At 71.3% G+C, this 57671-nt stretch carries 47 protein-coding genes (1 of these 47 running past the window's edge); 20 read left to right on the forward strand and 27 right to left on the reverse strand.

The features are described from left to right. Positions 1-41 precede the first annotated feature (41 nt). Positions 42-2936: a vitamin B12-dependent ribonucleotide reductase gene (locus ACWGJM_RS39960; protein ID WP_453416664.1), complete on the reverse strand. Its 2895-nt coding sequence runs from the start codon at positions 2934-2936 to the stop codon at positions 42-44. A 164-nt stretch (positions 2937-3100) separates the two neighbouring features. Next, positions 3101-3652: a transcriptional regulator NrdR gene (gene nrdR, locus ACWGJM_RS39965; RefSeq protein ID WP_453416665.1), complete on the reverse strand. Its 552-nt coding sequence runs from the start codon at positions 3650-3652 to the stop codon at positions 3101-3103. A gap of 505 nt (positions 3653-4157) precedes the next feature. On the opposite strand from nrdR, the gene lexA reads away from it, so the two are divergent. Then, positions 4158-4937, forward strand: coding sequence for a transcriptional repressor LexA (gene lexA, locus ACWGJM_RS39970; protein ID WP_453416666.1), 780 nt, complete (start codon positions 4158-4160; stop codon positions 4935-4937). Between the two features lie 165 nt (positions 4938-5102). On the opposite strand, the gene ACWGJM_RS39975 is transcribed toward lexA, so the two are convergent. From ACWGJM_RS39975 to ACWGJM_RS39990, 4 genes are all read right to left on the reverse strand, one after another. After that, positions 5103-7094, reverse strand: a complete 1992-nt coding sequence (locus ACWGJM_RS39975; protein WP_453416667.1) for an ATP-dependent DNA helicase — start codon at positions 7092-7094, stop codon at positions 5103-5105. 171 nt (positions 7095-7265) lie between these two features. Continuing rightward, positions 7266-8066: a GNAT family N-acetyltransferase gene (locus ACWGJM_RS39980; RefSeq protein WP_453416668.1), complete on the reverse strand. Its 801-nt coding sequence runs from the start codon at positions 8064-8066 to the stop codon at positions 7266-7268. 68 nt (positions 8067-8134) lie between these two features. Then, positions 8135-10096: an IucA/IucC family protein gene (locus ACWGJM_RS39985; protein WP_453416669.1), complete on the reverse strand. Its 1962-nt coding sequence runs from the start codon at positions 10094-10096 to the stop codon at positions 8135-8137. A gap of 62 nt (positions 10097-10158) precedes the next feature. After that, the gene (locus tag ACWGJM_RS39990; protein WP_453416670.1) at positions 10159-11658 is read right to left on the reverse strand and encodes a diaminobutyrate--2-oxoglutarate transaminase family protein; all 1500 of its coding nucleotides are present in this window, start codon (positions 11656-11658) and stop codon (positions 10159-10161) included. Positions 11659-12705: 1047 nt separating this feature from the next. Between ACWGJM_RS39990 and ACWGJM_RS39995 the strand changes: the two genes are divergently transcribed. Further along, a complete protein-coding gene (locus ACWGJM_RS39995; protein WP_453416671.1) occupies positions 12706-13923 on the forward strand; it encodes a trypsin-like serine peptidase in 1218 nt (405 codons plus the stop codon). Between the two features lie 96 nt (positions 13924-14019). Here the strand turns inward: ACWGJM_RS39995 and hflX are convergent, their stop codons facing one another. The 6 genes from hflX to miaA all read right to left on the reverse strand — a co-directional run bounded on the left by hflX (position 14020) and on the right by miaA (position 22528). Then, the gene (hflX, locus tag ACWGJM_RS40000; RefSeq protein ID WP_453416672.1) at positions 14020-15510 is read right to left on the reverse strand and encodes a GTPase HflX; all 1491 of its coding nucleotides are present in this window, start codon (positions 15508-15510) and stop codon (positions 14020-14022) included. 327 nt (positions 15511-15837) lie between these two features. Beyond that, entirely contained in the window at positions 15838-17355 is a 1518-nt protein-coding gene (locus ACWGJM_RS40005) for a M1 family metallopeptidase (protein ID WP_453416673.1), read from the reverse strand. Between the two features lie 92 nt (positions 17356-17447). Next, positions 17448-19688: a RelA/SpoT family protein gene (locus ACWGJM_RS40010; RefSeq protein ID WP_453416674.1), complete on the reverse strand. Its 2241-nt coding sequence runs from the start codon at positions 19686-19688 to the stop codon at positions 17448-17450. 283 nt (positions 19689-19971) lie between these two features. Further along, positions 19972-20841 carry a diaminopimelate epimerase gene (gene dapF / locus ACWGJM_RS40015; protein ID WP_453416675.1) on the reverse strand — a complete coding sequence of 290 codons (870 nt, stop codon included), beginning with the start codon at positions 20839-20841 and terminating at the stop codon, positions 19972-19974. 136 nt (positions 20842-20977) lie between these two features. Further along, the gene (locus tag ACWGJM_RS40020; protein WP_453416712.1) at positions 20978-21481 is read right to left on the reverse strand and encodes a hypothetical protein; all 504 of its coding nucleotides are present in this window, start codon (positions 21479-21481) and stop codon (positions 20978-20980) included. 108 nt (positions 21482-21589) lie between these two features. After that, on the reverse strand, positions 21590-22528 hold the full coding sequence (gene miaA, locus ACWGJM_RS40025; protein WP_453416676.1) for a tRNA (adenosine(37)-N6)-dimethylallyltransferase MiaA: 939 nt from the start codon (positions 22526-22528) through the stop codon (positions 21590-21592). Positions 22529-22709: 181 nt separating this feature from the next. On the opposite strand from miaA, the gene ACWGJM_RS40030 reads away from it, so the two are divergent. Both ACWGJM_RS40030 and ACWGJM_RS40035 read left to right on the forward strand, forming a co-directional pair. Further along, entirely contained in the window at positions 22710-23006 is a 297-nt protein-coding gene (locus ACWGJM_RS40030; RefSeq protein ID WP_453416677.1) for a hypothetical protein, read from the forward strand. Positions 23007-23031: 25 nt separating this feature from the next. Then, positions 23032-23313, forward strand: a complete 282-nt coding sequence (locus ACWGJM_RS40035; RefSeq protein ID WP_453416678.1) for an antitoxin — start codon at positions 23032-23034, stop codon at positions 23311-23313. 93 nt (positions 23314-23406) lie between these two features. On the opposite strand, the gene ACWGJM_RS40040 is transcribed toward ACWGJM_RS40035, so the two are convergent. Both ACWGJM_RS40040 and miaB read right to left on the reverse strand, forming a co-directional pair. Then, positions 23407-24120: a class III extradiol dioxygenase subunit B-like domain-containing protein gene (locus tag ACWGJM_RS40040; RefSeq protein WP_453416679.1), complete on the reverse strand. Its 714-nt coding sequence runs from the start codon at positions 24118-24120 to the stop codon at positions 23407-23409. Positions 24121-24177: 57 nt separating this feature from the next. Further along, complete coding sequence (gene miaB / locus ACWGJM_RS40045; protein WP_453416680.1) at positions 24178-25704, reverse strand: tRNA (N6-isopentenyl adenosine(37)-C2)-methylthiotransferase MiaB; 1527 nt, start codon at positions 25702-25704, stop codon at positions 24178-24180. Positions 25705-25830: 126 nt separating this feature from the next. Between miaB and ACWGJM_RS40050 the strand changes: the two genes are divergently transcribed. Then, the gene (locus ACWGJM_RS40050; protein WP_453416681.1) at positions 25831-26022 is read left to right on the forward strand and encodes a hypothetical protein; all 192 of its coding nucleotides are present in this window, start codon (positions 25831-25833) and stop codon (positions 26020-26022) included. Positions 26023-26063: 41 nt separating this feature from the next. After that, entirely contained in the window at positions 26064-28088 is a 2025-nt protein-coding gene (locus ACWGJM_RS40055) for a protein kinase domain-containing protein (RefSeq protein WP_453416682.1), read from the forward strand. Positions 28089-28119: 31 nt separating this feature from the next. On the opposite strand, the gene ACWGJM_RS40060 is transcribed toward ACWGJM_RS40055, so the two are convergent. After that, entirely contained in the window at positions 28120-28524 is a 405-nt protein-coding gene (locus tag ACWGJM_RS40060) for a pyrophosphohydrolase domain-containing protein (RefSeq protein WP_453416683.1), read from the reverse strand. An 86-nt stretch (positions 28525-28610) separates the two neighbouring features. Between ACWGJM_RS40060 and ACWGJM_RS40065 the strand changes: the two genes are divergently transcribed. Next, entirely contained in the window at positions 28611-29609 is a 999-nt protein-coding gene (locus tag ACWGJM_RS40065) for a TAXI family TRAP transporter solute-binding subunit (protein ID WP_453416684.1), read from the forward strand. A gap of 13 nt (positions 29610-29622) precedes the next feature. Here ACWGJM_RS40065 and ACWGJM_RS40070 read toward each other — a convergent pair whose 3' ends face one another. Both ACWGJM_RS40070 and ACWGJM_RS40075 read right to left on the reverse strand, forming a co-directional pair. Continuing rightward, the gene (locus tag ACWGJM_RS40070; RefSeq protein WP_453416685.1) at positions 29623-31035 is read right to left on the reverse strand and encodes an ATP-binding protein; all 1413 of its coding nucleotides are present in this window, start codon (positions 31033-31035) and stop codon (positions 29623-29625) included. Positions 31036-31044: 9 nt separating this feature from the next. Next, on the reverse strand, positions 31045-31731 hold the full coding sequence (locus ACWGJM_RS40075) for a response regulator transcription factor (RefSeq protein WP_453416686.1): 687 nt from the start codon (positions 31729-31731) through the stop codon (positions 31045-31047). 296 nt (positions 31732-32027) lie between these two features. Here ACWGJM_RS40075 and ACWGJM_RS40080 point away from each other — a divergent pair, with 296 nt between their 5' ends. The 8 genes from ACWGJM_RS40080 to ACWGJM_RS40115 all read left to right on the forward strand — a co-directional run bounded on the left by ACWGJM_RS40080 (position 32028) and on the right by ACWGJM_RS40115 (position 38664). Further along, on the forward strand, positions 32028-32804 hold the full coding sequence (locus ACWGJM_RS40080; RefSeq protein ID WP_390735310.1) for an amino acid ABC transporter ATP-binding protein: 777 nt from the start codon (positions 32028-32030) through the stop codon (positions 32802-32804). A 78-nt stretch (positions 32805-32882) separates the two neighbouring features. Beyond that, entirely contained in the window at positions 32883-33728 is an 846-nt protein-coding gene (locus tag ACWGJM_RS40085; RefSeq protein WP_453416687.1) for a glutamate ABC transporter substrate-binding protein, read from the forward strand. A 72-nt stretch (positions 33729-33800) separates the two neighbouring features. Continuing rightward, positions 33801-34469 (forward strand): amino acid ABC transporter permease, encoded by a 669-nt coding sequence (locus tag ACWGJM_RS40090; protein WP_453416688.1) that lies wholly within the window; start codon positions 33801-33803, stop codon positions 34467-34469. Beyond that, positions 34466-35383: an amino acid ABC transporter permease gene (locus ACWGJM_RS40095; protein ID WP_453416689.1), complete on the forward strand. Its 918-nt coding sequence runs from the start codon at positions 34466-34468 to the stop codon at positions 35381-35383. Before ACWGJM_RS40090 ends, ACWGJM_RS40095 begins: the two co-directional genes overlap by 4 nt. Before the next feature lie 416 nt (positions 35384-35799). Continuing rightward, a complete protein-coding gene (locus ACWGJM_RS40100) occupies positions 35800-37491 on the forward strand; it encodes an FAD-dependent monooxygenase (RefSeq protein WP_453416690.1) in 1692 nt (563 codons plus the stop codon). Positions 37492-37609: 118 nt separating this feature from the next. Then, positions 37610-37657, forward strand: a complete 48-nt coding sequence (locus ACWGJM_RS40105) for a hypothetical protein (RefSeq protein WP_309506048.1) — start codon at positions 37610-37612, stop codon at positions 37655-37657. 72 nt (positions 37658-37729) lie between these two features. Next, a complete protein-coding gene (locus tag ACWGJM_RS40110; protein WP_453416691.1) occupies positions 37730-38257 on the forward strand; it encodes a cysteine dioxygenase in 528 nt (175 codons plus the stop codon). Further along, positions 38254-38664, forward strand: coding sequence for a rhodanese-like domain-containing protein (locus tag ACWGJM_RS40115; protein ID WP_453416692.1), 411 nt, complete (start codon positions 38254-38256; stop codon positions 38662-38664). Before ACWGJM_RS40110 ends, ACWGJM_RS40115 begins: the two co-directional genes overlap by 4 nt. A 12-nt stretch (positions 38665-38676) precedes the next feature. On the opposite strand, the gene ACWGJM_RS40120 is transcribed toward ACWGJM_RS40115, so the two are convergent. The 3 genes from ACWGJM_RS40120 to recA form a co-directional block, all read right to left on the reverse strand. Next, the gene (locus tag ACWGJM_RS40120; protein WP_453416693.1) at positions 38677-41205 is read right to left on the reverse strand and encodes an FtsX-like permease family protein; all 2529 of its coding nucleotides are present in this window, start codon (positions 41203-41205) and stop codon (positions 38677-38679) included. Positions 41206-41383: 178 nt separating this feature from the next. Then, positions 41384-42157 carry a recombination regulator RecX gene (recX, locus tag ACWGJM_RS40125; protein ID WP_453416694.1) on the reverse strand — a complete coding sequence of 258 codons (774 nt, stop codon included), beginning with the start codon at positions 42155-42157 and terminating at the stop codon, positions 41384-41386. Between the two features lie 3 nt (positions 42158-42160). After that, complete coding sequence (gene recA / locus ACWGJM_RS40130) at positions 42161-43288, reverse strand: recombinase RecA (protein ID WP_453416695.1); 1128 nt, start codon at positions 43286-43288, stop codon at positions 42161-42163. Positions 43289-43599: 311 nt separating this feature from the next. Between recA and ACWGJM_RS40135 the strand changes: the two genes are divergently transcribed. Beyond that, the gene (locus tag ACWGJM_RS40135) at positions 43600-44343 is read left to right on the forward strand and encodes a hypothetical protein (RefSeq protein ID WP_453416696.1); all 744 of its coding nucleotides are present in this window, start codon (positions 43600-43602) and stop codon (positions 44341-44343) included. A 104-nt stretch (positions 44344-44447) separates the two neighbouring features. Here the strand turns inward: ACWGJM_RS40135 and ACWGJM_RS40140 are convergent, their stop codons facing one another. Together ACWGJM_RS40140 and ACWGJM_RS40145 are read right to left on the reverse strand one after the other, a co-directional pair. Beyond that, the gene (locus ACWGJM_RS40140; RefSeq protein WP_453416697.1) at positions 44448-45707 is read right to left on the reverse strand and encodes an AI-2E family transporter; all 1260 of its coding nucleotides are present in this window, start codon (positions 45705-45707) and stop codon (positions 44448-44450) included. A 60-nt stretch (positions 45708-45767) separates the two neighbouring features. After that, entirely contained in the window at positions 45768-45962 is a 195-nt protein-coding gene (locus ACWGJM_RS40145) for a DUF3046 domain-containing protein (protein WP_453416698.1), read from the reverse strand. 80 nt (positions 45963-46042) lie between these two features. Here ACWGJM_RS40145 and ACWGJM_RS40150 point away from each other — a divergent pair, with 80 nt between their 5' ends. The 4 genes from ACWGJM_RS40150 (at position 46043) to ACWGJM_RS40165 (ending at position 53718) form a co-directional block, all read left to right on the forward strand. Beyond that, positions 46043-46987, forward strand: coding sequence for a hypothetical protein (locus ACWGJM_RS40150; RefSeq protein WP_453416699.1), 945 nt, complete (start codon positions 46043-46045; stop codon positions 46985-46987). A gap of 90 nt (positions 46988-47077) precedes the next feature. Then, positions 47078-52018: an Lhr family ATP-dependent helicase gene (locus ACWGJM_RS40155; RefSeq protein WP_453416700.1), complete on the forward strand. Its 4941-nt coding sequence runs from the start codon at positions 47078-47080 to the stop codon at positions 52016-52018. A gap of 57 nt (positions 52019-52075) precedes the next feature. Continuing rightward, positions 52076-52921 carry a DNA-formamidopyrimidine glycosylase family protein gene (locus tag ACWGJM_RS40160; RefSeq protein ID WP_453416701.1) on the forward strand — a complete coding sequence of 282 codons (846 nt, stop codon included), beginning with the start codon at positions 52076-52078 and terminating at the stop codon, positions 52919-52921. 32 nt (positions 52922-52953) lie between these two features. Next, a complete protein-coding gene (locus ACWGJM_RS40165) occupies positions 52954-53718 on the forward strand; it encodes an SDR family NAD(P)-dependent oxidoreductase (RefSeq protein ID WP_453416702.1) in 765 nt (254 codons plus the stop codon). Between the two features lie 314 nt (positions 53719-54032). Here the strand turns inward: ACWGJM_RS40165 and ACWGJM_RS40170 are convergent, their stop codons facing one another. The 5 genes from ACWGJM_RS40170 to rimO all read right to left on the reverse strand — a co-directional run. After that, positions 54033-54503 (reverse strand): Dps family protein, encoded by a 471-nt coding sequence (locus ACWGJM_RS40170; RefSeq protein ID WP_453416703.1) that lies wholly within the window; start codon positions 54501-54503, stop codon positions 54033-54035. Positions 54504-54655: 152 nt separating this feature from the next. After that, entirely contained in the window at positions 54656-55030 is a 375-nt protein-coding gene (locus ACWGJM_RS40175) for a helix-turn-helix domain-containing protein (RefSeq protein ID WP_361454779.1), read from the reverse strand. A 109-nt stretch (positions 55031-55139) separates the two neighbouring features. Beyond that, the gene (locus ACWGJM_RS40180) at positions 55140-55685 is read right to left on the reverse strand and encodes a CinA family protein (protein ID WP_453416704.1); all 546 of its coding nucleotides are present in this window, start codon (positions 55683-55685) and stop codon (positions 55140-55142) included. Further along, positions 55682-56458, reverse strand: coding sequence for a CDP-diacylglycerol--glycerol-3-phosphate 3-phosphatidyltransferase (pgsA, locus tag ACWGJM_RS40185; RefSeq protein ID WP_453416705.1), 777 nt, complete (start codon positions 56456-56458; stop codon positions 55682-55684). The genes ACWGJM_RS40180 and pgsA overlap by 4 nt, the downstream gene beginning before the upstream one ends. Beyond that, positions 56455-57671, reverse strand: the 3' portion of a protein-coding gene (gene rimO, locus ACWGJM_RS40190; protein ID WP_453416706.1) for a 30S ribosomal protein S12 methylthiotransferase RimO. 256 nt of this gene lie beyond the right edge of the window; only the last 1217 of its 1473 coding nucleotides appear in the window; its start codon lies beyond the right edge, outside the window; its stop codon occupies positions 56455-56457. The genes pgsA and rimO overlap by 4 nt, the downstream gene beginning before the upstream one ends.

The raw sequence follows: 57671 nt of genomic DNA on the forward strand, positions 1-57671 counted from the left end.
GCCCTTGGGCCGGCGCCCCTTACCTCAGGCCATGCCTGTCATCAGCTGCAGCCGCTGGTCGAGCCGCAGCCCTCGCAGATGTAGCAGGAACCGGCCCGCTGCATCTTGGTGCCGCAGGAGAAGCACAGCGGGGCGTCGGCCTGGATGCCCAGCTGCATCTCCACCAACTCGGCGCTGGTGTGGGCCTGCTTCGGGGCGGGCTTGGCCGCCTCGGACTCGGTCTTCGGGGTGGCGACGGCCTTCAGCTCCTGGGCGCGCGGCGCCGACTGGGCCAGTCCCTCGACGTCGACCTCGTCCTCGGTGGGCTCGTAGGATCCCGTCTCGAGGTGACGCTGGCGCTCCTCGGCGGAGTGGATGCCGAGCGCGGAGCGCGTCTCGAAGGGCAGGAAGTCCAGCGCCAGGCGGCGGAAGATGTAGTCGACGATCGACTGGGCCATCCGCACGTCCGGGTCGTCCGTCATACCGGCCGGCTCGAAGCGCATGTTGGTGAACTTCGAGACGTACGTCTCCAGCGGCACGCCGTACTGGAGGCCGACCGAGACGGCGATGGAGAAGGCGTCCATCATGCCCGCGAGGGTCGAGCCCTGCTTGGACATCTTCAGGAAGACCTCACCGAGACCGTCGTCCGGGTAGGAGTTGGCGGTCATGTAGCCCTCGGCGCCGCCGACGGTGAAGGAGGTGGTGATACCGGGACGTCCCTTGGGGAGGCGCTTGCGGACCGGGCGGTACTCGACGACCTTCTCGACCGCCTCGCGGATGGTCGCCTCGGCCTTCTCCGTGACCTCGGCCTTCTCCTTCTCCTTGGTCTTGGCGGAGAGCGGCTGGCCTACCTTGCAGTTGTCGCGGTAGATGGCGAGGGCCTTGATGCCCATCTTCCAGGCCTCGAAGTAGATCTCCTCGACCTCCTCGACGGTCGCCGACTCCGGCATGTTGACCGTCTTGGACAGGGCGCCGGAGATCCACGGCTGGATCGCGGCCATCATGCGGACGTGGCCCATGGGGGAGATGGCGCGCTCGCCCATGGCGCAGTCGAACACCTCGTAGTGCTCCTGCTTGAGGCCGGGCGCGTCGATCACATTGCCGTGCTCGGCGATGTGGGCGACGATCGCCTCGATCTGCTCCTCCTGGTAGCCCAGGCGGCGCAGGGCCTGCGGGACGGTGCCGTTGACGATCTGCATCGAGCCGCCGCCGACCAGCTTCTTGAACTTGACCAGGGCGAGGTCGGGCTCGAGGCCGGTGGTGTCGCAGGACATCGCGAGACCGATGGTGCCGGTCGGGGCGATGACGGACGCCTGGGAGTTACGGAAACCGTTCTGCTCGCCGATGCGCAGGACGTCCTGCCAGGCCTCCGTGGCCGCGGCCCAGACCGGGCTGTCCAGGTCGTCCATGCGGACGGCCACGGCGTTGGCGTCGGCGTGCTGCTTCATGACGCGCTTGTGGGCGTCGGCGTTGCGGGCGTAGCCGTCGTACGGACCGACGACCGCAGCGAGTTCGGCGGAGCGCTTGTAGGCGGTGGCGTTCATGAGGGAGGTGACCGCACCGGCCAGCGCGCGGCCGCCGTCGGAGTCGTAGGCGTGGCCCGTGGCCATCAGCAGGGCGCCGAGGTTGGCGTAGCCGATGCCGAGCTGGCGGAACGCGCGCGTGTTCTCGCCGATCTTCTGGGTCGGGAAGTCGGCGAAGCAGATGGAGATGTCCATCGCCGTGATGACGAGCTCGACGACCTTGGCGAAGCGCTCGACCTCGAAGGACTGGTTGCCCTTGCCGTCGTCCTTGAGGAACTTCATCAGGTTCAGCGAGGCGAGGTTGCAGGACGTGTTGTCCAGGTGCATGTACTCGCTGCAGGGGTTCGAGCCGTTGATACGGCCGGACTCCGGGCAGGTGTGCCAGTGGTTGATGGTGTCGTCGTACTGGATGCCCGGGTCGGCGCAGGCCCAGGCGGCCTCGGCCATCTTGCGGAAGAGGGACTTGGCGTCGACCTCCTCGATGACCTCGCCGGTCATCCGCGCGCGCAGGCCGAAGGTGCTGCCCTGCTCGACCGCCTTCATGAACTCGTCGTTGACCCGGACGGAGTTGTTGGCGTTCTGGTACTGGACGGAGGTGATGTCCTCGCCACCGAGGTCCATGTCGAAGCCCGCGTCGCGGAGGGCGCGGATCTTCTCCTCCTCCTTGACCTTGGTCTCGATGAAGTCCTCGATGTCGGGGTGGTCGACGTCCAGGATGACCATCTTGGCGGCGCGGCGGGTGGCGCCACCGGACTTGATCGTTCCTGCGGAGGCGTCGGCGCCGCGCATGAAGGAGACGGGACCGGAGGCGTTGCCGCCGGAGGACAGCAGTTCCTTGGAGGAGCGGATACGGGAGAGGTTCAGGCCGGCACCGGAGCCGCCCTTGAAGATCATGCCCTCTTCCTTGTACCAGTCGAGGATCGACTCCATGGAGTCGTCGACGGCCAGGATGAAGCAGGCGGACACCTGCTGGGGCTGCGGGGTGCCGACGTTGAACCAGACGGGGCTGTTGAAGCTGAAGATCTGGTGCAGGAGGGCGTACGCCAGCTCGTGCTCGAAGATCTCGGCGTCGGCGGGCGAGGCGAAGTACTTGTGGTCCTCGCCGGCCTTCCGGTACGTCTTCACGATGCGGTCGATCAGCTGCTTGAGGCTGACCTCGCGCTGCGGGGTGCCCACGGCACCGCGGAAGTACTTGCTGGTGACGATGTTGACCGCGTTCACGGACCAGAAGTCCGGGAACTCGACGCCACGCTGCTCGAAATTGACCGAGCCGTCGCGCCAGTTGGTCATGACGACGTCACGGCGCTCCCAGCTCACCTCGTCGTACGGGTGTACGCCGGGGGTGGTGTGGATGCGCTCGATACGCAGCCCCTTGGTGGCCTTGGCGCCCTTGGATCGGGAACCTCGTGCCGGACCGCTCGCCGTCTCTGTCATGCCGCCTCCCTGTACGGGCAAAAACGCCCTGAAATGCCACGATGTTCCCGTGGCACGGTGTTCTGTCTTGTGTTGCGGACACCCTCACGCTGTCGCCCGCAACAGGTCTGTGGTCGCCGCCGTCCTACCGGAACCGGTGTCTCCGCCCTGTTCCGACCCGCCGGTCAGTCGGCGGCATGGGCGGGCACGGGGACCTGGGAAGTCCCTGCGCGCCCGCGATCGTCTTCCTTGCTCCCCGCTCCCGCGTCTTCGTCGTCCGCGGCGGGGCCTCGCGTCGCCTCCCTGAGTTCCGCGATGGCGGCCTCGAAGTCCTCGAGCGAGTCGAATGCCCGGTAGACGGAGGCGAATCGCAGATAAGCGACGAGGTCGAGCTCCTGCAACGGGCCGAGTATGGCCAGCCCCACGTCGTGGGTGGTCAGCTCGGCGCTTCCGGTGGCCCGCACCGCCTCCTCGACCCGCTGGCCGAGCTGGGCGAGAGCGTCCTCGGTGACAGGCCGTCCCTGGCATGCCTTGCGCACGCCGTTGATGACCTTGGTACGGCTGAAAGGCTCGGTGACTCCGGACCGCTTGACCACCATGAGCGAGCACGTCTCCACGGTCGTGAAACGACGGGAGCAGTCAGGGCACTGGCGGCGCCTGCGGATCGACGTGCCGTCGTCGGTCGTACGACTGTCGACCACGCGGCTGTCGGGGTGCCTGCAGAAGGGGCAGTGCATGATCTCCAACCCTCCTCACAGCAGACTGAACAGCCCCAAGAGACCTCATGGGCCCCTCGAAGTAGCCACAAGCATAGGGGATCACAGAAGCACCACCGACCCCGGGGACCACAACTTGTGGGTAGCTGTAGCAATCCAACCACTACATGTAGGGCTTGGCTCATACACCAACACGCGCGCGTGTCGCAGGCGTGTCGCGGGGGCGGATACGGAGATACCGTGGGCGCGGCACGGAGGACACGTAGGACTCCGGCACAGAAGGGGTCCGGTACCCGGTTGACGGGCTTCCGGATGGCAGACTGGGGACGCAACCCACGAGGCCATCACCCCGGCGGTGAAGAGTACAACGATGAGCCCTTTTGTCCGCCAGGTGCCGCGTTGGCCATACACCTGCACACGTGATCGCGTCAGGTGAATCGCGTTTTTTCACTCGAACGTGTGTTTGGCGCAACCTTTCGAAAGCAACTACCGTTGTCCAGCAGGGAGACCATCGAGAGGGGCCGACGTGACCACCACCGCAGACAGTGCCACCATCACCGCCCAGGACCGCTCCCAGGGCCGACTCGAGCCGGTGCACGCGATGAACGAAGCCACGAATCCCGAGGGACCCAAGCGCTCCCTACCGGGCCGACCTCCAGGCATCCGGGCGGACAGCTCCGGACTCACCGACCGGCAACGGCGGGTGATCGAGGTCATCAGGGACTCCGTACAGCGGCGGGGCTACCCGCCGTCGATGCGGGAGATCGGCCAGGCCGTCGGCCTCTCCAGCACATCCTCGGTCGCGCACCAATTGATGGCGCTGGAGCGCAAGGGCTTCCTGCGCCGTGACCCGCACCGCCCGCGCGCGTACGAGGTACGCGGTTCCGACCAGGCGGTGACGGTGCAGCCCACCGACACCGCGGGCAAGCCGGCCGCGTCGTACGTCCCGCTGGTCGGCCGTATCGCCGCCGGTGGCCCGATCCTCGCCGAGGAATCGGTCGAGGACGTCTTCCCGCTCCCCCGGCAGCTGGTCGGCGACGGCGAGCTCTTCGTCCTCAAGGTCGTCGGCGACTCCATGATCGAGGCCGCGATCTGCGACGGCGACTGGGTCACCGTCCGCCGCCAGCCGGTCGCCGAGAACGGCGACATCGTGGCGGCCATGCTCGACGGCGAGGCCACCGTCAAGCGCTTCAAGCGCGAGGACGGCCATGTCTGGCTCCTGCCCCACAACTCGGCCTACGAGCCGATCCCCGGTGACGACGCCACCATCCTGGGCAAGGTCGTCGCGGTGCTGCGGCGCGTGTGACGGCCGCGGCGGACGGCCGGAAGCGGCTCGTCCACTGACCGGGCCCCGGGACCCCTGCGCCGGTTCCGGGGCCCTGCGCTGTGCGGGCCGGGGCCCCGTGCCGGGCCGGAGCGCGGTGCTTGCGTCAGCGTGGGCCGTCCCGGCAGGGGGACGGGCCACCCTTGATCAGCTCGCCTCCGCCTGCTTCGCCTCCGCCTGCTTCGCCGCCGCGTCGATGGCGGCCAGTGACTTCCGGACCTGATTGCGGTCCGTGGTGTACCAGAAGTCGGGCAGGGACGCCTTGAGATAGCCGCCGTACCGCGCGGTGGCCAGCCGCTGGTCCAGTACGGCCACCACGCCCCGGTCCCCCGACGCCCGTACGAGACGGCCGGCGCCCTGGGCCATGAGGAGCGCGGCGTGGGTGGCGGCGACCGCCATGAAGCCGTTGCCGCCGGCGTCCTCCACCGCCTTCTGGCGGGCGCTCATCAACGGGTCGTCGGGGCGCGGGAACGGGATCTTGTCCATGACGACCAGCTGACAGCTGGGGCCGGGGACATCGACGCCCTGCCACAGCGACAGCGTGCCGAAGAGACACGTCTTCGGGTCCGCCGCGAAGTTCTTGATCAGTTCGCCCAGGGTCTCCTCTCCCTGGAGCAGGATCGGGAACTCCGGGATGCGGGAACGGAGCTCCTCGGCGGCGAGCTGGGCGGCACGCATCGAGGAGAACAGGCCGAGCGTGCGGCCACCGGCGGCCTCGATGAGCTCAGTCAGCTCGCCGAGCATGTCGGCTCGGTCGCCGTCCCGCGCGGGACGGGCCAGGTGCTTGGCGACGTACAGGATGCCCTGCCTGCGGTAGTCGAAGGGCGAGCCGACGTCGACACCTTTCCACTGGGGGATGTCTTCGCCCTCCGTGCCCTCGGGGGCAAGCCCCACGGAGGCTCCGACGCCGTTGAAGTCACCGCCGAGCTTGAGCGTCGCGGAGGTGAGGACGACGGAGCGGTCCGCGAAGAGCTTCTCCCTCAGGAGGCCGGAGACGGACATGGGGGCGACACGCAGGGAGGCACCGAAACGGTCGTGGCGCTCGTACCAGACGACGTCCCACTCGGAGCCGTTGACGACGCGCTCGGCCACGTCGTGCACCGTCTCCACAGAGGCGAGGGCCTGCTTGCGGACCGCGTCCTCGTCCTGGACCGACTTGTCTCGGGTCGCGCCGATCGCCGAGATGACCGTGCGCGCAGCGTCCCGCAGGGCCATCAGGGCGTAGCCGAGGTCCTCCGGGATCTCCTCCAGGCGAGCCGGCAGAGCGAGCTCCATCAGCCGCTCGAAACCCTCGGCCGCGGTCTGCAGTTGGTCGGCGGCCTTCTCGTTGACCAGCTTGGCGGCACGACGCACGGCGCGGTTGACCTGGCCGGGCGTGAGCTCGCCCGTGGCGACACCGGTGACGCGCGAGACCAGCTCGTGCGCCTCGTCCACGATCAGCACCTCGTGCTGCGGAAGCACCGGCGCGCCCTCGATCGCGTCAATGGCGAGCAGAGCGTGGTTGGTGACGACGACCTCGGCGAGCTTGGCCCGTTCGCGGGCCATCTCGGCGAAGCACTCGGCGCCGTACGCGCACTTCGAGGCACCCAGGCACTCTCGGGAGGACACCGACACCTGAGACCACGCTCGGTCGGAGACGCCGGGTGTGAGGCCGTCCCGGTCGCCCGTCTCGGTCTCGTCCGACCAGTCACGCAGCCGCAGCAGGTCCTGACCCAGTTTGCTGGTAGGAGCGGCGGCCTCGAACTGGTCGAACAGGCCCTCCTCCTCGTCCTGTGGCATGCCCTCGCGCAGACGGTGCAGGCACAGGTAGTTCGACCGGCCCTTGAGCATGGCGAAGTCCGGGCGGCGGCGCAGCAGCGGGTGCAGCGCCTCCACCGTGCGCGGCAGGTCACGCTCCACGAGCTGGCGTTGCAGGGCCAGGGTGGCGGTCGCCACGACGACGCGCTCCCCGTGCGCGAGCGCCGGCACGAGGTAGCCCAGCGACTTTCCGGTGCCTGTGCCGGCCTGGACCAGCAGGTGGGATCCGTCGTCGATCGCCTCGGCGACCGCTTCGGCCATGGTGACCTGGCCGGGACGCTCCGTGCCGCCGACGGCTGCGACAGCCGCGTGCAGGAGTTCGGGGAGAGAGGGCTTCGTCATAGCGCGTCAACCCTACGGCTCAGCACTGACAATCGGGCGATCAAGTCCGCAACCAGGGGTGGGAAGGCGAAGGAGCGGGACGGGATCAAGAAATTTCCAATTCGTCCGGCCGGCTGGGAACCGGGTCGGCTCGGGCTTCGTTTCCATCTGTGACGACGTCATCACGCAGTGCTACAGCAGATGGCGCAGGGTCCGGTCCCGGAGCATGAGGGCGGCCCGCTTGGCGGGCAGGTCGACCTCGGCGCCGAACCGGAAACCGGCGCTCAGGAAAGCGGCCACGGAGGGGGTGTTGCGAAGGTCGGGTTCCGCGACGACGCGAGCGCAGGCCGGGCGGTGGTCCAGGACCAGGTCGGCGACCGATCTGAGCAGGGCCGAGCCGAGGCCCCGGCCACGGTCGGCGACCGCGCCGATGAGGAGGTGGATCCCGGTGTCGTGCGGACGGGCCGGGTAGTGGCGGGCCAGCGGGTCCAGATCGGCCCGGTACACCTCCCAGTAGCTCATCGGGGTGCCGTCCAGCATGCCGACGCACGGGACGCTGCGTCCGTCGCCGTCCAGTTGGGCGCGTACGTGTTCCTCGGTCCGTGTGGGGGGACCGGCCAGCCCCCAGAACGCGGAAACCGCGGGGTCGTTCATCCAGCGGCTGATGAGCGGCAGGTCACGCTCGACACGGACCCGGGCCAGCTCGAACGTGCCCACGGGTGTGGCGGCCGGGCCCCAGCCTCCGACTCCGTCGAGCAGGTCGTCGGTGGACGGGGACTGCGCGCCGGTCTCCTTCGTGCCGCCGAGTGCTTGTCCGCCGCCAGGTGCGCACTCGCCGCGGGGTGCGGTGTCGGCCGTCTCCGCGGTGAAGAGAGCGACGAGTTCGTCGGGCAGCCGCAGCTCCAGTGTGTCCTCGCCGTCGCCGCTCGGATCCGCGCAGTCCGGGTGGACGGGGACGGGGCCGGCGTCGGTGCTCGCGTCGATGGGAGGCACGGCGCTCTCCTCTCAGGAGACGGGGTGGGTCATGTTCCTCGGACGTGGATGAAGTCGGTGCTGTCGGTTCAGGAGTGGAGGGGGTTGGCGATGGTGACGTAGACGGACTGGGTGTCGACCGGGCCGATCAGCTCGTCGAGACCGTGCAGCCGGGTCAGCAGGTTGGCCTTGCAGCGCAGGACGGGCGAGTCGAGCAGGAGGGCCGGCAGAGCGGTTCGCAGCGGGGCGGGGCCGGAGGCGACGTCGCCGAGGAACCGGCGGAAGGCGGCGAGCAGCAGGTGTTCGTCCGACAGGTGCTGGGATCCGAACGCGCCGATGAGACCGAGCACGTTGTTGATGGCGAGGTAGTACGCGAAGCGTTCGTTCGTGACCTCGTCGGAGACGAAGGTGTCGCTGTGCGCGCCGATCCCGGGCAGGCGCGCGTCGAGTTCGGCGCGCCGGGACTCGCGGAAGTAGTAGCCCTGGTTGTCGCGGTAGCGGCCGCCCGCGGGCCAGCCGTCGCCGTCCAGGAGGAGCAACGTGTTCTGCTGGTGGGCCTCGAGGGCGATGCCCGCCTCGCTGTCCAGCCACAGGACGGGCCGCACGACCCGCTCCAGGTAGCGCAGGAACCACTCGGCGGCGACGGCGCCACGGGGTCGGCCCGTGCGCTCGGCGAGCCGTGTGACGACAACGGCCAGCCGGGAGCAAAGGGGCCGCGTCCTGGCAGTTGGGCGATCGTTGCCGGTGGCAGGGTGGACGTCGGGCCGGGGTGAGACGAGTCCGGCGACGCAGGAGACGTCGTCGGACGGGGTGAACGGGTTGTGCCGGATCACCACGTCGAGCCCGGGCACGGGCCGGCGGTGCGGGTCGTCGACGGCGAGCCATGCCGGGTCGCGGACGATGTCGAAGCCCGGGTGTGCGGCCTGCCATTGCCGGGACAGGCCGCCGCGCAGCAGGCGGTGCACCTCGACGCCGCGGTGGAGTTCCTTGCGGAGGTTCTCGCGGCGGGAGTTGGTGATCCGCAGGCCGAGGGACAGCTTGAGCATGGCGGCGGCGCCGGACTGGTGGACAGTGCGTACGGAGGAGGTGGGGTGCCATGGGGAGCCGTGGGTGCCGAGTGATCTGAGCAGCCCGGCGTCGAGCAGGGCCGCGGTCGTGTCGCGGTGCCGGATCTCGCGCCACTGCCAGGGGTGCACGGGCAGGGCGGCGTATCCGTCGGGCAGGGGCAGCCCCGGGCCGGCGAGCCGGCCCGTGAGTCGGTGGGCCGGCACGGGTCGACCACTTTCGGTCCAGGCCGAGTCGGTCGCGAGCAGCGAGGGTGCGACGGCGATCCAGTGCAGGGGGAAGGAGCCACGCAGTTCGGGTGAGTAGAGGAGGGCTTCGGAGTCGGTCAGGCCCTCGCGGCTCTTCGGGGTCGGGTGGAAAGGGTGTCCGAGCAGCAGTGCCTGTTCGGCGGCCAGGAAGCGGTCGGGGCCGTCGGCGGGACGTGCGTGCCGGTCGCTGATGAAGGTGACGGTGCGGCGGAAGGAGTCGGCCACGCGTGCGACGAGGTCACCGCCGTCGGCGGCGACGGCGTCCGGGCCTGCGTCGGGGCCGTCAGTTCGCCCGTGTGTCTCCCGGCTGATAAGAGCCGCGAGAGTCACCGCATCGAGCGGCGGAGCGCTCTCGGGGGCGTCGGCGAACCGGGGCAGTCCGAAGCGGTGCCAGCCGGTCGGGGACCAGTGGTGGACCGGGGTGATCACAGCGGTGCCGCTGGCGGGGAACGGGATGCGGAGAGCGCCGGTGTCCGGTGCGGAGAGATCCGTCTCGCGTACCCAGCAGCGGAGCAGGTTCTCCACGGAGGCGGCCTGCGCGGCGGTGTGCGGGTCGGGGTGTTCCAGAAGATCGGCGGTACCGACGCGCGTCGGCTCGGTTTCCGGTGACCGCGATGTCAGACGGGATACCGACTCGGCGGCCGGTCCGGGTGGGGCTGGTACGGGTGGGGAAGAGATGCGGTGGGCGTGGAGGTGGGGGACGTGGGCACGGCCGTTCGTTGCCGGGGTGGCGTTCAAGTCTGGTCCTCGGGGTTCGTGCAGGGGGTCGCTCGGCGGCGCGGTGGGCGGAGGGGTGTGCCTCAGGTTCCGGACCTGGCGGCTCCGTCGGTTCGGGAGAGTCCGCGGGACACGGCCTCGACCGCGTCGGCGAGGCGGTCGAGTACGGCGGCGGCCTGCTCGTCGCTGATCGTCAGGGGCGGCAGCAGTCGTACGACGCTGGAGTGGCGGCCGCCGAGTTCGACGATCAGGCCGCGGTGCAGGCACTCCCGCTGGACGGCCGCGGCGAGTTCGGGGGCGGCGGGACGCGGGCTGCCGGGACTCCGCGGTCCGGCGGCAGGCGGTGTCGGACCGCATGCCGGACCGAGAACCGGCCCCGGTACCAGAGGGGCTTCGCCCTGCCCGTCCGCGTCCGTCTCTCCGCCCGCTTGCCCGCCCGCCTGCCCCTCTCCTTCCGGATCCACCACTTCGACGCCGATCATCAGCCCCCGACCCCGCACATCACCGACGCAGGGGAACTCCTCCTTGAGGGAGCACAGTCGGGACAGCATGCGCGAGCCGAGCAGGGCGGCGCGTTCGGCGAGGCGGTTCTCGCGGACGTGGGCGAGTGTGGCCGTGCCCGCGGCCATGGCGAGCTGATTGCCGCGGAAGGTGCCCGCGTGGGCGCCCGGTTCCCACACGTCGAGGTCATCGCGGTAGACGACCACGGCGAGGGGGAGGCTGCCGCCGATGGCCTTGGAGAGGACCATCACGTCGGGCGTGACGCCGCTGTGCTCCACTGCCCAGAAGGTGCCGGTCCGTCCGACTCCCGTCTGGACCTCGTCGGCGATCAGCGGGACGGACCGAGTGGCCGTGATCTCCCGCATGCGCCGCATCCAGTCGTCCGGGGCGGGAATCACTCCGCCCTCGCCCTGGACGGGTTCGAGGATCATCCCGGCGGGCAGTGGCACGCCCGACTTGGGGTCGTCGAGGATGGATTCGGTCCAGCGTGCGGCGAGTTCGGCGCCGCGCGGGCCGCCGACGCCGAACGGACAGCGGTAGTCCTGCGGAAAGGGCAGGCGGGCGACCCGTACGTCGCAGGCGCCGCCGGACGCGGCCAGGGCGCCGGTGGTCATGCCGTGATAGGCGCCGGTGAACGCCAGCATGCCGGAGCGGCCGGTCGCGGCGCGCACCAGCTTGAACGCGGCCTCCACGGCGTCCGTACCCGCGGGTCCGCAGAACTGCACGCGAGCCCGGTCCGCGAGGCCGGGCGGCAGGGTGCGGAACAGTTCGGTGATGAAGGCGTCCTTGACCGGGGTCGCCAGGTCGAGGACGGACAGGGGGGCGCCCGAGTCGAGGACCTTGCGGATCGCCTCCAGGACGACCGGGTGGTTGTGGCCGAGGGCGAGGGTTCCCGCGCCGGAGAGGCAGTCGAGGTAGCGGCGGCCGTCGGCGCCCTCGATGGTCAGGCCGCGCGCCCGGACCGGCACGATGGGGAGGGCACGTGCGTAGGTGCGCGCCGCGGACTCGCGCGCCGACTGACGCCGCAGGATCCCCTCGTGTGCTCCGCGCGCTCCCCCGGACACCGATTCCGTCACGGCCACGGCCTTGTCCTCCCGCTGTCCAGAGGCGACTTGCTCCCTCAGGAGGACCCGGCACAGGCAGCAGGCCCCCCTCACCGCTACCAACCGCGGCCCGGCTGACCGGTTACGGGTTGCTTCAAGATCCTTGCCCTGACGGACCGGCTCAGCGGCTGTCGCCACGGCGGCGCAACAGAACCTTCAGTGCTTCACCGGCATCACGGCGCCTGTCGGCACTGCGAGCCAGCGCGGCTGTCAAAGCCACCGTCGCGATCGTGCCGGCAGAGATGACACCGGCGATCCCGACGGGCAGGAGCGTGTTACCGACAGCATGAACCGCAGGGGGCATGGCCACTGCCTTCAGGTCGATCGGCCGGGTGGCCGGACGGGCTGGTCACTGCCCACGTCCTCAGACCTCGTCGCCTCCGCAGAGCGGCCCCGAACCAGGTAACAGCCTTTTATCCTGGTCAGTCGATGTGCGGGGATTGTTCGGGGTTCATTCGGACCAGACGAACACCGAATGGCGGACGGGGGCGGTCGCGGTATGACGAAGGCGCAGAGCCATCCGGCACAGAACTTCTGGAACGGGGGCAGGAGCCGCGACCGCGTTCGTGGACCTGGCCCGGCATATCCAGCGTGCGCTGGCGGCGGCGCCTCACAGGCGTACACCGCCGCTGCCGCAGTGGCCTGCTGGCGATGGCGTTCCGGAAGGGGAACCCTGCTGGCGATCCGTTCGGCTCGGCAGACGGCTCGTGCCGAGGCTCTCACGAGCGGCATCGCCGCCGGCCCGCCCGCTTGGTTCAGAGGCATTCAATGGCCCGCCCGATGCGCCTGAAGCCACATCGGTCGCGGACCGCCGCACCCCGCCTCTGCCCGACCAACCCTGGCGATTGCCAGGTCAGACGGCTTGTAGCCGAACCGTTGCCGTTCCGTCGGAAGTCCCCCACAGCGAGCGCATAGTGTGTGATGCCGTTCCCAGACGTCCGTGAGTCCGGCGTGAACTCCCCATGAGTTCCGCCGGATCACACGGGCACAGCGCCGAGTTCCTTTACAGCAGGGGGAGTCAAGACCATGCGATCCATACGGCCGTCGTCCACCGTTCGCCGAGGGAGGGGCGGGCCCCGCAGAACCTCCCCCGTGCTGGCGGCCGTCGCCCTCGCCTCGGCGCTGGCGCTGACCGCCACCGCATGCAACGGTGACGACAACGCCGACAACAGGCCGACCGCCGCCGCGACCACCAGCGACGGAAAGATCAAGATCCCGGACGACATCAAGAACAAGCTCAAAGAGCACGGGATCGACATCGACAAGTGGAAGAACGGCGCCTGGAAGAACTGGGACAAGGACGACTGGCTGCGCGAGGCCAACGACTTCGTCAACCCGATCATCAAGGGCCTGTGGGACCCGGACCGCATGCGGGACGCCAACGACCCGGACAAGGGTGTCGACGACAACGACATCTCCGGTGACCAGGGCGTGACGGACCCGACACCGGCTCCGGTCAAGGCGCAGGCGGTGCGGGCGCCGTACCACGCCAACGCGGCCACGGCCGGCAAGGTCTTCTTCGACTCCCCCGAGGGCACGATGGTGTGCTCGGCCACGGTCGTGGAGGACCCGGCGCACCCGGGCAAGTCCAACCTCATCTGGACGGCGGGCCACTGTGTGCACGCCGGCAAGAACGGCGGCTGGTACCGCAACATCGCCTTTGTGCCGTCGTACAACAACACCGGCATGACGGCCAAGCAGTTGGAGAGCGCCAGCAGGGACCAGGTCGCCCCGTACGGGGTCTGGTGGGCCGATGCGGCGCAGACGTCCCAGCAGTGGATCGCGCAGGGCGGTGAGACCGGCGGGAACGGCGCTTCGTACGACTTCGCCGTCATCCACGTCACTCCGGAGCAGGGCAACGGCGGCAAGTCGTTGGAGGAGGCGGTCGGTTCGGCGCTCCCGGTGAACTTCAACGCGCCGGCGGTGCCGAAGGTGCAGAGCATCACGGCGACCGGCTACCCGGCGGCGGCGCCGTACGACGGCCGGCTCGCCTACCAGTGCCAGGACAAGCCGGGACGCTTGTCGATCCAGAAGTCGGACCCGACGATGTACCGCATCGGGTGCACGATGACGGGTGGTTCGTCCGGCGGCGGCTGGGTGGAGACGGACTCGGACGGCAAGCCGGCGCTGGTCTCCAACACCTCCATCGGCCCGGTGTCCTCGGGCTGGCTGGCGGGTCCGCGACTGGGTGACGTGGCCAAGGGCGTGTACAGCAAGGTCAGCAAGCAGTTCGCCGGTCAGTAGGGCTCGGTGAGCCGGCCTGACGCCGGTGTGCTGAAGGCCCGCCCCCGCGGCTAGCGGGGGCGGGCCTTCGCTGTTGTGCGTCGAAGCGGCTGTGCGTCAGAGCGCGGGAGCGGGCGTGTACGGCGCGAGGTCCGCAGCCAGTTCCTCGTGCACCCGCACCTTGAGCAGCGTGCCCTCCGCGGTGTGCTCCTCGGAGATCACCTCGCCCTCGGTGTGGGCACGGGCGACCAGCTTGCCGTGCGTGTACGGCACCAGCGCCTCGATCTCGACGGACGGCCTGGGCAGCTCGTTGTCGATGAGCGCCAGCAGCTCGGTGATGCCCCGGCCGGTGCGGGCCGAGACGGCGATGGAGCGCTTCTCGATCCGCATGAGCCGCTGGAGCGTGAGCGGATCGGCCGCGTCCGCCTTGTTGATCACGACGATCTCGGGCACGTCGGTGGCGCCGACATCCCGGATCACCTCGCGCACGGCGGCCAGCTGCTCCTCCGGGTTCGGGTGCGTACCGTCCACGACGTGCAGGATCAGGTCGGAGTCGCCGACCTCCTCCATGGTGGAGCGGAACGCCTCGACCAGGTGGTGCGGCAGATGCCGGACAAAACCGACCGTGTCGGCCAGGGTGTACACGCGGCCGCTCGGGGTCTCGGCCCGGCGCACGGTCGGGTCGAGGGTCGCGAACAGGGCGTTCTCGACCAGCACGCCCGCGCCCGTGAGGCGGTTGAGCAGGGAGGACTTGCCGGCGTTGGTGTAGCCCGCGATGGCGACGGACGGCACCTTGTTGCGCCGGCGCTCCTGGCGCTTGACCTCGCGGCCGGTCTTCATCTCCGCGATCTCCCGGCGCATCTTCGCCATCTTCTCGCGGATCCGTCGCCGGTCCGTCTCGATCTTGGTCTCACCGGGGCCACGCGTGGCGAGGCCGCCGCGACCGCCACCCATCTGCCGGGACAGCGACTGACCCCAGCCTCGCAGCCGCGGCAGCATGTACTGCATCTGCGCGAGCGCGACCTGCGCCTTGCCCTCTCGGGACTTGGCGTGCTGGGCGAAGATGTCCAGGATCAGGGCCGTACGGTCGATGACCTTGACCTTGACGACGTCCTCCAGCTGGATCAGCTGGCCCGGGCTCAGCTCACCGTCGCAGATGACGGTGTCCGCGCCCGTTTCGAGGACGACGTCACGCAGCTCGGCGGCCTTGCCGGAGCCGATGTAGGTGGCCGCGTCGGGCTTGTCCCGGCGCTGGATGACGCCGTCCAACACGACCGCACCGGCGGTCTCCGCGAGGGCGGCGAGCTCCGCGAGGGAGTTGTCGGCGTCCCGGGCGGTGCCGGTGGTCCACACCCCGACGAGGACGACGCGCTCCAGGCGGAGCTGGCGGTACTCGACCTCGGTGACGTCCTCGAGCTCGGTGGAGAGGCCCACGACGCGGCGCAGGGCCGCCCGCTCGGAGCGGTCGAACTGGTCGCCGTCCCGCTCTCCGTCGATCTCGTGGCTCCAGGCGACGTCCTCTTCCATCAGGGCATCGGCCCGAAGACCTTCGGGGTAGGCGTGCGCGAAGCGCTTGGTGTCCTGGGAAGGGGAAGAAGAGGAGGTCATTTGATCCTTACGTCGATGAGGAGATCCGATGGGCGGCCACGGTGCGAACCGTCCGCCACTGTGCACAACGCACGAGTGCCCGGAGAGATTCCCTTGTCCGTGCCACCCCGACCCGAAGATGGTCGCACGGCACGACCCGTCTCGTCACCGCCTTATTCCCCGGCGGCTGGACGAGGGCGGGCCCAGGTGGGAACGGTCCTGTCCAGCCGCCCGACGGCAGGAGCCCGGCCCGCGGACGGCGCGCACCGCCGCGCTCAGCCCCGCCCAGCCGTCGCGCCCCGGCCAACGCGCCCCCGTCACCGCCCCTCCCCCGGCCTCACGAGCCCCCTACTTCCTCGCCACCTGCTGCGGCGCCGCCGCCTTCCAGTCCGGGTGACCGGGCATGGGCGGGGTCTTCTCGCCGTACAGCCAGGCCTGGAAGAAGTCGGTCAGGTCGCGGCCGGCGACGCCTGCGGCGAGGCGGGTGAAGTCGGCGGTGGTCGCCGTGCCGTCGCGGTGCTGACGTACCCAGGCCCGCTCCAGGCTTTCGAAGGCGGGGCGGCCGATCTCCTGGCGGAGGGCGTAGAGGACCAGCGCGGCTCCGTCGTACACGTTGGGCCGGAAGATGCCGATCTTCTGGCCGGGCTCGGGCGGCTTGGGCAGCGCGGGCGGGCCACCGGAGGCGCGCCAGCGGTCGGAGGCGCTGTAGGCCGCCTTCATCCGGTCGACCATGGGCTTGTGCGCCTTCTCCTCCGCGTAGAGGGCCTCGTACCAGGTGGCGTGCCCCTCGTTGAGCCATACGTCGGACCAGGTGCGCGGGCTCACGCTGTCGCCGAACCACTGGTGGGACAGCTCGTGAACCATGATCGACTCGATGTACCACTTGGGGTAGGCGGCGTCGGTGAACAGGTCCTTCTCGAAGAGGGAGAGGGTCTGTGTCTCGAGTTCGAAGCCGGTGGCGGCCTCGGCCATGAGCACGCCGTACGTCTCGAAGGGATAGGGCCCGACCTTGCTCTCCAGCCAGGCGATCTGGCCCGGGGTCTTCGCGAGCCAGGGTTCGAGTGTCTTGCGGTCGGCGGCGGGGACCACGTCGCGCACCGGCAGTGCGTGCGGTCCGGTGCGGTGCAGCACCACGGAACGGCCGATGGACACCTGTGCGAGTTCGGTGGCCATGGGGTGGCGGGTCCGGTATGTCCAGGTGGTGGAACCGCCGGTCCTGGTCACGCCGGCCGGGATGCCGTTGGCGACGGCCGTGTAGCGGTTGGGCGCGGTGATCCGGATGGTGAACATCGCCTTGTCGGAGGGGTGGTCGCTGCACGGGAACACCAGGTGCGCGGCGTCGGCCTGGTTGGCCATGACCAGCCCGTCGGCGGTCCGTACCCAGCCGCCGTCCCGGTCCTTGACGGCTTTGGGGTCGCTGGTGTGCCGCACGGTGATCCGCGTCCAGCTGTCCTTGGCCAGCGGCGTCTCGGGGGTCACCACCAGGTCGTCGCCGGCGCCGGTGAAGGCGGCGGGCCTGCCGTCGACCTGGACGGACTCGACGGTGCCGTGCGCGAAGTCGAGGTTGAGCCGTTCCAGCCGGGCGGTCGTCCAGGCGTGGATCGTGGTGACGGCCTGGAGGGGCTTGTCGTTGTCGCCGGGATAGGTGAAGGAGAGGTCGTACAACGCCACGTCGTATCCGGGGTTGCCCAGGTACGGGTAGAGCCGGTCGCCGACGCCCAGTGGGACGGCGGGGGCGCTCGCGGCGAGGAGACAGGCGGAGACGGCGGAGGCGAGGAGGGCGGCGGCCCTCCTGCGGCGGCGGGGGCCGGTTCGGGCACCGGGGACGCGGGGTCGCCGATCCGGCATGCGGGGCGTGAGCAGCATGGACCACGGCTACCAGCACGCGCCCGCCCCGCCGCGACGGCGCGCGACCGGCCCACCCGAACGGGGGCCGCCGGGTTGCCGGGGCGCGTGCCTCAGGAATCGGGTCCCTGGTGCTGGGCTCGGCCGACGTCGTACACGCCCGGCACGTTCCGCATCGCGCGCATGAGGGCCGGGAGGTGGGCCGCGTCGGGGAGCTGGAGGGTGTAGGTGTGGCGGACGCGCTGCTGGCTCGGCGGGGCGACGGTGGCGGAGACGATCTCGGCGCCTTCGAGGGCGATCGCCTCGGTGAGGTCGGCGAGCAGATGGGGGCGGCCGAACGATTCGGCGACCAGCGTGACCCGGCACTCGGTGGTGTCACCCCAGCGCACGCCGACCTCCGCGCGCCCGGCGTTCTTCATGCGCGCCGCTCCGGCGCATTCCACGCGGTGCACGGTCACCACCCCGCCGCGTACGGCGAACCCGGCGACCTCGTCGGGCGGTACGGGCGTACAACACCCGGCGAGCCGGACGGTCGCCCCGGGCCGGTCCACGACGGCGCTGGCCGCCGCGGGGCGGATGGAAGAAACATCGCTGGTGGGACCGGCCCCGGGACGGGAATCCCGGTCGGCCGCCGCTTCGGAGTGCTGGCCCGTGGTGAGGTCCGCCCCGCCGGGGGACTCCGCACCGCTCCAGCGGCCCTTGCCGGCCTCCCGTGCCGCCACGTCGCCGCCCTCCGGCTGTGCCGCCAGCCACCGCTGGATGGCGATGCGGGCGGCCGGGGTGTGGGCGTGGTCCAGCCACTCCCGGGACGGCTCGGAGGCGGGGTCCTGGCCCATGAGGAGCTGAACGGTGTCTCCGTCTCTCAGCACGGTGCTCAGGGTCGCCAGTCGGCCGTTGACGCGCGCGCCGATGCAGGCGTGCGCATCCTCGCCGTACTGCGCGTACGCAGCGTCCACGCAGGTGGCGCCCTCGGGCAGGCCCAGCGTGCCGCCGTCGGGCCGGAAGACGGTGATCTCGCGGTCCTGGGCGAGGTCCTCGCGCAGGGTGGACCAGAAGGTGTCGGGGTCGGGTGCCGCCTGCTGCCAGTCGAGGAGGCGGGAGAGCCATCCGGGGCGGGTGGGGTCGACGCGCTCGTCGCCCGCGGCCTGCTCCTCCGAAAGAGGCGCGTACGGGTTGCCGAGCGCGATGACCCCGGCCTCGGCGACCTTGTGCATCTGGTGGGTGCGGATGAGGACTTCGACGACCTGCCCGGCCATGGGTGTCCCCCCGGGCGTGTCGGTTCGAGCCTGGGGGAGGGCGACGGCGGTGTGCAGCGACTGGTACAGGTTGAACTTCGGTACGGCGATGAAGTCCTTGAACTCCGAGACGACGGGGGTCATGCAGGTGTGCAGCTCGCCCAGCACTGCGTAGCAGTCCGCGTCCTCGTTGACCAGCACCAGCAGGCGGCCGAAGTCGGCGCCGCGCAGCTGCCCGCGCTTGCGTGCGACGCGGTGGACGGAGACGAAGTGCCGGGGGCGGATGAGGACTTCCGCCTGGATCCCGGCTTCGCGCAGGACCGCACGGGCTTCGTCGGCGACCTCCGCGAGGGGATCGTCGGGACGGCTCGCGTTGTCGGCGATCAGTCCGCGCGTGTGTGCGTGCTCCTCGGGGTGGAGGATCGCGAAGACAAGGTCCTCCATCTCGGTCTTGAGGGCCTGGACACCGAGACGCTCGGCGAGCGGGATCAGGACGTCCCTGGTCACCTTGGCGATGCGCGCCTGCTTCTCGGGGCGCATCACGCCCAAGGTGCGCATGTTGTGGAGCCGGTCGGCGAGTTTGATCGACATCACGCGGACGTCGTTGCCGGTCGCGACCAGCATCTTGCGGAAGGTCTCGGATTCGGCGGCGGCCCCGTAGTCGACCTTTTCGAGCTTCGTGACCCCGTCGACGAGATAACGAACCTCCTCGCCGAACTGTTCCCGCACCTGATCCAGGGTCACATCGGTGTCCTCGACGGTGTCGTGGAGCAGAGAGGCCGTCAGGGTCGTGGTCTCGGCGCCGAGTTCGGCGAGGATCAGGGTCACGGCGAGCGGGTGCGTGATGTACGGCTCGCCGCTCTTGCGCATCTGGCCGCGATGCGAGGACTCGGCCAGGACGTAGGCGCGGCGCAGGGGTTCGATGTCGGCGTCGGGGTAGTGGGCTCGGTGCGCCTCTACGACGTGACCGATGGCGTCGGGCAGCTTGTCGCGGGCGCCGGGGCCGAGCAGCGCGGCCCGGCCGAGTCTGCGCAGGTCGATCCGGGGGCGGGCCTTCCTGCGGGGCACTGTAGGGACTACAGGGCCAGGGGTCGCAGGGTTCGTGGCCTCCGCACTCATGGGCACCTCCGGCTCGTGGACCGGCGGACGGGCCCCCAGGGCATACACGGCTCAGGGATGGCGACGTTCCCCCGTCCGTGCCGGTGCTTGATGCTACCGAGCCCACCACGCCCGACTGACCGCCTCTCGCCGAGCGTGAAACGGATCACCCATTCGTGCGACGGCTGAGAGGTTTACGGTTTTGCGCCACGTGGTCGTCGACCTGCCGTCGTTTCGCATCGAACCGGCCGCCGGAAAGCGCGAATCGGGTGTCCGGGGCCGGTCGGGACCACGGTTCACGTGGTCAACGGACCGCGTTTTCCAGCCATTCGGCGTCGATCTCGCCCTCGGCGACGATCACGGCGGGTCCGGTCATCTCGATCTGGCCGTCCGGCCGCTCGGTGATCACCAGTCGCCCGCCGGGTACGTCGACCGTGTAGGTCGCCCGGGTGCCGGTGACGGCCGGGTCGGCGCCGTCCCGGCGCGCGGCCGCCACGGCGACGGCGCACGCGCCGGTGCCGCAGGAGCGGGTCTCGCCGGAACCACGCTCGTGTACGCGCATCGCGACGTGACGGGGGCCGCGGTCGACCACGAACTCGACGTTCACCCCGTCCGGGTAGGCGGCAGCCGGGCTGAAGGGCGGCGGTGCGAGCAGGTCACCGGCGTGCCCGAGGTCGTCGACGAAGGCGACCGCGTGCGGGTTGCCCATGTTCACGTTGCGCGCGGGCCAGCTGCGCTCGCCGACGCTCACCGTGACGTCCCCGTCGGGCAGGCGCGCGCTGCCCATGCCGACGGTGACGTCCCCGTCCTTGGCGATGTGGACGGTCTTCACGCCCCCGCGCGTGGCGATCGCGGTGTCCCCCTCGGCCACGTGCCCGGCGTGCTGGAGGTAGCGCGCGAACACCCGTACTCCGTTGCCGCACATCTCCGCGATCGAGCCGTCCCCGTTGCGGTAGTCCATGAACCACTCCGCCTCGCCCGCCATGTCCCTGGCCTCCGGGTGGGCGGCGGACCGCACGACGTGCAGCACGCCGTCGGCGCCGATGCCGGCGCGGCGGTCGCACAGTGCGGCCACGGTGGCCGGGGTCAGGTCGATGGCGTTCTCGGGGTCCGGGACGATCACGAAGTCGTTCTCCGTGCCGTGACCCTTGAGGAAGGCGATCCGCGTGCTCATTCCTCGATCGTACGGGAGCGCTCCGCTGGTGGGGCGGCGCAGGACCGGGAGGAACGGTGCCGGCCGTCTGTGGCTGATCGCGCCCACGCGGCGGAGCCCCATGTCGATACCGGCCCCGCGCCCCTGACGGGGCGCTTCAGCGCAGCCGCGCCACCCGCCACACGGCGAGAATCACCACCACGGCCACCAGCAGCACGTACCCGAGCACGACCCGCCAGTCGGCGCGGCGGCCCGAGCCTCGTGCCGGCAGGCCCGGCCAGGTGTAGCCGACGCGGCGCGCGGCCATCATGCCCCAGCCCGCGGCGCAGGAGCAGATCAGCAGGCCCAGCATGGCGATGACGGCGCCGCTGTCGCCGAAGTCGAAGGCCAGCGGGAAGGCGAACATCAGGGAGCCGACCGCGGCCAGGCCCACGATGGGCGCGAGCTGCCAGATGCGCAGCCGGCGCTGCGGACGCAGCTCGACCTCGACCTCCGGGCCGCCGGCGAACATCTCCTCGGGCTCGGGGCCGTCGGCGGTCACACCGTCCGGCGTCTCGTCCGGTCCGTCGGGGCTGAGTCGGTCCTCGCCCTGTTCCGGTTCGCCGCCGCCGGTGGTGACGTACTCGGTGCTTCGTGCGGTGTCGCGAGGGCCGGCCTCCATCGCCACGCGCCCTCCCAACTAGGACTCCACTTGGTCGATCGAAGCTCGATGATGGCACGGTGTCGGAGGCCGAGATGACCGGCGGCGCATCCCGATGCCATGACGTGATCAGGCTGTGACCGGTCCTTCGACCAACGCCAGGGCGAGCCGTGGAAGTTCCTTGCGGTCCGCGGCGGCCCCACTCAACCACTGCACCCGGGGGTCGCGCCTGAACCATGAATCCTGGCGGCGCGCGAAGCGTTTGGTGGCGCGTACGGTCTCGGCCCGGGCCTCGTCCTCGGTGCACTCCCCGGCGAGCGCCGCGAGGATCTGCTGGTAGCCGAGCGCGCGCGACGCCGTACGCCCCTCGCGCAGGCCCCGCGCCTCCAGTGCGCGCACTTCGTCCACGAGCCCCTCCTCCCACATGCGGTCGACCCGGCGCGCGATGCGCTCGTCGAGCTCGGGGCGGGCCACGTCGACACCGATCTGGATGGTGTCGTAGACGGAGTCGTGACCGGGGAGGTTGGCGGTGAAGGGCTGGCCGGTGATCTCGATCACCTCCAGGGCCCGGACGATGCGACGGCCGTTGCCGGGCAGGATCGCGCGCGCGGCCTCGGGATCGGCGGCGGCCAGCCGGGCGTGCAGCGCGCCGGAGCCGCGCAGCGCGAGCTCGTCCTCCAGGCGGGCGCGGACCTCGGGGTCGGTGCCGGGGAACTCCAGGTTGTCGACCGCTCCCCGGATGTACAGGCCGGAGCCGCCGACCAGGATGGGCCAGCGTCCCTCGGCGAGCAGTGCGTCGATGCGGGCGCGGGCCAGCTTCTGGTACTCGGCGACGGACGCCGTGACGGTGACCTCCCAGATGTCCAGCAGATGGTGCGGGACGCCGTCGCGCTCCTCGGGCGTCAGCTTGGCGGTGCCGATGTCCATCCCTCGGTAGAGCTGCATGGAGTCGGCGTTGACGACCTCGCCGCCGAGCTGCCGGGCCAGGAAGACGCCCAGATCGGACTTTCCGGCCGCGGTGGGTCCGACGACGGCGATGACGCGGGGGGTGGGGGATGCACTGCTCACCGCACCAGTCTCGCAAACCTCCCCGCCGCGCCACGAACGAGTTACGTGACGACACGGGTCCGGGGTCGTTGCCCGTTGCGAGGTACCTGCCGCCCGCTTCCGGAGGCGGTGAGTCGGGTCGCGCAAACGGGCGCACCGGGCTACGCGGGATTCGCCCGCACGAGTAACGTATGGAGTGGATATGAGTGTTTTTGCGCGACTTTTCCGGAGGTCGAAGGCGACGGAGGAGGCGTCGGCCACCGAGCCGCAGACCGGTGCGGAGTCGGGCGGGTCCGAGGCGGAGGGATCGCCGGAGGAGGCGACGCCGGCGGCGGCCGAGAGTGGGGCGAGCGAGAGCGGGGCCACGGCGTCGGAGGCTGCGTCCTCCGACGGCGGGGAGACCGGCCAGGCGGCTGCCGCCGAGGCCACCGAGATCCCCAAACAGCAGTCCGCCGAGGAGGCCGCCGACAACGAGGCGGGTGACGGCGCCCGTACGTGACCGCTCCACGAGGGAAGGTGGATCAATGGGTCTCTTGCACAATCTGAAGAGCAGGCTCGCGCCGGCCAAGGACAAGATGTCGCACTTCGCGCAGCAGCACGGGGACACGATCGACAAGATCGAGCACGGCATCGACAGGGCCGCGAAGGCCGTGGACGAGCGGACCAAGGGCAAGTACAGCGACAAGATCCACGCCGGTACCGGGAAGGCCAAGGGCGCCATGGACCGGTTCGCGCACAAGGGCGGTACCCAGGCGGGTGACAACGGGCCGGGCACCGGACCTGACGTGCCACCGCCGGTTTCCTGACCGGCAGCGACCCATCGATCGGCGGACGGCCGCGTAGCGGGACGGCTCCCGGCCGTCCGCCGTTCGCGCCGCCCCGGGGCCGGACCCAGCCCGCTAGGACCAGGCCGCGACCATGTACCCCACGCCGTACGGCGCGTCCTCGTACAACAGCGTTCCCGTCAGGTCCGCGTTCTCGGCCGCGCCCGCCAGGACCTGCCAGGGAGCGCGGCCCGACGCCTTGAGCTCGTACGCCAGGCCGGGATCCAGCGCCTTCAGCGCCGCCACGTCCGCCGACCCCAGTGCCCGCGCGACCCCTGCGTCGAAGGGCGCGGCACGCTCGTCGAGGTAGCCCGGTGCCTTGACCGTGCGGCAGGCGCTGGCGTCGCCCATCACCAGCAGCCCCACCCGCGTCCGCCGCACGCCGATCTCCCTGCCCGCCTCGACACACCGCTCGGGGGCCAGGGGCTCCCCCACACCGAGTCCCTCGATCGGCGCGTCCGCCCAGCCCGTGCGCTCCAGCAACCAGCCGGCGACGGCGAGCGACGGCGGCAGCGTACGGTCGTACGCCGTCCCCTGGCCGGGACCGAGCCGTACGTCAAGGTCCACGCCGAAGCCGCGGAAGGACCCCGGGGTGCCCTGCGGGTGCGGTCCGCGCCCGCTCCGCTCGGCGGGCCCGACCACTACCAGCAGGTCGGTGCGGGCGGCGGCGAGCACACCGAGCGCGTCCGCGCACGCGACACGCGCCGCGTCCAGCTCGGGTGCGGCTCCCGCGGCGACCTCCGGCACGAGCAGCGGCGGACAGGGGCAGAGTGCGGCGGCGACAAGCATGATCGGCAGGGTAACGCCGACCCGGGCCTCAGTCGCAGTCCCAACCGCGACCGCTCCTCAGTCGCAGCCGCAACCGCTCGTCGCGACGGGCAGCGGTGCCGGTACGCCGATCTTCGGCAGCCCGAGCATCACGCCCGCCGGCTTGGCGGCCTCCGCGGCGTTGCGCTTCTCCCAGGCGTCGCCCGCGCGTGTGGGGCGCACGGCGAGGACGGGGCCCTCGGCGAGGAGGTGGTGCGGGGCGGCGTACGTCACCTCGACCGTCACCACGTCGCCGGGGCGCACCTCCTGCTCCGGCTTGGTGAAGTGGACCAGCCGGTTGTCCGGGGCCCGGCCGGACAACCGGTGGGTGGCGCCGTCCTTACGGCCCTCGCCCTCGGCGACCATCAGCTCCAGGGTGCGGCCGACCTGCTGCTTGTTCTCCGCCCAGGAGATCTCCTCCTGGAGGGCGACGAGACGCTCGTAGCGCGCCTGGACGACCTCCTTGGGGATCTGGTCGTCCATGGTCGCGGCGGGCGTGCCGGGCCGCTTGGAGTACTGGAAGGTGAACGCCTGCGTGAACCGTGCCTCGCGCACCACGTGCAGGGTCTGCTCGAAGTCCTCCTCGGTCTCGCCGGGGAAGCCCACGATGATGTCGGTGGTGATCGCGGCGTGCGGGATGGCGGCGCGCACCTTCTCGATGATCCCGAGGTAGCGCTCCTGCCGGTAGGACCGGCGCATCGCCTTCAGGACGGTGTCCGAACCGGACTGGAGTGGCATGTGCAGTTGCGGCATCACGTTCGGGGTCTCGGCCATGGCGGCGATGACGTCGTCGGTGAAGTCACGCGGGTGCGGGGACGTGAAGCGCACGCGCTCCAGGCCCTCGATCGTGCCGCAGGCCCGCAGCAGCTTGCTGAAGGCCTCGCGGTCGCCGATGTCGGAGCCGTAGGCGTTGACGTTCTGCCCGAGCAGCGTGATCTCGGAGACGCCCTCGGCGACCAATGCCTCGACTTCGGCGAGGATGTCGCCGGGACGGCGGTCCTTCTCCTTGCCCCGCAGCGCCGGGACGATGCAGAAGGTGCAGGTGTTGTTGCAGCCCACGGAGATCGACACCCAGGCCGCGTACGCGCTCTCGCGCCGGGTCGGCAGAGTGGAGGGGAAGGCCTCCAGCGACTCGGCGATCTCGACCTGAGCCTCCTCCTGCACGCGCGCGCGTTCCAGCAGGACCGGCAGCTTGCCGATGTTGTGCGTGCCGAAGACGACGTCCACCCAGGGCGCCTTCTTCACGATGGTGTCCCGGTCCTTCTGCGCCAGACATCCGCCGACCGCGATCTGCATCCCGGGGCGCTGCGCCTTCTTCGGCGCGAGCCGGCCCAGGTTGCCGTACAGCCGGTTGTCGGCGTTCTCCCGGACCGCGCACGTGTTGAAGACCACGACGTCCGCGTCCCCGTCGGATCCCTCGGCCGCGCGCACGTACCCGGCCTCTTCGAGCAGCCCGGACAATCGCTCGGAGTCGTGGACGTTCATCTGGCACCCGTAGGTGCGCACTTCGTACGTCTTGGATGAGGGGACGTCCACCGCGAGGCTCCGGTCGCTGCTGCTGGTCATTCCTCAAGGGTAGGCGGTCCCGGAAGTGCCCCGGGCCCCGCTGCGAGGGCACCGGCCGGCCGGCGCCGAGCGAGCCGGGCCGGGTGGTCGTCGGCTCCGGATCAACGGGCTGGGTGTGGCCGTACCGTGCCGGGTCCGCGCCGCGAGGTCCCCTGCGCGGCCGTCGTCATCCGGCCGGTATGGGCTCCCCCCGACCTGCTGGGCTTCATCGGACAGCAATTTTGTCTCCAGGCGGGCAAGGGCTACAGCTTCCCCGTCGACCTGGGCCCGCCCCGGCACACCCCGTACTGCTCCGGCCACGGGCCGGGAGACGCGTGATGCAATAGGGCCACTGAGCGGATCTCGGGCTGGAGTGAGGCGTGTTGAGCGAGGGCGGGGCCGATGCGGGGAGTTTCGAGCCGCTGGAGGACGGTGATCCGCGGGTCGTCGGCGGGTACCGGCTGGTGGCGCGGCTCGGCTCCGGCGGGATGGGGCGGGTGTATCTCTCGCACACGCCGGGCGGGCGGGCGGTCGCGGTCAAGGTGATCCGGCCGGAGCTGGCCGAGAACGCCGAGTTCCGCAAGCGGTTCCAGGCCGAGGTGGCGGCGGCGAGCCGGGTGCACGGGCTCTATACGGCTCCGGTCGTGGACAGCGACACGGAGGGAGCCGTGCCGTGGTGCGCTACCGCCTATGTGCCGGGGCCGTCCCTCGCCGACGCGGTCCGTGACCACGGGCCGCTGCCCGTCGGCACGGTGCTGCGGCTGATCGCCGGTGTCGCGGAGGCGTTGCAGGCAGTGCACCGCGAGGGCATCGTGCACCGTGACCTCAAGCCGTCCAACGTGCTGCTCGCCGCCGACGGCCCGCGTGTCATCGACTTCGGTGTCGCGCGCGCCGCGGACGCCACGTCGGTGACGCAGAGCGGCACCGCCTTCGGCACGGTCGCCTACATGGCGCCGGAGCAGGTGCTCGGCGGGGTGGCCGCCGCCTCCGCCGACGTGTTCGCCCTGGGTCAGACCGCCGTGTTCGCGGCGACGGGCGCCGGCGCCTTCGGGGACGGGGATCCGCACGCGGTGCTCTATCGGGTGGTGCACGAGGAGCCCGACCTCGGCCGTGTGCCGGAGGAGATACGTGATCTGGTGGCGCGGTGCCTGCGCAAGCCCGCCGCCGAGCGGCCTTCCGTGGAGGAGATCATCCGCGCCGTTCAGACGATCCAGGCCGATAGCGGTGACGATGCGCGGCTCACGTCCGGGGCGTGGCTGCCGGGCGAACTGGCGGCGGGGATCGCGGCTCGGGTGGAAGGCGCCGATCAGGGCCGGGCGGGCGCGGGGCCGGGGGCGGGAGGGGCTGAGGGCGCGCAGGCTTCCGCCGGTGCCGGGCCCGCGAGTTCGGGGGGATTCGGGCCTGCGGGGTCCGGCGGTTTCGGGCCCGCGAGCAGTCCCGGCGGCTACGGTGCCGGGAGCAGCCCGGGCGGCTACGGTGCCGGGAGCAGCCCGGGCGGTTACGGTCCTGCGGGCAATCCGGGCGGTTACGGTCCCGCAGCGGCCTACTCCCCCACCCCGCCGTCCCCTACCGTGCTGCCCGGGCCCTTCGTGACGCAGCCAGGAGCCGCACCGAATCCGTACGCTTCGTCTCCCTGGGCGCAGTCGCGGGAGGCGGCCTCCGCGCAGACCGCCCCGCAGAGCTCCTCCGGCCCCACGGGCGGAAAGGGCCGCCGGTCCCGGGTCTGGATGCTGTCGGCGGCGGCCGTCGCGCTCATCGCCGGTGGGGCGGCCGCCGCACTGCTGTTCGTCCCGCGGGAGGACGACAAGGATGCCGGCCGGGTGCAGGAGGCGGCCGCGTCGCGGTCGGCCACCGAGGCGTCGCCGTCGGTGTCCGGCTCCCCGTCCACCCGGGCCTCGAAGAAGCCGAAGCCCACCAAGTCCGCTCCCCCGCCCAGCCCTTCGGGGCCCGCGACGCCCACGCGGACCGCGACCTCGGCTCCCCCGACTGCCGCGACCGGCAAGCCCGCGGCCCCGAAGGCCCCTGTCGCGACCGCTTACTCCGGGATCCGGATGACCGCGAGCCACGACCTGTACCTGGCGGACACCCCGGTGCGGGCCAAGGCGGACACCGGGACCTCCGACGAGGATCTGACGTACGCCGTCTACTCCTCGGGCGCGGTCCTCGCCCCCGGCACCGACTCCGGCAGCTCCCTCGCGCTGCTGCCCGCGGGCCGGCAGGGCGGCCTCGACGCGTGCAAGGCCGCGACCGGCTACAAAAGCTACATCTGGGTCAAGGACCTGGCCGTCGGCCAGCAGATGTGCGTCATCAGCGGGACGGGACACGTCGGGCTGGTGACGTATCGGGGCTCGTCCGGGACGACGTACGCGACCTTGGACGTGAAGGTGTGGCGCGACGCGGCCTGAGGCCACGGGCCGTGCGCGGCCTCGTGTCCGGTCAGGCGCCGTCGGGGGCCCACCCCTGGCGGCGCAGGACGGCCGACACGTCCGGCGCCCGGTAGTGCCCGCCCTTGAGGACCTTGCCGTCGGCGCGGCGGGCTATCTGCCCGTCGGGGCCCAGCTTGCTCATGTTGGCGCGGTGGATCTCGGCGATCACCTGGTCGAGGTCGACCCCGTGCACCAGGGCCGTGCCGTACGCCACGTAGACCACGTCGGCCAGTTCGTGCGCGAGCCGGTCGAGCGGGCCGGTGACCGACACCTCGGCGACCTCCGCGGCCTCCTCGGCGAGCAGTTCCCCGCGGTGCGCGGCCAGCTCGGGGGCCACCTCCGCCGGCACGGTGCGGGCGTCGAGGCCGAAGGCGCGGTGGAACTCGCGGACGAGATCGGCGGGCGATGAGCTCATACGGCGACTCTAACGGCCGCCACTGACAGTCCCCGTCGCTCGCCCCGCGCTGGTCAGGACCGCGGGCGGCTGGCAGGATCGCGCGCATGTCCAAGGTGCTCCCCCGTATCGGCAGGCGCCGGGCCCTCCAGGGCGCGGCCGCCGGCTTCGTGGTCTTCGGGCTGCTGCTGTGGTGGCTGCTGCCCCTGGGCGAGGCCCCGCCGAGCGGGACGATCACCTTCAGCACCGGGGGGTCCCGGGGCGTCTACCAGGAGTACGGCGACCGGCTGCGCAAGGAGTTCGGCAAGGACATGCCGAGTCTGAAGGTGAAGCTGCTGGAGAGCGCCGGCTCACAGCAGAACGTGCGGCGCGTGGCCACGGGGAAGGCCGACTTCACCATCGCGGCGGCCGACGCGGTGGAGACGTACGAGCTGGAGCACCGCAGTGGTGCCGGGCAACTTCGCGGTGTGGCGCGGCTCTACGACGACTACGTGCAGCTGATCGTGCCGCTCGACTCGGACATCACGACCGTGGCGGACCTACGGCACAAGCGGGTGGCGATCGGGCTGCCCAACTCGGGTGTCCGGCTGATCGCCGACCGGGTCCTCAAGGCCGCGGGGATCGACCCCGACAAGGACATCACGCCGGAGTCCGACGGCATCGACACCGGACCCGACCGGCTGCGGCACGACAAGATCGACGCGTTCTTCTGGTCGGGCGGGCTGCCCACCAACGGTCTGGTCGAGCTGGCCAAGAAGTTCCCCTTCCGGTTCATTCCGATCGACGGCGAGGTGGTCTCCAGGCTGCACGCCCAGGGGGACGTCGCCCGCTACTACCGGACGACCAACATGCCCGAGTCGGCCTATCCGTCCCTGCGGCAGAGCTCCACCGTGGCGACCATCGCGGTGTCCAACCTGCTGATGACCCGCAAGGACATGGATCCCCGGCTCACCGAATGGATCACCCGCATCGTGATCAAGAGCCGTGACGGCATAGGCGCCCACGTCCACTCCGCCCAGCTCGTCGACCTGCGGACGGCGATCTACACCGACCCCCTCGCCCTGCACGAGGGCGCGCGCCGCTACTACCGGTCGGTGAAGCCCTAGTAGCGGTTTCGGATCAGCCCCGGTGCGCGGGTCCGTTCCTCGGCACCGTGACCGTCACCCGCAGGCCCTGCGACTCGTGGTGGGCGTACGCGATCGAGCCGCCGGACGCCGTGAGCAGGGCGCGGGTGATGGACAGGCCGAGGCCCGAGCCCTTGATGTTCTGATGGCGGCCGCTGCGCCAGAAGCGGTCGCCGACCCGGGCGAGTTCCTCGTCGGTGAGACCGGGGCCGGTGTCCGTGACGACGACCGTCGAGGTCTCGCCGTTGGAGGAGACGGTCACCTCGACCGTGCCCCCCTCGGGGCTGAACTTCACCGCGTTGTCGATCACCGCGTCCAGCGCACTGGACAGCGTGATCGGATCGGCCCAGCCGGTGGCGGGCGGACAGTCGCCGACCAGCCGGACGGCCTTCACTTCGGCGGCCGGTGCCCAGGCGGCCACTCTCTCGGCGGCCAGCTGGCCGATGTCGGTGAGCCGGATGTCCGCCTCGGCGTGCTCGGCCAGCGCCAGGTCGAGCAGGTCGTCGAGGACCTGCGCGAGGCGCTTGCCCTCGGTCCGGACCGAGGCGATCTCCTCGTTGTCCTCGGGCAGTTCGAGGGCCAGTAGTTCGATACGCAGCAGCAGCGCCGCGAGCGGGTTGCGCAGCTGGTGCGAGGCGTCGGCGACGAAGGCGCGCTGCTGCTCCAGCACGGCCTCGACGTTGTCCGCCATCTCGTTGAACGACCGGGCCAGCCGCCTGAGTTCCGGCGGACCGCCGGCCACCGCGACCCGGGACTTCAGGCGTCCGGTGGCGATGTCGTGGGTGGTGGCGTCGAGGACCCGTACGGGCAGGAGCACCCAGCCGGTCAGCCGCAGAGCGGCGCCGACGGCCAGCAGCATCGCGGCGATCTCGCCCGCGCCGATGAGCAGCCAGCCGTGCAGGATCCGCGAGCGCATCGCGCCTGTGGGCGAGTCGGTGACCACCACCGCCACGACGTCACCGTCCCGGATCACCGGCGAGGCGACGACGAGACGCGTGCGCTGCCAGGGCCACACCTGCTCCGGGTCGTGGCTGCGCCGGCTGAGCAGCGCCTCCTGGAACGCGTCCCGCATCACGCCCTGGTCGGGCAGGATCCAGTCGTCGGGCGCGTTGGCCATCGCCGACCCGTTGCGGTAGAAGACGCCCGCGCGAATGCCGTAGACGCCGTAGTAGTTGGCAAGTTCGCGGCGCAGGGTCTCGGTGCGCTCGTCGACGCCCGTGCGGCTGGATCCGCTGGGCCCGTCGGTGACGAACTGGGCGAGCGCCGCGAAGCGGGCCGTGTCGTCGATCCGGTCGACGACCACGCCCTGCTGCTGGGCCGCCGCCACACTGACGGCGAGCGGGAAGCCGAGGGCGAGCAGTACGGCCGCCATCAGGACGATGAGCAGCGGGAGGAGCCTGGTGCGCACCCGTCCCCGCTAGGCGGCCGGGGCGACGAGGCGGTAGCCGACGCCGCGTACGGTCTCGATCAGCGCGGGCATGCGCAACTTGGCACGCAGGGAGGCGACGTGCACTTCCAGGGTGCGCCCCGTGCCCTCCCAGCTCGTCTGCCACACCTCGCTGATGATCTGTTCTCGTCGGAAGACCACTCCGGGGCGCTGAGCGAGCAGGGCGAGGAGATCGAACTCCTTGCGGGTCAGTTGGACGACCGAACCGTCCACGCTGACCTGACGGGTGGGCAGCTCGATGTGCACGGGCCCGAGCCGCAGTGCGCTCTCGCCGCCCGGTCCGGCTTCCTCGTGGATGGTGCGCCGGCTGACGGCGTGGATCCGGGCGAGCAGTTCGCCGGTGTCGTACGGCTTCACCACGTAGTCGTCGGCGCCGAGATTGAGGCCGTGGATGCGGGAGCGGACGTCGGAGCGGGCGGTGACCATGATCACCGGGATGCTGGTGCGCTTGCGGATCTTGCCGCAGACCTCGTAACCGTCCTGGTCCGGCAGGCCCAGGTCGAGCAGGACGACGCTGAAGCCGGCGCCTTCCGGGACGAGGGCCTGGAGGGCCTCCTCGCCGCTGCGCGCGTGGGTGACGTCGAACCCGTGCCGCTTGAGGACCGCGGACAGAGCGGCGGCGACATGGTTGTCGTCCTCGACGAGCAGCAGTCTCATCCCGGCCCCCTCCGCTTCGAACGGTCGTAGTCTCTGTTTGTAGAGATCCGTAGAAAATCGCGTGCACGCGCACGTGCACCAAGGCAGTCACGCTGATGGACGACGACGGCGTCAAGAGGGTTCCGGTTGCCCGCGACTTCCGTTACCCGGCCGATACGCACACCCGTCACAACTGCTACGACACGTGTCCGATTGCTATCGGATCGTGATGCTCAGATTCCCCTCAGATGTAATGACGCAGGTCATTCGGCCTCACTACTGTCCTCCGAAACCGAGGAGGACGGAGCCTGAAAGCGATGACCGAAGTATCGGTGGCCAAGGAAGACGTGGCCGCGACCGGCGAACTGGTCGTCCTGAAGAGCGTCAACAAGCACTTCGGCGCGTTGCACGTGCTCCAGGACATCGATCTGACGATCACCCGCGGCGAGGTCGTCGTGGTCATCGGGCCCTCCGGGTCCGGCAAGTCCACCCTGTGCCGCACCATCAACCGGCTGGAGACCATCGACTCGGGCACCATCGCGATCGACGGCAAGCCCCTCCCCCAGGAGGGCAAGGAGCTGGCGCGGTTGCGGGCGGACGTCGGGATGGTCTTCCAGTCCTTCAACCTCTTCGCGCACAAGACCGTGCTCGAGAACGTGATGCTGGGCCAGATCAAGGTCCGCAAGACCGACAAGAAGCAGGCCGAGGACAAGGCTCGCGCCCTGCTCGACCGGGTCGGTGTGGGCACCCAGGCCGACAAGTACCCCGCACAGCTCTCCGGCGGCCAGCAGCAGCGCGTGGCGATCGCCCGGGCGCTGGCGATGGGCCCGAAGGTCATGCTCTTCGACGAGCCGACCTCGGCTCTCGACCCCGAGATGATCAACGAGGTCCTCGAGGTCATGCAGCAGCTCGCCCGGGAGGGCATGACGATGGTCGTCGTCACCCATGAGATGGGTTTCGCACGATCGGCTGCAAACCGAGTGGTCTTCATGGCGGACGGCCGCATCGTCGAACAGGCTGCGCCCGACCAGTTCTTCAGCAATCCGCGCAGTGACCGTGCCAAGGACTTCCTGTCGAAGATCCTGCACCACTGACAGCGCCCGTCGCGTCCCACGCTTTGTGTCACCCGGGCCGAGGGCCCGCATCTCCTCACCACACGAAGGATGTTCACCATGAAGCTCCGCAAGGTCACCGCCGCCTCGGCCGTCGTGCTCGCCCTCACCGTGGCCGCCACGGCGTGCGGCGAGAACAAGAAGGACAAGGAGGGCGGTTCCTCCGGCAGCGGTGGCGGCAACAAGATCACCATCGGCATCAAGTACGACCAGCCCGGTATCGGCCAGAAGACCCCGCAGGGCTACTCGGGCTTCGACGTCGACGTGGCGACGTACGTGGCCAAGAAGCTCGGCTACAGCGCGGACCAGATCGAGTGGAAGGAGTCGAAGAGCGCCGACCGCGAGACCATGCTCAAGCGCGGTGACGTCGACTTCATCGCCGCCTCCTACTCGATCACCCCGGAGCGCCAGAAGCTGGTCGACTTCGCCGGCCCGTACCTGCTCGCCCACCAGGACGTGCTGGTCCGCGCGGACGACAACAGCATCAAGTCGCCTTCGGACCTGAACAAGAAGAAGCTGTGTTCGGTGACCGGCTCCACGTCGGCGCAGAACGTCCACGACAAGCTCGCCCCCAAGGCGCAGCTCCAGGAGTACCCGACCTACTCCGCGTGCCTCACCGGTCTGCAGAACAAGGCCATCGACGCGCTGACCACCGACGACTCGATCCTCGCCGGATACGCCGCCCAGTCGCAGTTCAAGGGCAAGTTCAAGCTCGGCGGCCTCAAGATGACCAACGAGAACTACGGCATCGGCGTCAAGAAGGGCAGCGACCTCAAGGCCAAGATCAACAAGGCGCTGGAGTCGATGGTCTCCGACGGTTCGTGGCAGAAGGCCGTGGACAAGAACTTCGGTCCGGCCGGCTACAAGAACGAGCCCGCCCCGAAGATCGGCGACGTCAAGAGCTGAGGCAGTGCCCGCCGGTGCGCCGTCCGGCGGCGGCGCACCGGGGCATCCCTACACGCGGAAGCGCGGGAGATCGTGTTCGACTTTGTTGACAGTTATGACGTGCTGGGAGCCTTCTGGACGACGGTGCAGCTGGCTCTGCTGTCCGCCGTCGGCTCCTTGGTCTGGGGCACCTTGCTGGCCGCCATGCGGGTCAGCCCGGTGCCGCTGATGCGCGGTTTCGGGACCGCCTACGTGAACATCGTGCGGAACATCCCGCTCACGGTGATCATTCTGTTCGCCTCGCTCGGCCTCTTCCAGACGCTGAACGTCACCCTCGGCGGCGGAAGCGACTTCAAGACGGTCAACTTCCGGCTGGCGGTGCTCGGCCTGATCGTCTACACCTCGGCCTTCGTGTGCGAGGCGCTGCGCTCCGGCATCAACACTGTCCCGGTCGGGCAGGCGGAGGCGGCGCGGGCCCTCGGCCTGAGCTTCACCCAGGTGCTGGGACTGGTCGTCCTTCCGCAGGCCTTCCGGGCCGCAGTCGGCCCGCTGACCAATGTCCTGATCGCGCTGACGAAGAACACGACGGTGGCTGCCGCGATCGGCGTGGCGGAAGCGGCGTACGTGATGAAGGAAATGCTCGACAAAGAAGCCCAGCTGATGGCGATCTCCGCGGTCATCGCCTTCGGTTTCTGCTGCCTGACACTGCCGACGGGTCTGATCCTCGGCTGGGTGGGCAAGAAGGTGGCGGTGAAGCGATGACCTCGGTTCTGTACGACGCCCAGGGGCCCGGCGCCAAGCGGCGCAACGTCCTGTACACGGCGGGCTTCCTGGTCGCCTTCGCGGCCGTCCTGTGGTGGGTCTTCAGTTCCCTCAACGACAAGGGGCAGCTGGAGTGGGTGCTGTGGAAGCCGTACTTGAGCGGCACCGAGGCCTATTCCACGTACATCTGGCCCGGTCTGCAGAACACACTGAAGGCCGCGGCGCTGGCCATGGTCATCGCGCTGCCGCTGGGTGCCGTCTTCGGCATAGCCCGGCTCTCGGACCACGTCTGGATCCGCGTACCGGCCTCGGTCGTGGTCGAGTTCTTCCGGGCCATTCCCGTGCTGATCCTGATGATCTTCGGGAACGCCCTGTACGCCGACTACACCGACGTCAGTTCGGACGACCGTCCACTGTATGCGGTCGTCACGGGCCTCGTGCTGTACAACGCGTCGGTGCTCGCGGAGGTCGTCCGGGCCGGCATCCTCTCGCTGCCCAAGGGCCAGTCCGAGGCCGCCATGGCGATCGGTCTGCGCAAGAACCAGGTGATGCGGCTCATCCTGCTGCCTCAGGCGGTCACCGCGATGCTCCCTGCGATCGTCAGCCAGCTCGTGGTGATCGTGAAGGACACGGCTCTGGGCGGCGCGGTCCTCACCTTCCCTGAGCTGCTTGCCTCGGCCAACACGATGAGCGGCTACTACGGTGCCAACACCATCGCCTCGTTCACCGTCGTCGCCGTGATCTACATCGTGCTCAACTTCTCGCTCACGAGCTTCGCGAGCTGGCTGGAGGGCCGCCTGCGGCGCGCCAAGAGGACGAGCGGAGCAGTGCTGGCGCCGGACGACGCGTCGATCGCGGGCACCGCGGGGACGGGCGCCGGCGGTGCAGGAGGCCCCGGCGTGGGCACACTCTGACGTCCTTGACTCGGCCCTTGGGCCGAGTCCGGTCTTCCACGGGGTGGCACGCATGAGTGCCACCCCTTTTCCGCGTAATACCCGGCGCGCAACCGGATGCGGAGTCCCATCGAGAGAACAACATGGCACGCCGCATTCGCCAGGTCCTGGCCTCGGGCCCCCGCGCGGGACGCCGCCGAGGATGCCCTCACGCGCGCTCAGACGGCGCACGCGCGTTCAGGCCGCCCATGAGGCATGGCTCGCACGTGGTGCGACCACCCAAAGAGTGACCTGATCTTCCCGACCGCCACCACACTCCGTCGCTTGACGCAATCAGCGCGAATGGGTTGCATACGTTCTGTGATCGTGCACCCTGCTCCACCTTTTTGTTCACACTCATCCGTCAGGGCACCGCTGCGGGCAGGGGGCGACGCGCCGTGGACCCGGTGATCATCGTCGGAGCGGGGCCCGTCGGGCTCACGCTCGCGCTGGCGCTGGCCCGCCAGGAGGTGCCGTGCGTCGTCCTCGACGAGGGACCGGGCAAGGACGAACCACGGCTCGCGCGCACGGTCGTGCTGCGCGAGGACACCGCCGCGCTGATGGAACGGCTGACCGGTTTCCCGCTCAGTGAGCGGGGGGTCCGTTGGGCCGGATGGCGGTCGTTGCGGCGCAAGCAGGTGATGCGTGAGATCGTCTTCGACCTCCCGGCCGGGAGCGCCGAGAACCCCGAGGACACCGAGGAGGGGGCCGACGGCGGTGCCGGCCCCGCCCCGTTGCACCTCGCCCAGCACGTGCTGACCGGCGCGCTGCGTGCCGCTGCTGCCCGCGAGCCGCTCGTGAAGGTCGCCGTGGACAGCCGCGTGGACGCGATCGAGCAGGAGCGTTCCGGCGTCGCCGCGCACACCCGGGGACCCAGCGGCACCTGGTGGCGCGGCAGTTACCTGGTCGGCTGCGACGGCCCGCGCTCGACCGTGCGCAAACTGACGGACATCCGCTTCCCGGGCCGTACGGCGGTGGAGCGACACGCCGTAGCCGCCCTGCGCGTGGAACTTCCGTGGCCGGGTCGTGCGTTGCTCCATCGGATGCCGCCGTGGCGGACGTCCGGGCCCTCGGCCGGGGAGGTGACCGCCCGCCCCCTCCCGGACGGAGTGTGGCGTCTGGACTGGCTGCTGCCGCCGGGCAAGGACCTGGTCACGCCCGAGCTGCTGGTGGCCCGCGTCCGCGAGACCCTCGCGGGGTGGACGGACGGCACCACACCGCCGTACGAACTCCTCGACACCGGAGTCCACACGGTGCACCACCGGCTGGCCCGCCGGTGGCGCGTCGGCCGGGTGCTCCTCGCCGGGGACGCGGCCCATCTGCTCGGTGCGCTGGGCACCCAGGGGCTGGACGAGGGGATCCGGGACGCCGACAACCTCGCCTGGAAGCTGGCGCGCGTCTGGCACCACGGCCCGCACGAGCCGCTGCTCGACAGCTACCAGGCCGAGCGGCGCGCGGTGATCGCCGCCAGGCTGCGCGCCGCCGACCAGGCGCTGCCGGTGCTGCGCGGCGGCGGTGGGCTGCGCGCGTACGTCCCCGGCACTGCCCGGGGGCACGACGTGCTGTTCACGGACGGTCATCTGGGGCGTGGGCCGCTCGGTGCGCCGGAGACGTACGCCGGCTCGCCGCTCGCGCCTCCGCGCGTCGAGGGTGAGATCACCGTCGGCACCCCGCCCGGCGCGCAGGTGAGCGACGTACGGGTCACGGCGGAGGACGGCACCTTCGTACGGCTGCGGGACCGGCTCGGCCGTGGCGCGCTGCTGGTCGTCCTGATCGCGCCGGGCACGGGCGTGTGGGACCGCAAGCACTGGGTGACCGCCGGAGTCATGCCCCGTCTCGCGGGCGCGGTGACCGCGCTGCCGCACCCCGCCGAGCTGCTGGTCGCCGAGAGCTATCCGGGCGCGCCCGCGCACAGCGTGCTGCTCGTGCGCCCCGACGGTCACCTGGTGACCGCGCTGAGCGGGGTCCGCCCGGCTGATCTGTATACGGCGGCGGAGGCAGCGGTGGGCGGCCCGGCTGCGATGAAGGGGGAGGCGGAGGCGGACGCCGGCGCGGAAACGCAGGCAGGGGCGAGGTCCGGCGCGCGTTGAGCGCACATACAGTCACACTGTGGTCCACATAGTGACTGTGAGTTGACCGGTAGGTGCCGCCAATGGTGTACTCCGGACCATGACCGACACCGATGTGCGCCTGTGGCGGAGGGTCCATATGGACCTCGTCCGCTATGCGGGCTGCGTGTGTCGCCCGTCCTGCTGAATTCGCTTCCCCTTTTCTCTCCGGGCGCCCCGTTGGGCGCCCCTTCGGCGAACGCTCTTCAGGACGGTGCACGTGTCTGTCTCTCCTCCCGTGTCCGCGGCCGTTTCGGCACCCACGCAGGCGGACCTCCTCGACTTCGTACGGCGTACGGCCGCCGACGCCGAACTCATCGCCTCGCTCCCGCTCGACCCGGAGGGCCGCACCTGGGTGCGGCTCGAGGGTCCCGGCGGCAGCGAGGCCTGGCTGATCGGCTGGCCGCCGGGCACCGGCACCGGCTGGCACGACCACGCCGACTCGGTCGGCGCGTTCCTCACCGCGGCCGGGGAGCTGAAGGAGAACTCGCTCGCCGCCCGGCTGCCCACCGACGGCTGGAAGACCCTGGAGCTCAGCGACGGCGTGGACCGCGAGCGGCGGCTGCCGGCCGGCAAGGGCCGCTCCTTCGGCCGCCACCACGTCCACGAGGTGCTCAACGAGTCCACCGAGCGGCACGCGATCTCCGTGCACGCCTACTACCCGCCGCTGCCCCAGATCCGCCGTTACAGTCGCACCAGGCAGGTGCTCCGGCTGGAGCAGGTCGAACGCCCGGAGGACTGGCAGTGAGCAGCACGACAGGACAGCCGCCCGGCATCGATGAATTGCTGGAGCGCGTACGCGCGGGCTACCGGCGCATCGAGGCGCGGGAGGCGTACGAGGCGGCGCGGGCGGGTGACGCGCTGCTGGTCGACATCCGGTACGCCGCCCTGCGCGACCGGGACGGCCTCATTCCCGGCGCCCTGGTCATCGAGCGCAACGAACTCGAGTGGCGCCTCGACCCCAGGGGCAGCCACCGGGTTCCCGAGGCAACCGGTCACGACCTGCACATCGTGGTGATCTGCAACGAGGGCTACGCGTCCAGTCTGGCCGCCGCCTCCCTGCACCAGCTGGGGCTGCACCGGGCGACCGACCTGGTCGGCGGGTTCCAGGCGTGGAAGGCGGCGGAGCTGCCGGTGGCGTCGGACACCGCGTGACGACCTGGCGGGCTACTCCCTCGCCGTCGCCACCGTCACCGCCGGCACCCTGAGGGCCACGCGTCCCGGCAGGGCGGTGGCCACGAGGGCGAGGAGGGCGGCGGTCGCGACGACCGTGACGTACAGCAGGGGCGTGACCGCGGGCACGGCCCGGCCCGTCATGCCGACGCTGAACGCGGTCAGGACGGCGAGGGCGATGCCACTGCCGAGGGAGGTGGCGAGGAGCAGCACCGACAACGCCTCGGTCCGCAGCATGCGGAGGACCTGCCGGCGGGTCGCCCCGGCGAGGCGGAGCAGGGCGAACTCCCGGACCCGCTCGGACACCGACATGGCGAGCGTGTTGACCACGGCGATGGCGGTGAAGGCGAGGACCAGTCCCATGGCCAGGAAGTTGACCTCGGCGTCGGCCTGCTGCCGCTCCGCCTGGAGGGAGTCCGCGGCGGCCGGGGAGAGAATTCGGATTCCCGGGAACTCACGGAGTGTAGTCGCGAGTTGTGTCTGTGTACGGGTCGTGGCGACGAGGACGGAGGAGGCGAGCGGGTTGTCGACGTGGTGTGCGACCAGGTCGTGCGCGAAGGTCAGGTCGCCGAAGCCGAGACCCCGGCGGTAGACGGCGGCGACGGTGAGCGTGGCGGGTGTGCCGTCGCCGAGCGTGAGTTTCAGGGTGCTGCCGGGCTTCAGATGCTGCTGGTCCGCGGCCAGTTGGCTGACGGCGACGGTGCGCGCGGTGAGCCGGCTGAGGGAGCCGGCGGTGACGTCCGGGTCCCACGTGCGGGTGAGGCCCGCCGGGGTGACGCCCTGGGCGGGGTATTTGTCCAGGCCGACGCGGACAGTCGTGCGGACGACTTCGGTGACGGCGTCCTCGTCCGTGCGCAGCAGACGGGCGGCCTCGGCCGGGATGCCCGGTCCCTGAGCCGCCACCACCCAGTCGGCACGGACGCCCTCGCGTGCCTGGGCACGGGCGGCGTCGCCGAGGGTCGACTGGACGAACAGGACGGTGCAGGTCATGCCGATGAGCAGGGTGAGAGGGGTGACGACCGAGGCCATCCGGGCGGCGTTGCCACGCAGGTTGGCGGTGGCGAGACGGCCGCCGGGGCCGCTGAGCCGCAGCGGACCGGACAGCAGCAGCGTGGCCGCCCGCACCAGCAGTGGGCCGAGCAGGGCGACGGAGGTGGACAGCACGATGACGGCCAGGAAGGTCACCGGCGTCGAGGCGGGCTCGGTGCGCAGACCGGTGAGCACGACGACGAGGACCACGCCTCCGGAGAGGAGCAGCAGGCCCGCGACGATCCTTCCCCACGCGGGGCGGGTGCGTTCGGTCCTTGCTTCGGCCAGCGCCTCGGCCGGACGGATACGGGTGATCCGGCGGGAGGCGATCCGGGCGGCGGCCCATGCGCCGAACAGGGTCGCGGCGAGGGCGGCGAGCGGGGGAAAGACGCCGGTGGTGTGCTGGAGCGTGGCGGGGACGGCGCCCTTGGCGACGAACCTGGCGTGCAGCCAGCCACCGAGCGGCAGTCCGAGCAGCGCGCCCACCGTGCCGGCGGCGGCGCCGACGATCAGGGCCTCCCGGCCGAGCAGCTTGCGGATCTGACCGGGCGTGGCGGCTATGGCGCGGAGCAGGGCGAGCTCCCGGTGGCGCTGCTGCACGCCGAGTGCGAAGGTTCCGACGACCACGAGGACCGCCACCAGCAGTGAGGTGCCGCCCATCGCGCCGCCCATGCTGACCAGCCGGACGCGGGCCGCGGCGGCGTCCAGGAACTCGACGGGGCCGCGGGCGTCACCGGCGCTGACCTGAGCGGTGGTGCCGTGCAGCGCTTCGGCCACAGCCTGCTTGAGCCGGCCGGCGTCGGTGCCCTGAGCGGGGATCACGCCGAACGCGGTGACCTGTCCCGGGTGCGCGGCCAGGCGGCGGGCCTCGCCGGTGGAGAAGAACAGGGACGTCTGGTGGCTCACGTCCGCGGCCGGGGCGGCGATGCCGGTGATCCGGTAGCTGCGCGGGGCCCGGGTCGACTGGACGGTGAGGTGGTCGCCGGGCTCGAGACGGGCGCGTGCGGCGAGGTAGCGGTCGATGACGAGGTCGGTGGCGGTCTTGGGTGCGGTGCCCGCGGTCAGCCGGTACGGCGTCAGCGCTGCGGAGTCCCAGGCGTGCCCGTAGGCGGTACGGCCGCCCGTGCCGACCGGGGTCAACGGCTGGGCGAGGAAGGTGAGTTCGGGGACGACGCGGGCCACTCCGGGGGTGCGGGCGAGGGTGTGCTCGAGGTTCACCGGCAGCCAGGCGCGCTCGGCGATGGGCTTCGCCTTGTGCTTGACCTTCGTCTTGCCCTTCTTGTGCTTGACGATGGTCCGGTGCACGTTCTGGTCGGCGGAGACCACGACGGGGGCCGCCGCGTAGCGCTCGGTGCGGATCGTGCCACGCAGGCCGGTCTCGAGCAGGGTGCCGCAGGCGGTGATGAGAGCGGCCGCGCACATGAGGGCGAGGAAGGCCCCGAGGAAGCCCGCCTTGCGGGCACGGACGGTCTGTACGGCGTAGCGCAGCATCATGCGTACACGGTCGTCGACGCACCGGTGTCCGCACACTGCGGTGCTCCGGCGTCTTCGTAGGGGGTTAACCCCACCCCTGTCGTCGGGGAACCGGGGGTGTCGTCGACGGGATCAGCGACGGCCCGCGCTGCGCTAGGAGGTGCCGGCGGGTGTCCGGCACCCGCCCGCCGAACGCCGGTCAGTAGCCCTCGTCCTCGAGGAACTCCGTGTCCTCGCCCTCCTCCTCCAGCGCCTGCCGGACGACCCGGAGGGCCATTCCCTCGGGGTAGCCCTTGCGGGCGAGCATGCCGGCGAGGCGTCGGATGCGCTTGTCGCGGTCGAGGCCACGGGTGGCCCGCAGCTTGCGGGCGACGAGCTCGCGGGCCGTCGCCTCCTCCTGGTCGGAGTCGAGCTGGGCGACCGCGTCGTCGATCAGCGCCGAGTCGACGCCCTTGGTCCTCAGCTCCCGGGCGAGCGCACGCCGGGCCAGCCCCCGGCCGTGGTGCCGGGACTCCACCCAGGCGTCCGCGAACGCCCCGTCGTCGATCAGCCCGACCTCCTCGAACCGCGACAGCACCTCCTCCGCCACGTCCTCGGGGATCTCCCGCTTGCGCAGGGCGTCCGCGAGCTGCTTGCGCGTGCGCGGGGTCCCGGTGAGCAGGCTCAGGCAGATCGCCCGCGCCCGCTCAGCCGGGTCCCCTGAAGACTCCCCCCGCTCGGCCCTCGACGAGGAAGGGGCGCCTTCGTCTTCCCTGGGCGCGGACCGCTCCCCGAACCCGCGCCGACGGCGCCCGCGCCCGCCACGGGGCCCGGCGCCACGGGAGCCGTCGTGGGCCCGGTCGTCCCCGTACCCGTCGTCCCCGTACCCGCCGTCACCGTCCGGGGCGGAGCCCGTGTCGCCCCCGGTGCCCCTCCCCCGTGGGGCACCGGGGGAGGCGTGCTCGTACTCGGCCCAGTCGGTTCGTCGTGTCACGGGTCAGCTCTTGGCAGCGGCGGCCTTGGGCTTGGTGGCCTTGGCGGCCGCCGGGGCGGGCACCGCCTTGGCGGCGTCCTCCGTGGCGGCACCGGCGGCCGCGCCCGCGCCCGGCTCGGCGGCGGGCTCCTCCGGCCGCACGCCCACGCCCAGCTTCTCCTTGATCTTCTTCTCGATCTCGTTGGCCAGGTCGGGGTTGTCCTTCAGGAAGTTGCGCGCGTTCTCCTTGCCCTGGCCGAGCTGGTCGCCCTCGTAGGTGTACCAGGCACCGGCTTTGCGGACGAAGCCGTGCTCGACGCCCATGTCGATCAGGCCGCCCTCGCGGCTGATGCCCTGGCCGTAGAGGATGTCGAACTCGGCCTGCTTGAAGGGCGGTGCGACCTTGTTCTTGACGACCTTGCAGCGGGTGCGGTTGCCGACCGCCTCCGTGCCGTCCTTCAGGGTCTCGATGCGTCGGATGTCGATGCGCACAGAGGCGTAGAACTTCAGTGCCCGGCCACCGGTCGTGGTCTCCGGGGAGCCGAACATCACGCCGATCTTCTCGCGGAGCTGGTTGATGAAGATCGCCGTGGTCTTGGACTGGTTGAGCGCGCTGGTGATCTTCCGCAGGGCCTGGCTCATCAGACGGGCCTGAAGACCGACGTGACTGTCGCCCATCTCACCCTCGATCTCCGCGCGCGGGACGAGCGCGGCGACGGAGTCGATGACGATGAGGTCGAGGGCACCGGAGCGGACCAGCATGTCCACGATCTCCAGGGCCTGCTCGCCGTTGTCCGGCTGGGAGAGGATCAGGTTGTCGATGTCCACGCCGAGCTTGCGCGCGTACTCGGGGTCGAGGGCGTGCTCCGCGTCCACGAAGGCGACCTGGCCGCCGGCCTTCTGCGCGTTCGCCACCGCGTGCAGGGTCAGGGTGGTCTTACCGGACGACTCCGGGCCGTACACCTCCACCACGCGGCCGCGCGGCAGGCCGCCGACGCCGAGGGCGACGTCGAGTGCGGTCGACCCGGTGGGGATGACCTCGATGGGCTCGTTCGGCCGCTCGCCCATGCGCATGACCGCGCCCTTGCCGAATTGCCGTTCAATCTGTGCGAGCGCGGCGTCGAGCGCCTTCTCGCGGTCGGTTCCTGCCATGGGTTCCACCCGGTTTGCTTGAGTCGATCGCTTCACGTCAAAGACGCTAACGCCTGCCACTGACAATGCGCCCCGACGCAGGCCCAGCCTGTGGATAACTCGGGTACTTCTCCACTCAAACCGTGTCGAAATCCCCACCTGGAGCCTCGCCTGAACCTCCATAAGAATATATGTTCGATTTTTGTGTCAAGCGCACCACCACACGCCACGACGCATCTCGCGGCCGGGCGCCCCGCTACTCCCCGGGGCGTACGAAGGGTGCCTTCGGCCGGACGACGACCGCGCGAGGGCGTTCCCAGGAGCCTTGGCCCATGAAGAATCCGCGCCCCGCCGAGCGCCTCTGCCACGCGACCGGTGTACTCCTCGTCCTCTCCGGCCTCGCGCACCTGCTGGTGTTCGCGGCCGACGGCGGCCCTTGGGAGGGGCCTGTCTCCTGGCGCAAGCCCGTCACCTTCGGGTTCTCCTTCGGTGTGACGCTGATCGCGGTCACCTGGGTCACGTCGTACCTGCGCATCGGCCGGCGGCTGCGTAACGCCCTGCTCGTCGTGTTCGCCGCCGACTGCGTGGTGGAGGTCGGCGGCATCACACTCCAGGCCTGGCGCCGGGTGCCCTCGCACCTCAACATGGAGACCCCCTTCGACACGGCGGTGTCCATGAGCCTCGCGGTCGGCGGCGGTGTCCTCGTGGCGCTGCTCACCGTCTTCGCCGTGGTGTCCTTCCGGCACCGGCCGACGGGCCCCGCCGGCATGCCGTTCGCGGTGCGGTCAGGGTTCGCGATCCTGCTCGTGGCACTGGCCTCGGGCGCCGCCATGATCGCGCGCGGTGTGATGCTCACCCGGACCGGCCATCAGGAGGCGGCCTACCACTCGACGGCCCCGCTCAAGCCGCTGCACGGGGTGAGCCTGCACGCCGTCCTGGTGCTGCCGGCGCTGGCCTGGCTGCTGTCCCGGACCTCCTGGAGCGAGCGGGCGCGGCGGCGGGCCGTGAGTGCGGCGGTCGGCTGCTACGCGGCCGCCGTCGCCGGGGCCGGGGTGTGGGCGGTCCTCACGTACTGAGGTCCTCACGTACTGAGGTCCTCACGTACTGAGGTCCTCATGCATTGAGATCCATGTGTATCGAGATCCATATGTACTGAGGTCCTCACGGACGAGGGACGCGCTCAGGAGCCGCCCTCCTCGGAGGCCCGCGTCTCCGGCGGCCGCGTCCACAGCCGCCGCGCGCGCGTGAGCAGGCCCGGCCCGCCCGAACCCCGTCCTCCGCGGTGCCCGTGGACCCGGGGATCGTCCGTGACGGCGTACCGCTTGACGTACGCACCCAGGAACGCCTGGAGCGTGGCGACCGCAGGGATGGCGATCAGCGCACCGACGGCGCCGAGGAGGGCGGTGCCCGCGATGACCGAGCCGAAGGCGACCGCCGGGTGGATGTCGACGGTCTTGGAGGTCAGTTTGGGCTGAAGCATGTAGTTCTCGAACTGCTGGTAGATCACGACGAACACCAGCACCCACACCGCGTACCAGGGGTTGACGGTGAACGCGATCAGCATGGGCAGCGCGCCCGCGAGATAGGTGCCGATGGTGGGGATGAACTGGGAGACCAGCCCCACCCAGACGCCCAGCACGGGCGCGTACGGCACGCCCAGGGCCTGGAGCAGGATGTAGTGCGCGATCCCCGATATGAGCGCCATCAGGCCGCGCGAGTACAGGTAGCCGCCGGTCTTGTCGACGGCTATCTCCCAGGCGCGCAGCACCTCGGCCTGGCGGGCGGGCGGCAGGACGGAGCAGATCGTCCGGCGCAGTCGCGGCCCGTCGGCGGCGAAGTAGAACGAGAACAACGTGACCGTCAGCAGCTGGAACAAGCCGCCGAGTACCTGGGCGGATACGTCGAGCACACCGGCGGCGCTGTTCTGCGCGTACTTGCGCAGCCAGTCGGAGTGGAGCAGGCCCTCCTGGACGTCGACCCGTCTGAGCTCGGTGTGGAAGGTCTGGTTGACCCAGTGGATGACCGAGTCGAGGTACTGCGGGAATCCCTCGACCATCTTGATGATCTGGCCCGCGAGCATCGACCCGAGCAGCGTGACGAACCCCGCGGTCGCGATCATCAGGCCGAGGAAGACCAGGAAGGTGGCGAACCCGCGGCGCATGCCGCGGGCGGCCATCCGGCTCACCGCAGGTTCTATGGCGAGGGCCAGGAAGAACGCGATGAGTATGTTGATCAGCAGGCCCGTGAGCTGGTGGAAGGCCCAGCTGCCCAGCTGGAAGGCGGCGACGAGGCCGAGCGCGAGCACCATGGCGCGCGGCAGCCAGCGCGGCATGCGGGCGACCGGCGCGGTGGCGCCGTCGACCGGGGGCCGGGGGGACGGCGTCGTACCGGAAGGGGATGCCTGCTGGGCGGTCTGCCCTGTGTCGTCAGTGGGTGCCACGGTGCAAGTCTCGCCCACGCCACCGACAACCCGGCACACCCCTGCGATCTCCGTGACGGATCAGCGCTTCTCCCCCGGAACGTTCATGACGGCGCAGACCACGCGCCACACCTCCTTGGCCGCCCAGCCCTCGTCGAGCGCCTGGTGCACCGTGCGTCCGCCGAGCTCCGACATCACGTGGTCGCGCGCGAAGGTGTCGGCGTACCCCGCACCGAAGTGATCCGCCATCCGCTGCCAGAAGACCGTCAACCGCATGCCTTCAGTATCCCGCCCCTGGGGGTGGGCCCCGTCCAGGACCGCATGCCGAGACCGCTTTCCGTCCTACGGTCTGACGCATGCCCGAAACAGGAGCTTCCCAACTCCCCACTGCCCCCTCGGCGCACTCCCCGCTCTTCCGTGCCGAGCATTTCGTCTGGCTCACCGCGCGCGTACTGGAGCAGCGCCTCTTCGCGTACCACTTCCTGAACGGCGCCGCCGATCCGGTGGAGACGGCGCTGGACGCCTACCGCAACGACGACGACGGGTACGGCCACGCGCTGGAACCCGATCTGCGCGGCCCGGTCAGCCAGCCGCTGCACACCGGCCACGCGCTGCGCGTGCTGGACGCCGTCGGGCGGTGCGGCGGGCAGCGGGTGGAGCGCGTGTGCCGTTATCTGACCTCCGTCTCCACCGCGGACGGCGCGCTGCCCGCCGTCCATCCCGGCCAGCGCGGCTATCCGGCGGCGCCCTTCATCCCGATCGTCGACGACCCGCCCAGCGAACTCCTCGCCACCGGTCCGGTGGTGGGCCTGCTGCACCGCAATGGCGTGTGGCACGCCTGGCTGTTCCGGGCCACCGACTTCTGCTGGCGGGCCGTGGAGTCCCTGGAGAAGTCCCACCCCTACGAGATCGAGGCCGCCGTGGCCTTCCTCGACTCGGCACCCGACCGCCCGCGCGCGGAGGCGGCCGCCGACCGCCTCGGCCGTCTGGTGCGCGAGCACCGGCTCGCCGCGCTCGACCCGGACCACCTCGGTGAGTACCCGGTCGCTCCCGGCTACGCCCCGGGCGAGCACCACTTCCCGCACGACTTCGCCAGGACCCCGCAGTCCCTCGCACGCCTTTGGTTCACCGACGACGAGATGGCCCGCTCCCTGGACTTCCTCGCCGCGGACCAGCAGGTGGACGGCGGCTGGCCCGTGCGGTGGCGCCAGTGGGCGCCCGGCACCGCCCTGGAGGCCCGCCCCATGGTGACGATCCAGGCCCTGAGCACGCTCAGGGCGTACGGGCGATTCGTCGGCTGATCGGTATCCCCCTCACCCGCCACGGCCACTCGACGGAACGCGTTTTCCCAGGTCAGGGCGATTGTCAGAGCCGGGGTGCAGGATGGACGCATGGTCAGCTCCGCACACCGGGCCCTCGACGGCTTCTCCCCCGCGACCCGCGGCTGGTTCACGGGGGCCTTCTCCGCGCCCACCGCGGCGCAGGCGGGGGCGTGGCGCGCCATCGGGGAGGGCTCGGACGTGCTGGTGGTCGCGCCGACCGGTTCGGGCAAGACGCTGGCCGCGTTCCTCGCCGCACTGGACCAGCTCGCCTCGACGCCTCCGCCGGCGGACCCGAAGAAGCGCTGCCGCGTGCTGTACGTGTCTCCGCTGAAGGCCCTCGCGGTGGACGTGGAGCGCAACCTGCGCAGCCCCCTGACCGGCATCCGCCAGGAATCCGTGCGGCTGGGCCTGACCGAGCCGGAGGTCAAGGTCGGCATCCGCTCCGGCGACACCCCGGCCGCCGAGCGCCGCGCCCTGTCCACACGGCCGCCGGACATCCTGATCACCACCCCGGAGTCCCTGTTCCTGATGCTGACGTCGGCCACGCGCGACGCGCTGACCGGTGTGGAGACGGTGATCCTGGACGAGGTGCACGCGGTCGCGGGCACCAAGCGCGGTGCGCATCTCGCGCTTTCCCTGGAGCGCCTCGACGAGCTGCTGCCGAGGCCGGCCCGCCGCATCGGCCTGTCCGCGACGGTCCGCCCGGTGGACGAGGTGGCCCGCTATCTCTCACCGCAGCGCAAGGTGGAGATCGTCCAGCCGGAGTCCGGCAAGGAGTTCGACCTGTCCGTCGTCGTCCCGGTCGAGGACCTGGGCGAGCTGGGCGGCTCCCCGGTCGCCGACGGCAGCGAGGGCGCGGAGCGGCCGTCGATCTGGCCGCACGTCGAGGAGCGGATCACCGACCTGGTCCAGGCCCACCGCTCCACGATCGTCTTCGCCAACTCCCGGCGGCTCGCGGAGCGCCTGTGCAACCGGCTCAACGAGATCGCGTACGAGCGGGCGACCGGCGAACCTCTGGACGAGCACCACTCGCCGGCCGAGCTCATGGGCGGCTCCGGCGCGGCCCACGGCGCGCCCCCGGTCATCGCGCGCGCCCACCACGGCTCGGTCTCCAAGGAGCAGCGCGCCCTGGTCGAGGAGGACCTCAAGGCCGGCCGTCTCCCGGCCGTGGTCGCCACTTCCAGCCTCGAGCTGGGCATCGACATGGGCGCCGTCGACCTCGTCGTCCAGGTCGAGTCCCCGCCCTCCGTGGCCTCCGGCCTCCAGCGTGTCGGCCGCGCGGGGCACCAGGTGGGCGCGGTCTCCACCGGTGTGGTCTTCCCCAAGTACCGAGGAGACCTGGTCCAGGCCGCGGTGGTCACCGAGCGGATGCGCTCCGGCGCCATCGAGTCCCTGAAGGTGCCCGCCAACCCCCTGGACGTCCTCGCCCAGCAGCTGGTCGCGATGACGGCGCTGGACAGCTGGCAGTTCGACGACCTGCTCGTCACGGTCCGCCGCGCCGCCCCCTTCGCGTCGCTCCCGGAATCGGCGTTCACGGCCGTCCTGGACATGCTCGCGGGCCGCTACCCCTCCGACGCCTTCGCCGAGCTGCGCCCGCGCGTGGTGTGGGACCGCGTGACCGGCACCGTCACCGGCCGCCCGGGCGCCCAGCGCCTCGCGGTCACCTCCGGGGGCACGATCCCCGACCGCGGGCTCTTCGGTGTCTTCCTCGCCGGCGCCGACCCCAAGAAGGGCGGCGGCCGGGTCGGCGAACTCGACGAGGAGATGGTCTACGAGTCCCGGGTCGGCGACGTCTTCACGCTCGGCACGAGCTCCTGGCGCATCGAGGACATCACGCGCGACCGCGTCCTGGTCTCCCCCGCGCCGGGCGTGCCGGGCAGGCTGCCCTTCTGGAAGGGCGACCAGCTGGGCCGCCCGCTGGAACTGGGCCGCGCGGTGGGCGCGTTCCTGCGCGAGGTCGGCTCGCTGCCCAAGGACGACGCCCGGCTGCGGCTCCTCGCGGCCGGCCTCGACGCGTGGGCGGCGGACAACGTCCTGTCGTACCTGGACGAACAGCGTGAGGCCTGCGGTCACGTCCCGGACGACCGCACGATCGTCGTGGAGCGCTTCCGCGACGAACTCGGCGACTGGCGTGTGGTCGTGCACTCCCCCTTCGGCGCCCAGGTGCACGCCCCGTGGGCGCTGGCGCTCGGCGCCCGCCTGTCCGAGCGGTACGGCATGGACGCCCAGGTCATGCACGCCGACGACGGCATCGTGCTGCGTCTGCCGGACGCCGACCTCATGGGCCTGGACCTGCTCGACCAGGAACCGATGAAGGCCGGCGCGTCCCCGGGTACGGAGTACGACGCCGACCAGGCCCCGGTGGGCGCGGCGGACGTCGCCTTCGACAAGGGCGAGGTCAACCAGATCGTCACCGACCAGGTCGGCGGCTCGGCGCTGTTCGCGTCCCGCTTCCGCGAGTGCGCCGCCCGCGCCCTGCTGCTGCCGCGCCGCAACCCCGGCAAGCGCACACCGCTGTGGCAGCAGCGCCAGCGCGCCGCCCAGCTGCTGCAAGTGGCCAGCGAGTTCGGCTCGTTCCCGATCGTCCTGGAGGCGGTCCGCGAATGCCTCCAGGACGTCTTCGACGTCCCGGGGCTCGTCGAGCTGATGGGCGACCTCGAGTCCCGCAAGGTCCGCCTGGTCGAGGTCACCACGCCCGAGCCTTCGCCCTTCGCCCGCTCCCTGCTCTTCGGGTACGTCGCCCAGTTCCTGTACGAGGGCGACTCCCCCCTCGCCGAGCGCCGCGCGGCCGCGCTGTCGCTGGACTCCCGGCTGCTGGCCGAGCTGCTGGGCCAGGCGGAGCTGCGCGAGCTGCTGGACGCGGAGGTGCTGACCGAGCTGGAGCGGGAGCTTCAGTGGCTCACCGAGGACCGCCGCGTCAAGGACGTCGAAGGCGTCGCGGACGTCCTGCGGGTGCTCGGGCCGCTCACGGAAGCCGAGCTTGCCGAGCGGGGTGCCGAGCCGCTCTGGGCGCGGGAGCTGGCCGGTGCCCGCCGGGCCATCCGGGTCCGCATCGCGGGCGTCGACCACTGGGCGGCGATCGAGGACGCGGGCCGCCTGCGAGACGCCCTCGGCACGGCGCTGCCGGTCGGCGTCCCCGAGGCCTTCACCGAACCGGTCAAGGACCCGCTGGGCGACCTGCTCGCCCGCTACGCCCGCACCCACGGCCCCTTCACGTCGGCCACGGCGGCGGCCCGCTTCGGTCTGGGCGTGGCGGTCACGGAGGGCGCGTTGCAGCGCCTGGCCGCCAACGGGCGTGTCGTCCAAGGTGAGTTCCATCCCGCGGGCATCGGCCAGGAGTGGTGCGACGCGGCCGTGCTGCGCCGTCTGCGCCGTCGGTCGCTGGCCGCCCTGCGGCACGAGCTGGAGCCGGTGCCGCCGGCCGCGCTGGCGCAGTTCCTCCCGCAGTGGCAGCACATCGGCAAGGGCCACGGCCTGCGCGGCGTGGACGGACTGGTGCGCGCCGTGGAGCAGTTGCAGGGCGCGTCCGTGCCCGCATCCGCCTTGGAGAAGCTGGTTCTGCCGTCCCGCGTGGCGAATTACACCCCGTCGATGCTCGACGAGCTGACCGCCGCCGGGGAGGTGGTGTGGGCGGGCGCGGGCGCGCTGCCCGGCAAGGACGGCTGGGTCTCCCTGTACCTGGCCGACGCGGCCCCGCTGCTGCTGCCACCGCCCCACCCCCTGGAGCTGACCGCCCTTCACCAGTCCGTCCTGGACGCCCTCTCGGGGGGTTACGGCCTGTTCTTCCGTCAGATCGCCGACCAGGTCCGCGCCACCACCCACCCCGACGTCACCGATCCGCAACTAGCCGACACCGTCTGGGACCTGGCCTGGTCGGGGCGGCTCACCAACGACACGCTGGCCCCGATGCGCTCCCTGCTGGGTTCCGGCCGCACCGCCGGCTCCACCGCCCACCGCGCCAAGCGCGCGGCTCCGCGCGGACGTTACGGCTCGCTGACGGCCGCCGCCCGCCCCGCCTCCCGCAGCGGGCCGCCGACCGTCGCGGGCCGCTGGTCCCTGCTCCCCCAACGCGAGCCGGAGCAGACCGTGCGCGCCCACGCCCTGGCCCGCGCCCTCCTCGACCGGCACGGCGTGGTCACCCGGGGCGCGGTCGCCGCGGAGGGCGTCGAGGGCGGCTTCTCGGCCGTGTACCGCGTCCTGTCCGCATTCGAGGAGACCGGACAGGCCCGGCGCGGCTACGTGGTGGAAGGCCTCGGCGCCGCGCAGTTCGCGATGGACGGAGCCGTGGACCGGCTGCGCGCGGTGTCCAACGCGTACGAACGGGGCGAGGGGCTGCCCGGCCCGGGTTTCGGCGGCACCAGTCCCCAGCCCTTCGGCACGCCCGACAGCCACCTGGACGCGGACCCCTTCGGCCAGGGCGACGGAGAACACGGCATCGCGGACTTCGCCGACTTCGACTGGCCGGCCGACCACCGTGCCGGCCCGGGCGACTACGTCTCCCCGCGCGACGCCGCCTCCGGTCTCTCCTCGCCCGGCTACGGCGGCCCCCGGGGCGGTCCCGTCTCCCCGTACGGCGCCGCCTACGGCGCCCCGCGTACCCGTACGCCTTCGGCCCCCGACTCCCGGGCGGTCGTCCTGGCCGCCGCCGATCCCGCGAACGCCTACGGCGCGGCCCTGTCATGGCCCGAGCCGCCGGACGGGGCGGGGCACAAGCCGGGCCGCAAGGCGGGCTCGCTGGTGGTGCTCGTCGACGGCGAGCTGACGCTGTACATGGAGCGCGGCGGCAAGACGCTGCTGGCCTGGCCCGGTGCGCCGGACAGGGAGGCGGCCGACGACCCCCGCCTCCGCTCGGCCGCGGACGCCCTGGCGGCGGCCGCCCGCGCGGGCACTCTCGGCACGGTCACGGTGGAGCGCGTCAACGGCGCCTCGGCCCTCACCTCCCCCGTCGGCGCCCTTCTGGAAGGAGCGGGATTCATCGCCACCCCGCGCGGCCTGCGGCTCAGGGCCTGATCCGCGGGGCTACCGCGCGGTCCGCCGCGGGTCACCCCGTCGTGTCACCCTTGACGCATGCCCGAAGGTGACACGGTCTGGCAGACCGCGAAGAGGCTGCACGGCGCGCTCGCGGGCAAGGTGCTGACCCGCAGCGACTTCCGGGTACCCAAGTACGCCACGGTCGACCTCACCGGCCGGACCGTCCTGAGCACCGTCCCGCGCGGCAAACACCTGTTCACCCGGATCGAGGGCGGCCTGACGCTGCACACCCACCTCCGCATGGAGGGCGCCTGGAAGGTCTACGGCCCGGACGAGCGCTGGCGGGGCGGCCCCGCCCACCAGATCCGGGCCGTCCTCGGCACCACCGACCACGCGGCCGTCGGCTACCGCCTTCAGGTCCTGGAGTTCCTCCGCACCGGGGAGGAGGAACACGTCGTAGGACACCTCGGCCCCGACCTGCTCGGCCCGGACTGGGACCCCGAACGCGCCCTGGCCAACGTGCTGGCCGACCCCGCCCGCCCGCTCGGCGAGGCCCTGCTCGATCAGCGCAATCTCGCCGGCATCGGCAACATCTACAAGAGCGAGCTCTGCTTTCTGCTCGGCGTGACCCCGTGGCTGCCCGTCGGCGCGCTCCCGGCGGACCGCGCCGCCCAACTGCCCGCCCTCGCCAAGAAGCTCCTCGATGCGAACCGCGACCGCCCGGTCCGGCAGACCACGAGCGTCCGCCACCACGACCTGTTCGTGTACGGCCGGGCACCCCGCCCCTGCCTGCGCTGCCACACATCGGTCCGCGTGGCGGACCAGGGCGACGGCACCCAGGAACGCCCCACCTACTGGTGCCCCACCTGTCAGAGGGGCCCGGCCCCCGTGCCGGGAGCGCCGCAGAAATGGCGGGACCGCTATCGGCGCACAGCCGATTGACGGCCCGTCAGAAACGCTCGTACCGTCGCTGCATGCCCGTCAAGGCGTACGACCTCACCGGACGCACCGCATTCGTCACCGGCGCCGCCAGTGGCATCGGCCGGGCCTCGGCCGTCCTGCTCGCCGAGGCGGGCGCGACGGTGCACTGCGCCGACCGGGACGCGAAGGGCCTGCACGAGACGGCGGCCCTCATCGAGGACCGCGGCGGCACCGCCCGCACCCACCCCCTCGACGTCACCGACCGTGCCCGGCTCGGCGAGGCGGTCCGCTCCTGCGAGCGGCTGGACGTGATGGCGGCGATCGCCGGTGTCATGCACAGCAGCCCGGTTCTCCAGACCCGGGACGAGGACCTCGACCGGGTGCTGAACGTCAACTTCAAGGGCGTGCTGTACGCCTGCCAGGAGGCGGCCCGGCTGATGCTCGCCCGGCACACTCGGGGCAGCATCATCACCATGGCCTCGGGCGCGATCGACACCGGCGGACCGGGGCTGCTCTGCTACAGCGCGGCGAAGGCGGCCGTGGTCCAGCTGACCAAGACGCTGGCGACCGAGGTCGGCCGGCACGGCATCCGCGTCAACGCGGTCGCCCCCGGCTGGATCCGCACGCCGATGACCGACCGCCACGACCACGAGGCCCAGGCGCACACCGAGGGCCTGATGGCCCGCATGTCCCCGCTAGGCAGGGTCGGCGAGGCCGACGACATCGCGCACGCCGTGCTGCACCTGGCGTCCGACGCGTCGGCCTTCACGACGGGCCAGATCCTGCGTCCGAACGGTGGTGTGGCGATGCCCTGGTAAGGCCCCCCGCCGCCCGTCGCTTCGGCACACAGTGCACCGGCAGCAGACTGAGCCCCCATCCCCCGGTGACGACCGCCCCCTCGACCACGCCGCCGTCCCCCACGGCGACCCGTACCACGGCCCACCACCACACCGTCCCGAGTCCCAGGACGACTCCCCAGCGCACTGTCCGCCCCACCATGGCCGCCTCCTCCAGCCGGACGCTAGAACGCCACCGAACCCGCCGGGGAGGCGCACCAACGGCTCACTGATGCAACGCCGGGAAAATCGTCAACCCGAGGCGTCAACGCCGGGCGACGACATCCCCGGCCGGCTCACGCGTTCTCGGCCTGGAACATCCAGTGATGCTTCTCGAGATCCGCGGTGATGGTGATGAAGATGTTCTGGGACACCGGATCCGGCTCCCCGGTCGCCGCCACCCGGTCCCGCATCCGTGTGATCACCGCGCCCAGCGCGTCCACGAGGGCCCGCACCGCGTCCGTGTCCTTGACCCAGCCCGAGGGCGCCGTCGCGATGCCGCTGCCGGCCGCCACGGTCGCCGCGCGTCCGTCGGGCGGGACGCCCAGCGTCGACGCCCGTTCCGCCACGGTGTCGGAGTGGGTCCGCGCGGAGGCGACGACCTCGTCGAGCTGGAGATGGATGGAGCGGAACCTGGGGCCGACGATGTTCCAGTGGACCTGCTTGGCGACGAGCGACAGGTCCACCAGGTCCACGAGGGCGCCCTGCAACGCCTCCGAGACGGTCTTCAGGTCTGCGTCGGGCAGTGGGCTCTTCACGACGGACATGCGCACCCTCCGATGCCTCGGCCCCGTCACGTCCCTCCACCATGACCGCGCCACCCGACACCGGCAAACGGAGGCAGCAGCACGAAGGCCCCGGCCGGGGCTCCTCCAGGTCTTCCCGGAGACGCCCCGGCCGGGGCCTCAGACGTGTCGCGTCAGGCGGCGACGACATCCACCGCCTCGGCGGGCGCCTTGATGGTCACCCGTTCCGGTGGCACACCGGTCACCGACACGGAACCCAGCATCGGGCGAACCGGCGTGGGTACGGGCTCGGTGGCCGCGGCAGACCGGGCCAGCTCGGCGAGGGCGAGCTCGTCGCTCACTTCCCGCATGAGCTCGGACATCCGTACGTCCAGCGCGTCGCAGATGGCGGAGAGCAGTTCGGAGGAAGCCTCCTTCTGCCCCCGCTCCACCTCGGAGAGATAGCCGAGCGAAACTCGGGCGGACGAGGAGACTTCGCGCAGAGTACGGCCCTGGCGCTGGCGCTGCCGACGCAGCACGTCACCCAGCAGGCGACGGAGCAGAATCATCGGTGGCTCCCTCCTCGGACCGCGTAGCCGCATCCTTCTCGCCCCACCGTACCGCCTCGCGCTGCGGCCGTGCGGGGAGCGATGTCGTGTTCACTCAGGGCTGCAAACATCAAAACCCCCCGTTCCGTTCCGTATCCTGTGCCCGCTCATTCCCGCTGTGTTCGCTCGCAAGCTGCTCGAGAAGCAGTGCGAGCACGCTCCGTACACTCTCCATACGAATTTCCGCACGGTTGCCGTTCAACCGCAGAGCTGTGACTTTTCCGCCACCGGCAGAACCGGAAACGGTCCCGAACGGCCCCTCCACGGCCACGAAGACCGTCCCGACGGGCTGCCCGTCCTGCGGGTCGGGGCCGGCGACCCCCGTCGTCGCGAGCCCCCAGTCGGCGCCCAGCGCCTTGCGTACACCGGCGGCCATCTGGGCCGCGACCTGCGCGTCCACCGCCCCGCGCTGGGCCAGCAGGGTGGCGTCGACACCGAGCAGCGCCTGCTTCAGGTCGGTGGCGTAGGCGGTGACCGAGCCCCGGAACACCTTGGACGCCCCAGGGACGGCTGTGATCTCCGCCGCCACCAGCCCACCGGTGAGCGACTCGGCGACGGCGACCGTGTCGCCCTTCACCGTCAGTAGTCGCACCACTTCAGTGGCCGGGGAACTCACGCTTCCGACTCCTCCAACGCCGCCCGGCGCTCGGCGATTCCCCGCCGGCGCAGCACAATGGCCTGTCTCACATAGTCGAGACCGGTGACAACGGTCAGAACGACCGCCACCGCCATCACCCAGAACCTCAGGGTCGCCAGCCATCCCGTCAGTGCCAGCACGTACATCCCCACGGCCACGCCCTGGGTGAGCGTCTTCAGCTTGCCGCCGCGGCTCGCCGGGATGACGCCGTACCGAATGACCAGAAAACGCAGAAGCGTGATCCCGAGTTCCCGGCCGAGGATCACGGCCGTGACCCACCACGGCAGATCGCCCAGTGCGGACAGACAGATCAGCGCCGCCCCCATGATGGCCTTGTCGGCGATGGGGTCGGCGATCTTCCCGAAGTCGGTGACGAGGTTGTACGTACGCGCCAGGTGACCGTCGAACAGGTCGGTGATCATGGCGACGGCGAAGGCCGCCCAGGCCAGCGAGCGCCACGCCGGGTCGTACCCGCCCTTGGCCAGCATCAGGGCCACGAAGCCGGGCACCAGGACCAGCCGGAGCATGGTCAGCAGATTGGCGACGTTCCAGACGCTCGCCTGGTTGACGGCCGCCGCCGCCAGCTTGGCGCCCCGGGGCGGCTTGGCCGCGCCCTGCGCACCGTCGGCGGAGGCACCGGAAGCAGCGGTGCCCGAGCCCGAGCCGGCCGCCGCGCCGGAGGCGCCGGCGGAGCCCGCGGCGCCCTGCGCGCCGGAGGAGCCGCCCGCGGCGGACGCCGGGACTCCGGTCATCTGTCCGCCTCCTCACTACACGCGAGCGAGCCCTCGAGCGGCTCGGCCACCAGGTCGACACCTTCCGTACCGACCACCTTCGCCTCGACCATACGGCCGACGCTCAGGCCGGCGCCGCTGGTGAGCAGCACCTGGCCGTCCGTCTCCGGGGCCTGGTGCGCCGCGCGGCCGTACACGCCCTCCTCGTCGTCCACGGACTCCACGAGGACGTGCACGGTCTCACCGACGCGCTCCTCGGCCCGCTGCGAGACGAGTTCCTCGGCCAGCCGGGAGATGTGCGCCAGCCGCTCGGCGACGACGTCCTCGTCGAGCTTGCCGTCGTAGGTCGCCGCCTCCGTCCCCTCCTCGTCGGAGTAGCCGAAGACGCCGATGGCGTCCAGTCGCGCACCGTTCAGGAAGCGCTCCAGCTCGGCCAGGTCCGCCTCGGACTCGCCGGGGAAGCCCACGATGAAGTTCGAGCGCACGCCGGCCTGCGGGGCCTTGCTCCGGATGGTGTCGAGCAGCTCCAGGAAGCGGTCGGTGTCGCCGAAGCGCCGCATCGCGCGCAGCACGGCGGGCGCGGAGTGCTGGAAGGACAGGTCGAAGTACGGGGCGACCTTCGGGGTGGAGGTCAGCACGTCGATCAGGCCCGGGCGCATCTCGGCCGGCTGGAGGTAGCTGACGCGCACGCGTTCGATCCCGTCGACCTCCGCCAGCTCGGGCAGCAGGGACTCCAGCAGGCGGATGTCGCCCAGGTCCTTGCCGTAGGAGGTGTTGTTCTCGGAGACCAGCATGATCTCCTTGACGCCCTGCTCGGCCAGCCACCGCGTCTCGTTCAGCACGTCGCTCGGGCGGCGGGAGATGAAGGAGCCGCGGAAGGACGGGATGGCGCAGAAGGAGCAGCGCCGGTCACAGCCGGAGGCGAGCTTCACCGAGGCGACGGGGGCGCCGTCCAGCCGGCGGCGCAGGGGCGCGCGGGGACCCGACTGCGGGGCCAGGCCCTCCGGCAGGTCGGCCGGGGCGCCGTGCCCGGGCAGGGCCACATCGGTCGCCGTCTGCCGCTCGGCCGGGCTGATCGGCAGCAGCTTGCGGCGGTCGCGCGGGGTGTGGGAGGCGTGGATGCCGCCGGAGAGGATGGTCTGCAGGCGGTCGGAGATGTCCGTGTAGTCGTCGAAGCCGAGCACGCCGTCGGCCTCGGGCAGGGCCTCGGCGAGCTCCTTGCCGTACCGCTCGG

Source organism: Streptomyces sp. NPDC054834, from assembly GCF_053611185.1.

What these genes read in the sequence shown, in the direction of transcription:
- ACWGJM_RS39960 (WP_453416664.1), bottom strand. Translation starts at nt 2,936, where the DNA reads ATGACAGAGACGGCGAGCGGTCCGGCACGAGGTTCCCGATCCAAGGGC.
- nrdR (WP_453416665.1), bottom strand. Translation starts at nt 3,652, where the DNA reads ATGCACTGCCCCTTCTGCAGGCACCCCGACAGCCGCGTGGTCGACAGT.
- ACWGJM_RS39975 (WP_453416667.1), bottom strand. Translation starts at nt 7,094, where the DNA reads ATGACGAAGCCCTCTCTCCCCGAACTCCTGCACGCGGCTGTCGCAGCC.
- ACWGJM_RS39995 (WP_453416671.1), top strand. Translation starts at nt 12,706, where the DNA reads ATGCGATCCATACGGCCGTCGTCCACCGTTCGCCGAGGGAGGGGCGGG.
- hflX (WP_453416672.1), bottom strand. Translation starts at nt 15,510, where the DNA reads ATGACCTCCTCTTCTTCCCCTTCCCAGGACACCAAGCGCTTCGCGCAC.
- ACWGJM_RS40005 (WP_453416673.1), bottom strand. Translation starts at nt 17,355, where the DNA reads ATGCTGCTCACGCCCCGCATGCCGGATCGGCGACCCCGCGTCCCCGGT.
- ACWGJM_RS40010 (WP_453416674.1), bottom strand. Translation starts at nt 19,688, where the DNA reads ATGAGTGCGGAGGCCACGAACCCTGCGACCCCTGGCCCTGTAGTCCCT.
- dapF (WP_453416675.1), bottom strand. Translation starts at nt 20,841, where the DNA reads ATGAGCACGCGGATCGCCTTCCTCAAGGGTCACGGCACGGAGAACGAC.
- ACWGJM_RS40020 (WP_453416712.1), bottom strand. Translation starts at nt 21,481, where the DNA reads ATGGAGGCCGGCCCTCGCGACACCGCACGAAGCACCGAGTACGTCACC.
- ACWGJM_RS40030 (WP_453416677.1), top strand. Translation starts at nt 22,710, where the DNA reads ATGAGTGTTTTTGCGCGACTTTTCCGGAGGTCGAAGGCGACGGAGGAG.
- ACWGJM_RS40035 (WP_453416678.1), top strand. Translation starts at nt 23,032, where the DNA reads ATGGGTCTCTTGCACAATCTGAAGAGCAGGCTCGCGCCGGCCAAGGAC.
- ACWGJM_RS40040 (WP_453416679.1), bottom strand. Translation starts at nt 24,120, where the DNA reads ATGCTTGTCGCCGCCGCACTCTGCCCCTGTCCGCCGCTGCTCGTGCCG.
- miaB (WP_453416680.1), bottom strand. Translation starts at nt 25,704, where the DNA reads ATGACCAGCAGCAGCGACCGGAGCCTCGCGGTGGACGTCCCCTCATCC.
- ACWGJM_RS40060 (WP_453416683.1), bottom strand. Translation starts at nt 28,524, where the DNA reads ATGAGCTCATCGCCCGCCGATCTCGTCCGCGAGTTCCACCGCGCCTTC.
- ACWGJM_RS40065 (WP_453416684.1), top strand. Translation starts at nt 28,611, where the DNA reads ATGTCCAAGGTGCTCCCCCGTATCGGCAGGCGCCGGGCCCTCCAGGGC.
- ACWGJM_RS40075 (WP_453416686.1), bottom strand. Translation starts at nt 31,731, where the DNA reads ATGAGACTGCTGCTCGTCGAGGACGACAACCATGTCGCCGCCGCTCTG.
- ACWGJM_RS40080 (WP_390735310.1), top strand. Translation starts at nt 32,028, where the DNA reads ATGACCGAAGTATCGGTGGCCAAGGAAGACGTGGCCGCGACCGGCGAA.
- ACWGJM_RS40085 (WP_453416687.1), top strand. Translation starts at nt 32,883, where the DNA reads ATGAAGCTCCGCAAGGTCACCGCCGCCTCGGCCGTCGTGCTCGCCCTC.
- ACWGJM_RS40095 (WP_453416689.1), top strand. Translation starts at nt 34,466, where the DNA reads ATGACCTCGGTTCTGTACGACGCCCAGGGGCCCGGCGCCAAGCGGCGC.
- ACWGJM_RS40120 (WP_453416693.1), bottom strand. Translation starts at nt 41,205, where the DNA reads ATGATGCTGCGCTACGCCGTACAGACCGTCCGTGCCCGCAAGGCGGGC.
- recA (WP_453416695.1), bottom strand. Translation starts at nt 43,288, where the DNA reads ATGGCAGGAACCGACCGCGAGAAGGCGCTCGACGCCGCGCTCGCACAG.
- ACWGJM_RS40135 (WP_453416696.1), top strand. Translation starts at nt 43,600, where the DNA reads ATGAAGAATCCGCGCCCCGCCGAGCGCCTCTGCCACGCGACCGGTGTA.
- ACWGJM_RS40145 (WP_453416698.1), bottom strand. Translation starts at nt 45,962, where the DNA reads ATGCGGTTGACGGTCTTCTGGCAGCGGATGGCGGATCACTTCGGTGCG.
- ACWGJM_RS40150 (WP_453416699.1), top strand. Translation starts at nt 46,043, where the DNA reads ATGCCCGAAACAGGAGCTTCCCAACTCCCCACTGCCCCCTCGGCGCAC.
- ACWGJM_RS40155 (WP_453416700.1), top strand. Translation starts at nt 47,078, where the DNA reads ATGGTCAGCTCCGCACACCGGGCCCTCGACGGCTTCTCCCCCGCGACC.
- ACWGJM_RS40160 (WP_453416701.1), top strand. Translation starts at nt 52,076, where the DNA reads ATGCCCGAAGGTGACACGGTCTGGCAGACCGCGAAGAGGCTGCACGGC.
- ACWGJM_RS40165 (WP_453416702.1), top strand. Translation starts at nt 52,954, where the DNA reads ATGCCCGTCAAGGCGTACGACCTCACCGGACGCACCGCATTCGTCACC.
- ACWGJM_RS40170 (WP_453416703.1), bottom strand. Translation starts at nt 54,503, where the DNA reads ATGTCCGTCGTGAAGAGCCCACTGCCCGACGCAGACCTGAAGACCGTC.
- ACWGJM_RS40175 (WP_361454779.1), bottom strand. Translation starts at nt 55,030, where the DNA reads ATGATTCTGCTCCGTCGCCTGCTGGGTGACGTGCTGCGTCGGCAGCGC.
- pgsA (WP_453416705.1), bottom strand. Translation starts at nt 56,458, where the DNA reads ATGACCGGAGTCCCGGCGTCCGCCGCGGGCGGCTCCTCCGGCGCGCAG.